Origin of the sequence: Sulfolobus sp. A20, assembly GCF_001719125.1 — an archaeon.
Lineage (GTDB): Archaea > Thermoproteota > Thermoprotei_A > Sulfolobales > Sulfolobaceae > Saccharolobus.
Genome location: NZ_CP017006.1, coordinates 229,925 through 287,362, shown reverse-complemented (window position 1 = coordinate 287,362; position 57,438 = coordinate 229,925). Strand labels below are relative to the sequence as shown.

Sequence of the window (57,438 nt, the reverse complement as noted above, 5' to 3'; positions counted from 1 at the left end):
TCAGCTCTTTGCAAGCAATTGAGTAATTTGCTCCAACTATTCTCTCCCAATGCTAAGCACTTTAACGTGTTTTTATATCTTCTACCTGCTATCTCCGACACCCTTCTCTTAGCTCCTATTAAGTTCTCTAACTCATTTAAGGCTACATTAATTGCAATATCTCTTACTTCTTCTATCTTTCTCCCCTCTAAAAATCTGTTAGCCCCAAAGGTAAGCCAACCCGGTATTCCGTCAAAGAATTCTACTAATTTCTCTATTATCTCATCATTAACTTTCATAGATATTTCGTCAAAACCTTTTCTTAAGAACTCGATTGCTTTCCCCCTCCTAAATCTGTCAAGATTTATTGAATAATAGTATCTTCCGTAAAGCGGAGATTCTCTATCTTCTATGCCTAGAAAATCGTAGAGTAAGCCAATTTCAGAGCCGGTCAAAATAAAGGTTAAGTTTCTGTCATAATCATATGCGTGAGCTATCGCTTCCCTTACCTCATTTGATAATGGTCCTCTTAACTTTTGTGACTCATCTATTGCTATAATTAGTTTTTTCTCGTTTAGATGATCAAACAAGTCAGCTAAGGAGACTGAATTTCTACCTTTCCATCTAAATTCTATTGAATTTCCTAATATGCTTACCCCTCTCACCCTTGAGAGTAAATCCTTTATCTTATCAATAATTGTAGAAAAACTACTTGAGAAGAGATTATACAAATCTTGTCTACCATAATTCTCCTTTAACTTTCTACAGTCTATTAATACGTAATCTCTTCCTAGCTCGTTTAATGCTACTAAAAGTGTAGACGTTTTACCTATTCTTCTGATTCCAGATATTACTAGGAGAGGTCTATTTATGCTACTCTTTATCTCCTCTATTTCTATATCCCTATCGAATAGCTCTTGTCTTCTCGTTTTAGGTCTTTCATCAAATAACAACTTCACCCCCAGAATACATATTCTCCCCCAGAAGTTATAAACTATTACACCTCGCTTATTCTTTACGTTTTTAGTCATTTAATAATTCAGACCTTCTCTCTGAGTGATTCATCGTGAGGATTTAAACTTAGGAAAATCATCAGCAATCTAGTTGTAAGTGATATTCTCTACACCAAATAAATAACAATTTTACTAAAAATGAGTCCTTATCTTACTAATTTATTCTCCTCTAATTCATAATGTTTTAATTTATATTAAAATAAATGAATTAATATCCTAATATCGTCATGAAGTCTTAATTATAAAGTTTATTACGTCAACTTGCGAGCAATATTTCCTACTACAATGTATGACATTACGAGCATTAAGCAAATTCATTCTAGTACCAGATTTTTTACTCCAACTATAAAAAACAGAGAATAAAGATAAAGTATTGCATCTTAGAAAGTTTTCAATATTTTTCCTTAATTTTTTTCTATATTAAAGTATAATGAGGGAAAATTTTAAAATTATTTAATTCTTAGTAGGGAGTCTAATAAAAAATTTTTAGACAAAGTAGTAGACCAAAGAAAAACAAATTACCTTAAATGATTAACCATCCTAAAACGCACGTATTAGTGATGGAATATATAGAAGTTAGATTTATATGGGATTTCATGACAATATGTATAATGCAGATGCCCCCGCGGGACAAACACTCCCGCCGGGGAAGATAACGCTTATCATGGAGGGGTAAGCCCCCTGAGCTCCTTAAGCTCAGGAAAGCTTACCTCTGACAAGGGAACCAAGGGTGTGGTTAGCCTCTAGCCCCCTAAATCCGGTTGATCCTGCCGGACCCGACCGCTATCGGGGTAGGGATAAGCCATGGGAGTCGTACGCTCCCGGGAAGGGGGCGTGGCGGACGGCTGAGTAACACGTGGCTAACCTACCCTGAGGAGGGGGATAACCCCGGGAAACTGGGGATAATCCCCCATAGGCGAGGAGGCCTGGAACGGTTCCTCGCTGAAAGGCTTATGGGCTGTCCCCGCTCATAAGCGCCTCAGGATGGGGCTGCGGCCCATCAGGTTGTTGGGGGGGTAAAGGCCCCCCAAGCCGATAACGGGTAGGGGCCGTGAGAGCGGGAGCCCCCAGTTGGGCACTGAGACAAGGGCCCAGGCCCTACGGGGTGCACCAGGCGCGAAACGTCCCCAATGCGCGAAAGCGTGAGGGCGCTACCCCGAGTGCCCCCGTAAGGGGGCTTTTCCCCGCTCTATAAAGGCGGGGGAATAAGCGGGGGGCAAGTCTGGTGTCAGCCGCCGCGGTAATACCAGCCCCGCGAGTGGTCGGGACTCTTACTGGGCCTAAAGCGCCCGTAGCCGGCCCGGCAAGTCACCCTTTAAAGACCCCGGCTCAACCGGGGAAATGGGGGTGATACTGCCGGGCTAGGGGGCGGGAGAGGCCAGCGGTACTCCCGGAGTAGGGGCGAAATCCTCAGATCCCGGGAGGACCACCAGTGGCGAAAGCGGCTGGCTAGAACGCGCCCGACGGTGAGGGGCGAAAGCCGGGGCAGCAAAAGGGATTAGATACCCCTGTAGTCCCGGCTGTAAACGATGCGGGCTAGGTGTCACATGGGCTTAGAGCCCATGTGGTGCCGCAGGGAAGCCGTTAAGCCCGCCGCCTGGGGAGTACGGTCGCAAGACTGAAACTTAAAGGAATAGGCGGGGGAGCACCACAAGGGGTGGAACCTGCGGCTCAATTGGAGTCAACGCCTGGAATCTCACCAGGGGAGACCGCAGGATGACGGCCAGGCTAACGACCTTGCCTGACTCGCGGAGAGGAGGTGCATGGCCGTCGCCAGCTCGTGTTGTGAAATGTCCTGTTAAGTCAGGCAACGAGCGAGACCCCCACCCCTAGTTGGTAATCCGGTCTCCGGACCGGATCCACACTAGGGGGACTGCCAGCGTAAGCTGGAGGAAGGAGGGGGCCACGGCAGGTCAGCATGCCCCGAAACCCCTGGGCCGCACGCGGGTTACAATGGCAGGGACAACGGGATCCCACCCCGAAAGGGGGAGGCAATCCCTTAAACCCTGCCGCAGTTGGGATCGAGGGCTGAAACTCGCCCTCGTGAACGAGGAATCCCTAGTAACCGCACGTCAACAACGTGCGGTGAATACGTCCCTGCTCCTTGCACTCACCGCCCGTCGCTCCACCCGAGTAGGAAAAGGGTGAGGCTCCTTGCCATCGGGTGGGGAGTCGAACCCTTTTCCTGCGAGGGGGGAGAAGTCGTAACAAGGTAGCCGTAGGGGAACCTGCGGCTGGATCACCTCACATCACTAAGCTCCCCTGCATCAATTAGGGGGCTAGAGGTCCATAAAACCCTTGGTTCCCTTTATTAATGCGGTTTCCCTCTTGGCCAAGAGGGAAACTAAGAGCAAAGGGCCTTAAGGTTAACCCTTAAGGCTCAATGAAGCTGGCTTAGGACCGAAAGGCTGTCTAGAATCGGCAGCATCAGGGGCACCAAGCCAGCCGGTGGATGGCTCGGCTCGGGCGCCGACGAAGGGCGCGGCAAGCGGCGAAATGCCCGGGGTAGGCGCATGCAGCCGTTGATCCCGGGATCCCCTAATGGGACCTCCTGCCCCTTTTGGGGCGTACCCGACTCGTTAAGAGTTCGGGTACGGGAACCCCCCGAACGGAAACATCTTAGTAGGGGGAGGAGGAGAAATCAACCGAGATCCCCTGAGTAGGGGCGACCGAAAGGGGGAGAGCCCAAACCAAACCTGCTGGCGATAAGCCAGTGGGGATGTGGTGTTGTGGCTCCTAGCTTGGTTTAAAGCCAGCCCACCGGTCCTACCTAGCCGAACTCCCCTGGAATGGGGGGCCATAGAGGGTGAAAGCCCCGTAGGCAAAAGGTAGGTGGTGGGTGGCTAGGAGCAGAGTACCATCCCCTAGTTTGGGGGTGGGAAGCTAGGGGACACGTGCCTCTAAGGCTAAATACGTCCCGAGACCGATAGCGAACTAAGTACCGTGAGGGAAAGCTGAAAAGCACCCCGGAAGGGGGGTGAAAAGAGCCTGAAACCGGCTGGTCATAGTAGGGTAGGGCTCAAAAGGGATGAGTCTTCCCGAAGGAAAGGGACGCGAGTCCCCAGTACGAGGGAAGAGGACCAGGGTCCTACCTTTCGTCTTGAAACACGGGCCGGGGAGCTCACATCAGTGGCGAGCCTAAGGGGATTAAACCCTGAAGGCGTAGGGAAACCGAACGTCCGCAACCCGGGAAACCGGGTGAGGGACGGGATCTGTCAGGGTCTGGAGTCACTGGTGTGAGGCTAGAAACCGGGCGATCTAGGCCGGGGCAGGCCGAAGGCGGGGGAAACCCCGCTGGAGGGCCGAATAGGGGTTCTGACGTGCAATTCGTTCCCCTGACCCCGGTCTAGGGGCGAAAGACCAATCTAGCTCGGTGATAGCTAGTTCCCCCCGAAATGCGTCCTAGCGCAGCCTCCCTGGAGGCAATCCGTGGGGTAGAGTTACAGCTCGGGGGTTCCAGGCGAAAGCCTGGGGCTTCCGGTCTAACTCCGAACCTGCGGATGCCGAAGAAGGGGGGAGTGGGCCACTCGGCGTAAGGTTGGGTGGCGAAAGGGAAACAGCCCAGACTTGGGTTAAGGCCCCTAAATGCCGGCTAAGTGCCAGCAGGAAGGGCGTCTCCAGCCTTAGACAGCGGGAAGGTGGGCCCAGCAGCAGCCATCCTCTAAGGAGTGCGTAACAGCTCACCCGCCGAGGCTGGAGGCCCCGAAGATTGGTCGGGGCTTAAGCCGGCTGCCGAGACCCAAGCGGTGAGCCTCATTGAGGCTCATCGGGTAGGGGGGCGCTGTGGTAGGGTAGAAGGTGGGCCGTGAGGTCCACTGGACCTACCACAGGTGCAGATCCCGGCGGCAGTAACAGCGAAAGGGGGTGAGAATCCCCCTCGCCGGAAGGGCCAGGGTTTCCCGGCAATGGTCGTCAGCCGGGAGTGAGCCGGTCCTAAGGCAGGGCCTAATAGGTACCTGCCGAAAGGGAAACGGGTTAATATTCCCGTGCCCTAGGGGTAGGTGCGGTAACGCAAGCCAGACTCCCAACGGATCTGGGTAGGGAGAGTGGGGCCACCGCCCCATCCAAGCACTGAAGTCCCCGGAGTGCCGTAATGGTGAGAAGGGGACGAAGGTGTGATGGGCTCCCCTTTGGGGAGTTCTCTTGATCCCAGGTCCCCTTGAAAAGGGAGTCTGGAACGATCCCCTAGGACCGTACCGAGAACCGACACTGGTGCCCCTGGGTGAGAAGCCCAAGGCGTCTGGGGGGTAACCCGGGCTAGGGAACTCGGCAAATTAGCCCTGTACCTTCGGAAGAAGGGGTGCCTACTGAGGTCGTAAACCGGCCTCAGTAGGTCGCAGTGACTAGGGGGACCTGACTGTTTAATAAAAACATAGGTCCCCGCTAGCCCGAAAGGGTGTGAACGGGGGCTAAATCCTGGCCACTGGTGGTTGGTGAAACCCCGGTACAACGGGGCGAAGCCCCACTGAAGGCCGGGGGTAACTCTGACCCTCTTAAGGTAGCCAAATGCCTTGCCGGGTAAGTTCCGGCGCGCATGAATGGATCAACGTGGTCCCCACTGTCCCAGCCTGGGGCCCCGTGAACGCCCAGAGTGGGTTCACAGTCCCGCAACTCCCCACACCGAGAGAAGACCCCGTGGAGCTTCACCGCAGCCTGGCGTTGTCCTGCGGGCGCTTATGCGTAGAGTAGGTGGGAGGGGTCGAGCCCATCCTTTCGGGGATGGGGGACCCGGAAGTGAAACACCACCCATAAGCGCTCGCGGGACTAACCTACCCGAAAGGGTGGGAACAGCGTCAGGTGGGCGGTTCGGCTGGGGCGGCACTCCCGCGAAAAAGTAACACGGGAGCCCAAAGGTCAGCTCAGGCGGTACAGAACGCCGCCGTAGAGTGCAAGGGCAAAAGCTGGCCTGACGAGACCCTTCAAAGTACGGGGTCTCGACGCGAAAGCGCGGCCTAGCGAACGCTCGTGCCCCCACACGTGGGGGCCGGGCATGACAGAAAAGTTACCCCGGGGATAACAGGGTCGTCGCGGGCGAGAGCTCCCATCGACCCCGCGGTTTGCTACATCGATGTCGGCTCTTCCCACCCTGGGGGTGCAGCTGCCCCCAAGGGTAGGGCTGCCCGCCCGTTAAAGGGGAACGTGAGCTGGGTTTAGACCGTCGCGAGACAGGTCGGACTCTAAGGGTGGGGAGTGCTGGCCGTCTGAGGGGAAGGTACCCCTAGTACGAGAGGAACAGGGTACCGGGGCCTCTAGTTTACCGGTTGTCCGGTAGGGCAGTGCCGGGCAGCCACGCCCTAAGGGGTAATCGCTGAAAGCATCTAAGCGAGAACCCCTCCCCGAAAAGAGACGGCCATGCGGGGCTAACCCGCGAGAGCCCTCCCCTAGAAGAGGGGGTTGATGGGGGCGGGGTGTAAGTCCCGAGGGCGAAAGTCCGAGGGATTTAGCCCGCGCCTCCCAATCGGGCAAGCCCTTATGCTGCCGATTCTAGACAGCCCGGTAAATCCTAGGCCAGCTGAGGGCCTTATTGTGATCTCCTTTCTATAGTTTATTTATTCTCTAACGTTATAATTAGTTTATTTATTCTCTAACGTTATAATTGTCTTACGCTACCTATAATAGCCAGTTATAACAGATTTTATGTGTGTAGTGGTTAGTATGTTTGAGGATTCATAAGTGTGCTCATGCACTTTTCCATACGGCTGAAGTTAAAGAGAATGTATAATACAAAACCACATCAAGCAGTAGTAAGTATATTTCTACATTAACATACTTGTGCATACTCTCCTTGTCCTCATTATAGGCAAATATCTTACCAGGGTGGGCAAAATCCTTATAAAAACCGTTAAACTATTTTCCCTGTATAAGGCTTTGCAAACCCATGATTTAGAAGGAAAAAGCCATATACTACGAGTTAGCAATAGTAAAAGCATATTCGGGGCTGGCAGACTATTAAAGGGATGGAAGAGGTTAAAGAGATCGCGATAAACTTGGCATTAAACGAATTAGAGAACCTAATAGAGGCTCAGTTTACAAGGCATTCTCTTGGTTAAAACATGGTGTTGAAACTTTTGACAAGAGAAGCTTAGTAAGAAGCCTAAAACTAGCAAGCATAGACTTCAGATAGAACTTAACAAGAAACACAATAATGACTAAAAATATTCTTCAATACAATTTACTCGAAATCTATTGGCATAAGGTGGAATATGGGGTTGGATGAAATTGTTATCCACACACGCTTGGTTGTTATTATGTATGTAAAATACTGCAGGAGTGGACGTTGGCTCTAGGACTAGTGTATTGCATCCGTTTTCAGATGAGCGAGTGAGGATTGTTAATGAAGAGCCGTAAAAGGCTACAGGAAGAGTTGTGTTGTAAAAGAGAATTGACGTCTTATCGATTGTAATGTTGTAAGTCTCACCTGGAGTCAAATATATTGTAGTGAAGTGGAAGGAATGGGATATAGAAGAGGCTGTAAGATAACTACTTATAAAAAATATTACAATTGCAAGCACTATTAGTACAACTCCAATTATCAATAAAGTCTTGTTCATGTGTTTTAATCTGATTTTAATCTGATGTAAATGCATAAAAAGTTTGTCAAAATAATTTAATTCAGACTTGATAGAAAATTACTTTTACAAAGTGAGGAAAGCTTGTGTATGGATAACAATTTGGTTGATATGAATTGAATTTTCTTTACTGTGGAAAAGTATTTTTAGAGTGAGGGCGAGAATAGGTTTGATTTCCCAAATTGTCCTTTTAAGCCTAGGTTTCACTCCTTGTATTAGCCTTTTACTTGCTGGGCTAAAGGACTTTACTACCTCACTTGCTTTTCACAAGTTACCTAGCGTTAATTATGAGCTTAAGCTTGATATTAAGGATAGGGATTATTTGCTCGTTGATGAGGGATAATGATGAGATGGGTTGTTAGGTATTACGAGTCTGGTTGTATTCTTGATGCCTTAGGAGTGGTTTCCACGTCTACGTGATGTTAAATTAAGCTGGAAAATTGGAGGGATAAAGTTACACGATAAGGCATAAAGGCAGAGGTAGTTAGGTATAAGAACGCTTTAAAGTGTATAGCCCAAGGTGAGAACAGCTGGAGCAAACTACTTGAATGCCTTCAAGAAGAGTAGTATGATAAAAGGCTACGAGTTCCCAGACATATAAGGAGGCTAACCTAATTTACTTGTCACACACCCCTTCGTAGCATCATACCAATATTCTAATGGCTCATTGCTAATAATAGTCTCAGCTAAGCATTCATCAACATAACTTAACAACCTATACTCCCTAATCTTATTCAAGAAATCCCTGACCTCGTTTACAACATTCCTAGCTTCTTCAGCATAAGGCTTAGCCTCCTCAAACACCCTCTGCCAGTCCTCATACCATGTCACTAAAACATTTATTATAGCACTAGCAACAGTAGCTGAAAGACCAAAAACTGAAATGAGCTCCGCCTCAGCCCTACTAGCACCACCCACTAGCGATTTACTAATCTGAAGAGCATTAGAAACACCCAATTCTTGAGCATAAGCTTGAATACCGGCATCGGTGTAATCTGTAGGAGGCTTCACATAGGCTAAACCTAAAAAGTCACCCACCATTTGGCCTTTATACACTAGGCCTGCTAAACCTAACCTCTTACAGCCACTAGGGCATATAATTGAGGAAAATATTGGAGCCCCAATTATTGACTCATTATATGTAGTATCACTGACTAAATAATTACAGTATTCTTGAGGTTTACCAACTAAAAAGAACTCACAGAAGTCCTTCATAACACTAGCAGGGAACAGAACAAATCCAAACGAGTATGGAATCTGTAAAGGTATACCTAAAGAGCTCTCCAGCTGAGAGACTATCTTCGTTAGTATCATAAAATATGGGAAAGGCGGCTTCGTTGAAAAAGACCTAAGAATCGCTTGTAACGGGTCAGTAGTGTAATGTCCACCAGACTCGTAGACCAGATTTCCAGGAACTTCGATAAAGTCCTTCCGTAAATCAGTAAACTGTGCTACATAGTTCATTATTACTCCAGCACCTACGCCACTAGTAGATTGTATCCATTCCATTATCCAACCTAATACTGGGGTTTGACATCCTTCTAACTGGCTAGGTTGATACCACGTACCCGATATCCTTATCCCCCTCACTTGTAACACTACAATATTAGATGGTGAGTCCCTTATCTCCTTGAAGAGCCTACTACCCGATTCAGAGCTTAAGACGAACTCAGTACCCCCTTGATAAGCATGTAACGCCCTATCCTGTATCCAATAGTTAGACTTCCCTCCTATATAATAGTAATTCCCCTCAGCCGTCCTTATTATTATCCCATGCCTTAATATCTGAAAAATGTTTGTAGTACTAGTGGACACTCTACCAGAGACTGTTAAAGCCGGGTATACCTCATATTTAGCCTCACTTTCTAATACTTTCTTTAATCCTCTCCCAGTACAAACACCTTGATCTCTTATTGTGGTATAGTCTAGGGTAAATTGTATCATTGCACCTAGGGCTGATACATCACTCGCAGATATAGGTAATGGGGGATTCGAGGTGCTTTCCAAACCCCTTCTCCCTCCCATACTATTTTTCCTTCTAAATTAAAAGTTTTATGTAATAATAACAACTCACCACTCACAATTTCATCAACCTCAAAATAGCGTCTTGGACAACCTTGTATCTGTTCACCACATTAACCCATAACGTCCTAGCTAGACATCTATCCTCCCATAATATAAGGTCAGTCTCCTCTACATTATATAGAGAGTCAAGAAAAGTGCATAAGAATGCAACTAATAAACTATAACGTAAACTGGCGTATAATATGTTATCCAAAAGAGCAAGAAAAGTTACTAAAAACATAAGTATAAAGACGAAAACTGAGGCAAAAGGCACCAACTGAAAAAAGTGAGTTTAAGGATTCTTCTAAATTTGAACCAGCTTTTAGGAAGAGACATTGCTTAACCTTAAAGCGTGAATGTTTGAAGTGACGGGAGTGGAAATCGCTCTATTGTTGACTCCTTAAATTTATAACTTAAAGTACTTTACAATGAGCCAGCACGGTATTCCATTCGACTTCTCTATATCGTCTTCTACTGATTTCTCTTTAAACCACCTTCTCTATTGCCTTCTCCAAGGTGTAGTAGTATCTTCCATAAAGTGGTAAGATGACTCTACAATTTTTGGCTAAGGCAAGTAAGCCTAGAAATAAACAAAGATAGGACTATAGCTAAGCATATGTTAAGCAAAGTATTTGCTTATAAAACCATAAGTCAAACTCTGAAATAGGTTACTTAATTTTAGGAAATAAGGATCAAGTTTAAGCTTAGAAGGAACATATATTTCCCTCTTTCCAGTCTTTATAGCCTTTAAAACTGCCCTAGCAACATGCTCCGGCTCTACTGCGTATTTAGCAAAAGGATCGCTTCCTGCCTTCTTAAAGGACGGATGGGAAGAGAAATTAGTCTTCACTGGACCAGGGTAGATCCCACTAACCTTAACGTTATACTTTCTCATCTCAGCCCATAAACCATTTGTTATACTACTTAACGCTGATTTAGTAGCTGAGTAAACTAAAAGCTTAGGAGTACTTACGTAAGCGGCCTCAGAAATAATATTAACTATACTGCCACTTCTTCTCGATACCATGTGAGGAAGAACAGCCTTCATGAAGTATATCGGACCTAACAAATTCGTCTTAATCATATACTCTTCTTCACTTAAATCTGTTTCTAAAAAAGAACCATAGATTCCGAATCCTGCATTATTTACCAGTACGTCTATCTTCCCAAATTTAGATAATACATTCTTCACGACTGAAAACACATTCTCCTTATCACTAACATCAACAGTATATGTTACATCACCAATATCAGGCTTAGTCCTCGAGATTGATATAACAGTATATCCATTATTCTTTAACAATTCAGCGGTAGCCCTTCCAATCCCTTTAGATGCACCAGTAATTATGGCTATCATAACATTTAGTAAAAAATGGAGGAGTATATTATTTTTCCCAGATTTTTAAAGTGACCACGATTTTGCTTAGTATATTAAGTTTTTAATTAGAAAGAAGTTATCTGATAAATCGTATACGCATTATGAAAAATAATATGTTTTTATCTAAGTATACTTAAGTTCAGTTTTAATATGCATAAAAATATCTCGTACGTATACGTAAGAAATAAAATAACCATTAAGCGGGTTCATATTATATGGTGCAGAAGTGCATTCCTGATACAATAGTTTTGCCCAAATTCAACCCTTCATAACAACACCATAAGGAGTTCACAAAAGATTTACCAACCGATATTATAACAAAATGTTTTTAAAATAAAAAGGTGATCAAATTGATAAACCCTCGTTTTCCATACCCCTAGCAATTTACAAAAAGGCAATAATACTATTTACACTAGATTATAAAACAATAAGAGATAATTATCTCTCATGAAAAAAATAACAGCACAATGAGTATTTTTAACTCCAATACTTCATAGAATTCTTAGTTATTTCTAAATCTTTTTATTAGTAAACACACTCGCGAAGAATTATTGCTAAAAAAACAGGATTAAGTTTAAATATTACTAATAGTTCATATTTTTACATGGCAAGTTACGGAGCGTATACCCTAAAACCTGGAATGACGCCTTGGGAAGTAGTTGTAGCCTACTTTGTTATAGCTAGTATCATAGCCGTAATAATCATTAAGAAGAGTAGTGAGAGAATGACAACCATCGACTTCGTTTATGCTGCTATCGGTGGCGCAGTAGTAGCTGTAGCTGATCATGTAATTGGCGATATAATCTACTTGCCATCTCCAATTTACCCCATAGTTAACCCACCAGTTTGGTTAAGGATAGTAGCCTTCTTCGTGACTGTAGGATTAATTAGAAAAATAGGCTCTGGAATGTTCGCTATGGGAATATATGACATAACTAGTGACCTCCTTCACTTCGGATTTGGAGGCGAACCATTATGGCTAATAGAAGATATACTAACCTACGGTCTAATGGCTGATATAACAATATTCTTAACGAACAGAAAGATCTTTGGCATAGGTGCAGGTAAACTATCTGCCTTACTTGCAATAGTAGAGGGGGCTATATTAGGATTCTTCTTCTCCTTTGTTCATCCCTTCTTCACTTATGGTTTCTTCGCCCCCTTAATTTTCGGCTTCGCTCCGAATGCTCAAAGAATATTGTTCCTATTCATCACTTACGTGCCGGGAGATATAATAATTGGGGTTATTTCAGCGCTTTTCGCAAACAGGGTAGCTAGAGTAGTTCAATATTAAGTTATATGCTTATCTTTGGTCTATTCAGAGCAATTAAGGGTCTATAACATTCTCCAAACTACTAAAGCACTGGTGAAGGATGGAAATAAGGCAGAAGTATTTTCAGCCCTTATCCTCTATGGTTAGTGTTTATAATAACTTGATGCTGACAAAACGGGAGACAAGCCTCGCGTTTTAAGCGGAATAAAAGTTTTTTCAATATAACGATTGTTGTTGAAGTGGAGGGAAGCCCCAAAAGGGGTTAAATATGTGTATGTGTCCCTCTTCAATAATACTTATTCTTGAGTCCTAAGGAGGGTGGAGTGAGGGAAAAGGGATAGGGGTAATTTGGCTGAAGATCCAGTCATTGGTCTACTGCTGGATGAACGGAGGGGCTCTAAAGCCCACTAGTTATGAAGGCGGTAAACTTGTGAACCGCCCTAAGGGAACCTTTAGGCGGGCAGGAGGTCAGCATATCCTATGTAGTGTCTTCAGTCCTTTAATAGAGGAGATGCTGGTTGGCATTTATATAGGAATACGCTCGGCTTAGGAATTGAGCGGATAATGGAATAATATGCATCTAGGCAGTCATCTGAGAAGGATTGAAGCGTGAGTACCATGGTTAAGGAGGTGTTCTTACGTGATTGTTCGTTGCGTATCAAGTTCAATTTAAATTAATAACCATAATGATTGGGCGTACATTAAAGAAGGGAAAGAAAAATTTAAATAAAAAGTTTAGCAATATTGTATTAATGGCTCAGAGTCTAATAACTCTGAAAAAGGGGGCAAAATACTATATAGGATTACCAATTTCGCTAATTTTAATTTACCTTATTCCCAGCTATGGCGAGATAAGTGGAACCACTGTTGAAGGCATAGTAGTCTTAGGTGTGGCTTTAGGGTTATTTGCTGTTTTCATCTTCTTATCAGTACCCAGGTTTGTGAGGTCGTTCAAGCAGTTGGGGAAGGGTTTTACTATTGGAATTTTTGGTGGATACATGATTATAGCTAGTTTTGTATTGTTAGTTCTAAGGATGTTGCCGATTTCGGAGAGTGTAACAATGTTGGGTTTTTTATATCTAGCGGTAATTTTGCTTATGGTTATAGGCATAGCTTTTATTGGCTCTGGATTAGCGAAAGTAGGTACTCTGTACAATAATACGCTTATGGCTTTAGGAGCTGTTTTGTCAATATTCACGGTTATTCCCTACTACGGAATTATATTAGGTTTAATAGGGACTATACTAGTTAACATGGGCTTAAATCAGCTGTTGGGCAAATTTAGTAGTGCGTAGTGAAAAACTTTTTTCGGAGAGAAGTTGTTATATAAAATGATATAATCTTTTCCAAATATGATTAAAGAGATTAAATAACTCACTTGAAGGTTTATGACTTCTGGGGGAGAATATATATTCTGGGGGAGAAGTTGTTACTAGATGAAAGTCCAAAAACGAACAGACATGGTCTATTTGACAGGGAAAAAAGGATATAAAATGTAAACAGACCCCTCCTAACACTATTAGGCATAAGAAGAATAGGCAAAACATCAACACTCTACCGCACTAAAAGAGTTAAGGGAAGTCTTAATAGACTGTAGAAAGTTAAAACGGCAGAAAGGACTTATACAGCCTATTCTCAAACAGCTTCTTATCAGTCCTAGACAAGATAAAAGGCGTGATATCAATAGTAAGGGGAGTTAGAATACTAGGAAACTCAATAGAGTTTAAATGGAAAGGAAGGGACTCGCTATCGTTAGCAGATTTGTTTGACCACTTAAACGAGAAAAGACTAATTATTGTAATCGATGAAGCACAGAGACTACGTGGGCTTTTATCAACTGAAAAATGCAATAGCTCATGCTTATGACTACAAAAAACTTTCATATTATCTGAGATAGGACTACTTTACGACTTCCTAGGAGTAGGAGACAAAAACTTAGTTTTGCGTCTCATCTTTAACCTCGAGAATATGTAAAATATATGATGGGATGAATTTTACGAGCTATTTAGAGTTATTTTTGATAGCTGATTTCAATATTCTTTCAATTAATTCTATATCGTTTTCATTTACTATCTCAACTTTTGGGGGGATGGTAGGAATTTCTGTTGATTTATTTACTTTATACGTTAAATAAATGATAAACACGTTAAAAGCTTCCTTAGCTAAATTAATTGCTTCTTCTCTCTTTCCTTCCTTTAGCAATGCCTTTGATCGCTCAATTAGTTCTAACGCATTTTTTCTTAAATCTTCCATAAAATGACCTAAGTTATTTAATTGAAAATGCTTTTTTGAAGTTTTCCTCAACTATTTTCATTACTTGGTTTTCGTCTAGGTTAAGGGTTTTTCCTATGAAAGATATTGCATTTGGTATATCGGTTGGTTCAAGTAACTTACCCCTATACTCATATCCTCCATCGCTTTCAGTCAATAGGATTTTTGGGTCCGCTTTCTCTAAAATAATTCGATGTTTTTTCTGAAATGTAACTGATGGATTTATCGTAATGAAGTATCCCATTCCCTCTATATCCTTTAACAAGTCTACTGGTCCAGTATACCAATGAATTATTGCCTTTTTAATATCGTGTCTAATCAAGATTTCAAGAACATCTTTCCAAGCGTCTAATGCGTGTACGTTTATTAGTTTTTCCTTTCCTCTTTCTATTTGTTCTATGAAGTATTTTATTTGAACTTCTTTAGGAGCCTTAGCGAAGCGATAGTCTAATCCTACCTCGCCTACGAAGTCCGCCTTATCTATTAAAGGGATTATTTTTTCAAGTTTTTCCTCATGAACCTTCCATGGATGGATTCCTACTCCCGTTAAGATGTTTATTCTCTTTAGGGATAACGTGTCAATTGCAGATTCGTAATCCATTGATACTGCAGATATAAAGTACTCTTCATAATTTTTCTTCAAATAAGAGTAGTGACAATGAGCGTCAAAATATTTGATCATAAAAAAGGGTTTTGATTTAAGAAATAAAAACGCTTATTCGACTTGTATCGAAACGTTAGCGTTTACTTCTCCTTCCCCTAGAAATTTGAATTCTACTGTACCGTTTAATAGGAAGCTCTTTTGGAACTCTGAAGGATGGATAATAGTTGTAGATACTACGTTAGAGTTGTCTAAAACTGTCAGGTTTATCGGTTTTGTCGTAATAATGTTTATTGTTACGTTATGTGTACCATTTAGTTTAAGAGGAAATATATATGCTAAAGTGGAATTGGTTGAGATGGAGAACTGATACATTGTGATAGACCTAAGGATTGAGGTTCTGGTAATTTCTTCAGCTTTAGTTGATGTTATCTGGGGATGATAAAATAAGTTTAGGTGTGTTATTAGGAACGCTCCTATTAGGATTATTATGAGGACTACGATGATTTTTCCTAGCATCTCATATATTTTTTCTGAGAGGTTAGGTTTTTAAGAGGGCTAATACAGTAATATTCTATTGCTTTTTTGAATCTACCTTCTGATCACGTCACAGACGGTAGACTCAAAATCGTGAGAAAAATTAGTAAAATTATTAATGTAGAGAGAAATTACTTTATTTTTTATATATCTACTGAGAAAATGAGCATTTCCCTTAGAGTGCCGTTATATGGGTATAAAAAATAAATCTTAATTAGCCTATTCATGTTAATTAGATTCTGCTAAGTTTAAATCCTCATGACCACACTCTATCAACACATTTTATAGTTTATTTTATACCTTAAGAACGGCATTATAATTTCCTTCATTAAAAAACAGGTTAATAAATTAATTTGATTATTAAACCTTAAAGGAAATAAGGGAGTGGATAAAAAACTCCTCACTATAAGACGACTCGATTGAGAACAATGCACGACTAACAGTAAAAGGTTAGGCTTTATCCTCTCTTTGTTATTCGAGCTTTAATTGATAAATCATGTGTCATAGAGGGTTCAGCAGATATACAAATTAGGACGTTTTAGTATTACTCATGATTAACGCTGATTTTTATTATTTTTCTTTTAATACCTAGCATTTTAAAAACCTAATTGCACATAAAAATAAAAATAATTATGTCCTTTCTAATATGTTCTATCGGAAAAATTTTTTAAGGGAAATATTACTATAAGTAAATATGTCGAGTAAGAATAAGGCAATCACCAGACTTCAAGGTATAATAATAGCTGTAATTGTTATAATAGCTGTAATTGCTGTTGCCGTGTACTTTATAACGATTAGACCTTCTCACGTGGTTACCATAACCACAACTACCTCAACTACAACTGTACCTAGTACAACTACCACTACACCGGTTACGGGTTCCGTAACTGTTTATGTAGCTGGAGCTTATGTTGCGATATTGAATTATTTGGCTAAGCAATTTGAGAATGCTACTGGTATTCAAGTTCACGTGGTTCCAGGCGGTTCATTCGCTTTAGCAAGTCAAATAGCATCACAGACGCCTGTCCCAGCTAATGTGTTTATTCCAGTAGCTTATATTCAAGCTGTAGAGCTTGAGGGAAGCAGGAATCCTGGTTGGGCTATAGCTTTCTTATCAGATCAAATGTCCATTGTGTATTCTAACTACACTACTAATGCACCATATTGGAACGAATTATATTCTAATTACACTATGGCAATGCAAACCAATGAGAGTAAATATTGGTATAATTTCTTCTATTTGTTATCGACTAAGTTCAGTTTAGGTATAGCTAATCCAAGTTCTGACCCAGAGGGATTATATGCGTATCTAATACTGGAAATGGCGGGATATTTATATGCTAATCATAATATTAGTTACTTTGTGGATTTAGTTAAGGAAAATCCTAACGTGAAAGTTGCCCCTACAACAGCTGATTATGTTGCTCCATTGAAGGCTGGAGAGTTAGATTTCACCTTCTCTTACGTATCATATGCCGTTTCACAAGATTTAGAGTATATTCAATTACCGCCATGGTTAAGTTTTGGTTACTATCCAAATGAGACTAGCTGGTATAGTCAGTTTGCTTTTAATATAACTGTATCTGGGAAGACGCTTACTATTCATGGAAACTCAGTATATCTATATATTACAGTACCATTAAACGCGTCGAATACTCAAGCTGCTTATGAGTTCATAAAGTTCATTTTATCTCATGAAAGCGAGTTAACGATGTTCCACGTAACACCAGTTAGCCCAGCTTTACTATTCTATGAGAGTCCTTCTGATGTTCCACAACCAATAATGAGTTTGTTAAATAGTGGTGTTTTGAAGTATGCGGGGAACTTCTCTGCGGTTTGACATATTAAAGGTAGTATCGATTTTTTTATCCCTTCTTTTAGTTATCCCAATATTCTATTTGTTGTTTTATGGTTTTGGTCCGTTTTTCATTAAGTCTGTTGCATTTAGTAGATCACTTTTATCATCTATAGCTTTGACCTTCTTCTCCTCTGCAGTAGCTGTAACTATCATAGTAATTGTTTTCACACCTTTAGCTTATTATTTGGCTAGGCATAAAAACCCAGTTATAGAGACTATAGTTGACGTTCCTGCATCCATACCTCATCCGCTAGTAGGTATTGCACTTGTTTTCATCGATAGTCCTGTAAATCCTTTGGGAAAGTTTCTATATTCTCATGGCATAATTTTTTATTATTCTTACCTAGGTTTGATACTAGCATTGATTATAGTGTCTTCCCCCATTTACATTAGATCTGTTCAAAATTTCTTTGAGTCTTTGCCAACTTCATATGAGATATATGCGATGGGTTTAGGTGCGTCAGAGTTTAGGGTTTTCGTATCTGTAGTTTTCCCGTTGTCCATAAAGGGTGTAATTTCAGCCGGCTTAACTTCTGTAGCTAGGGCTATAAGTGAATTTGGTTCTGTCGTAATAATAGCGCCATACGTCTCCGGTTGGTTGTTTAATGGAGACTACGTTGCTTCAGTATACATTTATAATCAATATCTAACTTACTTTAATGCATCAATTACTGCCTCAGCTTCCTTGCTGCTTTTTTCAATAATTCTTATTGTAGTAATTAGAATTATAAATCATTATTTGAGGTAAATAGTTTTTCTTGTAATCAAGATTTACCTTGAAAGGATAGTAAATGTTTTTAAATTTTTTTATCTTAAGTAAAGGTAATATGAAGAAGCGGAGTTTGTTATTGGTGTTACTGATTTTATCTCTATTGCCTATTATATCTGTTCATGCTACATCAACAAATTTTAAGGTATCATCTAATTATGTCTCTTCGTTACCTTATCAAGATTCTAACTCAGCCTTAGTTTATTATGATGGCAAATTATATGTTATAGGTGGAGATAATACACCAAGGCAAGTTTGGATTTATTCTAATGGAACATGGTACCAAGGACCTAGCTTACCATTTAATATAATAGGAGGTACAGCTGTAGTCTTTAATAATACGATCTATTTGTTAGGGGGGTATAATAGTTCTGGTACTATTCCTTATGTACTTATGCTTAATGGAGGTAAATGGGTTGTAGTAAGTAATAATATGCCAGATCCAGCTTATGATGTAATGGCTTTCGTTTATGATAATAAAATCTTCGTGGTAGGTGGAGAGAATACTACTGGTTTAATCGGTATTTATTTTCCCCCTGCTAATGAGGTGAGGGTGTTTTATCCAAATAATGATAGTTGGTCTATTATTGGCTATATGCCAGTTCCTACTGCTCATGGGGCTTATGTATTTAATGGTTCTGATCTGATTATAGCGGGAGGATATATCGGTTACGGGGCTTATACTAATGATATTTTAATTTATAATCCCCAGAGTAATCATTGGACAGTATTGAATGGTGTTTTACCCTTCTGGATAAAGGGTGGGGCTTTAGCTTATTATAGGGGTGTAATTTTCATTGTAGGAGGTTACACGTTCACCGCAAGTTCTGGAGGGGTAAATAATGCGATATATGCCTACTATAATAATAATCTCCGACGGGTTGGTTATTTGGTTAATCCTGCTTTTGATTTTGGTTATACTCAAGTTGGTAATGTTTTATATCTAGCTGGCGGGGAGAGTAATAGTTTTACTGATGTATCTACATTTCAGGATGTTATATTTATGTTTCCCCCGTTACCGCCTAAAATAACTTCCTATGCCTCAGGAAACGAGAGTGTTAGTTTATCGTGGACACCTGTCAGTTTAGCTAGCGGTTATGAGATAATGTACTGGTCTAATGATGGCTTTAATACTTCAGTTAACGTTGGGAATTCGACTAGTTATACGATAAATGGTCTTCAAGATGGTGTTCCTTATTTCTTTGAGGTTTTGGCTTACAACTCCATCGGTTATTCTTCACCATCTAATCTAGTTGAGCTTATTCCTGCTTCAGTTCCCAATTCACCTAATATAAATTCTATAAAATACGGTAATGGCAACGTCACGTTATCATGGTCTCCTCCCTCATTTTCTGGAGGTTATCCGATTTTGGGCTATTACTTAGTAGTTAAGAATGGTAGTAATGTAGTTTCATCTTACTACACTAATTCTACTAGTTTAACTATAACCAATTTAGTGCCTAATGTGACTTACGATGTGTATGTTTACGCATATAATAAGTTAGGGAATAGTAGTCCTTATATTATAGCTGTAACGCCTATAACTAAAGCTAAGATAACAGCTGTCTTAAGTAAATTACAAAGTGGTATATTAGTTAATTACTCAGTTGACTTTCCAGCAAATGTTACTCTACAACTGTTTTACCCGAACGGAACTTTACTATCTAGTGTTATGAATCCTTTGGATAACTCCTATTTATTTAAAGTACCTGAAGAGGGAAATTATACTCTAGTTATAGTTGCATCTAATCCAGCTGGCACTTCTAGATTTATTGAGAAAATAATCTATTATTTACCTCCTTCAGCTCCTCAAATTTCTTTAGTAGGTTTGGGTAATGATCTCTACATCGAATGGAATAGTGTTAATGGTGCATTGAGTTATCTAGTTTACGTTAATGGCAGTTTAGTGTATGAAGGACCAGGTACATCTGTTGTAACTAATATATCTAATGGAACTTTTCTGGTTAAGGTATTTGCTGTAAATCCAGCTGGGAGATCGCCAGCTGGTATTGCAATTATTCATTATTCTGGGGATTATGTTACTATAGTTCACATGAAAGTGATTAACATATCTGTTGTAAAGATCGTTTCTGGTTCTGCTACGGATGGAAGTGGTATTAGTCTAGAGCAAAGTATTGTTATAATACTTTTAACGATAATGATCTTGCTTAGTATCGCTATTATAACTAGGGGAAGAGGTAGTAGTTATGATTGGTAAATGGGGCCGCCGGGATTTGAACCCGGGACCACCAGCGTTCTGGTGGTGGGGAATAGATCCCCAGGCTGGCATCCTAGTCCAAGCTAGACTACGGCCCCTTAATAGTGAATATGTAAAAGGGTATATAAATTAACCGATAGGTAATACACACGTGATTTTTTTACTTTCGGTCAACTCTCTCCCCCTATTTATGCGTAAAGTATGATGCGTATAACCGCAATTTGAGATTTATTTATATTTTTCATACTTCTTAATAGGTGGTCATCAATTCCAGTAAAATATGTTTGCAGAAATTGTGGAAATACATTATATAGATTTGAAAAAGTTGGACAAGACTTTTACGGGGTTAGAACTCCTTCAGAAATAAAGTCCATATTTGGAGGAAAGTGCCCAAAGTGTGGGCATGAGTTAAATGTTCCTAAATTGGAGGACATTAAAATAATATTGAAGAAGAAGATTGCGAAACCGGTGATTCTAGAGTATTAGTTTAATTATTTCTTCTAATGTCAATTCATGTTTTATATATTTTATGGCTAAGTCATTTTTCTTTAAATATGCTGATAGTATTTTAGAAACGTTTCTAGGCTTCTCTTTAATAGAAGCAGAATCATAGTCAATTATATATGTTCTCTCGTTACTAATAAGGACGTTCTTCCAAGGTCTTGATAATTCCTCGTGTTCTATTTTTTTATCTTCTAACAATTTTGCCCTCATTAGTAGGTCAAATATTATTTCCTTTCTCTCATTTTTACTTAATTCTCTTCCCTTTATATATTCCATTAAAATGTAATTCTTACCGTAATCATATACCTTAGGAGCTATCTCTTCTCCAGCTCTCATTTGCATCTTAGCTTCCATTTCTAAACTTTCTTTCGGGGAATCAGTCCGTCTTATCTTTAATACCTTATTTGGCTCAACAAGTGCAATAATCCCGGTTTTTCCTTTACCTATAACCCTTAGCCTTCCTATAATGGTCTTTCCATATGAGTAAGCGTACGTAAACCCAGCTTGAACTAGTTCTCTTTCTATCTCTGCTGAGTAATAGGGATAAATGAAATGCCTTATTTCAACCAAGGTGGGGTCTTTCTCAAGAATCTCATCAAGTTTTCGTCCATATTCTCTCCTTGACTCAGCCAATGTGTTTCAATAGAGAATTTTGGCTTTAAAATTATATTATTTTTTACGATTTCCTCCACGTTATACAATTTTCTTTCCTTTATAGAATATAGTCTGCCATCATCCCCTATCCAAATGTTTTCATTTTTTTCTATAAAGTCTATTGCCGATTCAGAATAGTACGGTGGTCCCGCGTTTAAGTAATATTTGCCAATCTCCTTGCTTTCTAGCTGTATTGCAATTGTTATCTTTTCAGAATTATTCCAAGCTTGAATATCGATAACTTTAAATCCATTTATCTCTAATACAGTTCTAATTTTATTCATACTTCTCTTTATTTGCCCCCAAACTATATCCTCCGTTATTTTTTCGTGGATTAATAAGTTTATGATTAATACATCTCCTTTAATTCTGGAGTAATTTATTTTGCTAGGGAAGAAAAACTCTATCGACGGGTTTTTAAGATATTGCCTAGAAGCCAACGAGAATGTTGCAAGGTTCTTAAGCGATACTGCAGCTGTAACGTTCCTCTTAGGGTCTACTGGATCTGGTAATATTAATGGTTCATTAAAGATTTTGGCTGGTTTTACGATTTCTATTAAGGTTTTGGGTCTCCATTTAGAGGCATTCTCTAGTACTTTTCTAAAGGATTTGAAATAAATTACTAGAAGTTCTGCTGAATATCCGGAAAACCCTTGTACTTTTATTTCCGCCCCATACACTCCTATTCCTTTCATAAATCTCTTGAGTAGTCTCACTTCATCTTTACCATTATTGTCTAGGTGTGATATAACGTATTGTGTATGAAATGGTGTTCTATCCACTGCAGTAATAGCTTGATCTCCTCTCTCCACTCTTAATGCTGGGACTATATCTACTTCTATTCCATTTACATTAACTATTACATAAGGATGTTCAGCGTATGCCAATACGTAGTTTAAATCTTTTATTCTATTTATTATATCTTTTAATGCTTGATTCTCTAAGTAATGTTTTCCTAACTCTTTAGGGTAAAATACGAATAAATCTATGTCTGTATCTTGTTTTAGCCAAGTTCCTTTTCTAAATGACCCTTCTATCTCGAAATCTAACCCTTTTAATCTTTCTTCTATTATTCTCAAGCTTTCTTTGATCTTTTCCTCATCTTCTTTAGATGGTTTGATTTGTGTTAATACTTCCTCCTCTATCAATTGATTTCACTTCAAATAGTTTATCATAAATAGGCCCTTTTGGAGTTAACGTACTTTTGAATAATATAACACTATTCACTTCAAACTTTCCAACTTCTGTAGTAGCATTGTCTTTGATAAGATCTATCAAATTTGTTATTGATCTGAAATCTTTAATTCTACCTAACGTTAAGTGAGGTACGAAATCTTTTTCGTCTTCTGGTCTTATTTTTCTCTTCAGCAACTCGTTGTATATTGTTTCTCTTATTTGTCTTAATTGTTCTTTACCTTCTGTTATACCTAACCAGACTACTCTTGGTTTGGTTATGCTAGGGAAGGCTCCTAGTCCCTTTAACGTTACATTAAATTTACCGAACTTTAATCCTTTCATTGAATCCTTCACGTCTTCTAGTCTATTATTGTCAACTTCTCCGAGGAATAGTAATGTTATATGAATATTATAAGGCTCTACCAATTTGATACTGGCTCCAGTATTTTTTAGCAATTCTAAAAATTCAACTATTTTAGGCATGTCTGGTATTTCAATACCTATGAAGAGCCTCATAATTTTTAAACCTCTACTTTAAGTTATCTGGTGGTCAAAAATTAAAGTCATTTTAGTAACTGGTATGCCTGGTTCTGGGAAAAGTGAATTCTCGAAGATCTTAAGGGAGAGAGGGGCTAAAGTCATAATCATGAGTGATGTGGTGAAGAAGAGATATGAAAAAGAGGCTAAGATAGGAGAAAGTTTAATGGATTTTGCTAAGAGATTAAGGCAAATTTATGGAGAGGGTGTGGTAGCAAGGCTTAGCGTTGAGGAACTCGATAGTAGCAAGTATGAGTTGGTAGGCTTTGATGGTGTCAGAAGTCTTGATGAAGTTGAGGAGTTTAAGAGGCTCTTAGGCAGTAAGACATATATTGTAGCTATTCATTCACCACCTAATATTAGATATAAGAGGATGATGGATAGGTCAAGAATGGACGATTCAAGAAATCTTTCAGATCTTTTAAGAAGGGATAGAGAAGAGCTAGGCTTAGGCATAGGCAGTGTTATAGCAATGGCAGATTATATGATAATTAATGACTCATCTTATGACGAGTTTAAAAGAAGGGCTAATGAAGTAATAGATAAAGTGTTAAAGAATGACTAGAGTTGTTGTAGAATGTGAAGTTAGACCATCAGAAGATTTAAGTAAGGTCTTAAGTGCAATTATTAATTTCTTCAATTACGATAAGATGAACGTAAGAGAAGAGGGAATAAGAAAGATTCTAGTCTTAGAGTCTAATACACTAAAGAGCTTAACGAAGTTTCACAGAGCGTTAAGAAATGAGAGAATCTTAGACTCAGCTAGAAGATATTTAATGAAGGGAATTATGGGTAATTCAATAAGTTTTATGATTCATAAGCAGGCTGCATCAGTTGGAGTTTTAAGCTTTGTCGATAGTGATAATGAATCTCCCTTAGGAGCCATAAAATTTTACATAGAACACTCTGACCCAAAAGCAGTGATCGACTGGCTGGCTCCTAAAACTGCACATGGAGTTCCATTATGGGATAATCCTATTCCTCCAGACTAACATTTATTTTATAGAAATGTATGATAGATCATCAGGTAAAATTGTATTATTGAATATTCTCTTAGTTTCTTTTAGGAACATTGTAGTATCTTCATATCTGGCACTAATATGAGTCAATGCTAATAGTTTTACGTTAGCTTCTAATGCTACTTTAGCTGCATCGATTGCGTTTGAATGACCATACGTATAAGCTGACGGTTCGTAAAGAAAGGTCGAGTCATGTATTAATAAATCAACACCTTTTACGGAATCAATTACTGATTGGCAAGGTGTTGTATCTCCCGTATATGCTACTTTTATACCCCTCTTTATGGTTAAGTAATCATCTGGTTTCAATATCTTACCGTTGTAATTTACTATATTACCTTCCTTTAATTGTCTAATTACTCTCCAGTCTTTTATCCCTTCTTTAACTAATTTTTCATTATCTATCTTTACCCTATCTTTCTCGCTTATAAAGAATCCCTGGGACTTAATCGTGTGGCAGGTCTTGAATGTTGATATTTTTATATCTGAGTCTTCATAACTATCTATAAATTCTAATTTGAAAGGTGGATAAAATTTTGAGTATTCAAAGGAATTATATAAGAACTCCTTGAGTTCTTTAGGTCCTATAAGGTATAATGGATCTCTTCTATCTAATAATCCCATAGTCGCTATTAATCCCAATAATCCGAATACGTGGTCTCCATGCATATGTGATATTCCAACTATTTTTATTGAATTTATTCCAAGTTTGTATTGCATTAAGGTATATTGAGTACCCTCTCCACAATCCAGTAGTATAGTATTTCTCTCTCTCTTGACTAAAAAAGCGGGTAGTCTTCTTCTTTTAGATGGAGATCCTCCACTAGTGCCTAAAAAATATACTTGGATCACCTTTTCTGCACCACATAAATTGCTCTAGTTAGACTCTTATGAGAATATAAGAAATGTATCTCCTTAAGCATAAAACTGTTTTCCTTTAACTTATCGGTGAAGTCAAACTTAGAGTCAGTTGCGAATACTAGAAAACTTCCCTTTTTTAATACTTCTGAGGCTGAGATAAAGAAATTCTCATATAATTTAAATAACTCTTCACCTTTTTCTTTCGTTGATCTCCCGTATGGTGGGTCTGTAGCTATAGAATCGACAGAGATAATTGGTAATTTGGTAGCTGATGCTAATATTAAATCGCAATCATAACCAAAAAATTTCAAATTTACTTTGGCTTTTTCTAGTATTTTCCCATCTAAATCGACACCTATACAATTATAGTTTAGCCACTTGGCCTCAATGAGAATCGAGCCCGTACCCGTAAATGGATCTAAAACAGTGTTTTTTGGTCTAGATAAGTTTACCAGTAATCTGGAAGTTTCCGCGTTCATTGTACCAGACTGAGAATAAGGTTTCTTCTTAGAGTGGATTATCATACTCTTAGAGTCTATTTCGTCTCTTATCTTGCCTAGTAGTATTATTCCATCTGTAAATATTAGGTCTATTTTATCACACCTTTTTGAAACCTTTACGCCCTTTAAAATTTCAGTCATGATTGAATTAAACTCGTTTCTTTGGGATCCCAATATTATGTCTTCCTTCACAGAATAACAACCGTCTTTTATCATTTCATTAATTTCCTCCGGACTATCGCTGATTAATAATAGATCTCCGTTTCTCTTTATTCTAGCTGACCTGCTTGAAATCTTCTCTTGATCACTTTCAAAAATGGCAACACCAGTAAGATATTCAATATTATTGGTTCCAATTAATGCCTGTAACTCAGCTAAGGATAGAAAATAATTATTACCCTTTAGTACCGCATAACTTTTTGTCATAGAACTGATGCTATGGAGTATGATATATCTACAACTATAATATCTTTATCTTCTGTTTTCACAGTATTAGTTCCTATAATATTTTTTACACCTGCTTGGACTAACCTTTCCTTAGCGTTATTACTTAACAATAGGTGTACTGCTGCAGCTATGACACTCTTAGCTCCTAAGGAATAAGCTAATTTAGAAGCTTGAGCTACGGTCCCACCAGTACTTATTATGTCATCGACTATCACAACGTCTTTATCCTTCAAGGTCATATTTGGAATATCCTTGATTCTAACTTCTCCAGTATTTCTATCTCTTTCTTTTTCTATATAAGAGTAACTAGCTCCTAAATCCTCAGCTATTTGTCTAGCTCTTTCAAGGGCTCCCCTATCTGGAGCTAAGATAAAAGGATTAGTAGTTAGTTCTCTTATCTTTCTTGATAGTTGTATATAAGGATGAACAATTTTTATTTCTCCTCTAAAGTGTGAAATTTCCTCAGGCTTATGAGGCTCAACTACAACTAGAGAGTCGATTCCTACTTCACTTAACAAATGTAAAATTGTTTTAACGCTAACTGCTTCACCGTCTTTAAATCTTCTGTCTTGTCTTGAGTAAGCCAAATATGGTACTATTACAGTTAGCTTTTTTGCTCCTAAATCCTTTATTGTTTCTGACATTAAGAAAAGCTCAATTAGATGTTTGTCTTGAGGGTAATCTGTGGTCTGGACAAGAACTACTTCCTCATTTTTGACAGAAATTGGAATCCTAATATAAGATTCTCCGTCTGGAAATATTTTATTTTCCACTTTTACTGATGGTACAGATAATATTTTTGATAAACTATCATCTATCCCGTTTGTTGCTGTCCCACCTATTAATATCATTATTATTTATGTTGAGGGAGAAGTTTTTAAGATTAAAACTGGAGTGTAAAAGGATGTATTTCATATTTATACTTGGAACAGCAGGATCTGGAAAGACTATCTTAACTAAAACTCTTCAAGAGTATTTGCTTGATAATGAAATGGATACAGCAGTTATAAATTTAGACCCCGCTGTGGAATCCTTGCCTTATAGACCAGACTTCGATGTGAGAGATTACGTTGACGCGTTTGAGGTCATGGAGAGATATAATTTAGGACCTAATTCAGCCTTAATAGCATCAGTCGATTTAATATTGACTAGGGCATCTGAAATAAAATCTGAAATAGACCAAATTGAGGCAAATTACGTTATTGTTGATACACCTGGTCAAATTGAATTGTTCGCTTATAGGGATACCGGGAGAATAGTTTCGCAACTTATAACGGGAAACAATAAGTCTCTAGGTCTATTTTTATTCGACTCTTATCTTGCTAAAGAGGCTAGAAGCTTTATATCCTTATTACTTCTATCCAGTTCTATAAAATTTAGGCTTAATATACCAATAATAAACGTGTTAAGTAAAGCGGATCTATTAAAGGATGATGAGTTGAATAAAATCTTGAGCTGGAGTGAGAATGCAGAAAATTTAATAGACGAGTTAGGAAAAATTGATGAATACTCAATAGAGTTGGTAAACTTACTTTTAGAGAACTTATCATCGCCTATTATACCAGTTTCTTCAGAAGAAGGTAAAGGATATGATGAATTATATGCCAGTATTCAGAGAGTAGTTGCTGGAGGAGAAGATTACTTGACAGAAGAACCAAATCCTAGATTATAGCTTTATTAGTTGTTTTTCGTTTTTAATATTGTTATGTATGCTAAAGTAATTGATGCATCAGCCTTTTCCTACATAATCAGAACAGTAGGGGATTTCCTAGACGAAGCTAATTTTATAGTAAATAAGGAGGGTATGAGAGTAAGCGGAATAGACCCGTCGAGGGTTGTCTTTTTAGACATCTTTTTGCCGTCGAGCTACTTTGAAGATTTTAAGTTAGATAATGAAAGTGAAACTTTGGGATTTAAGTTAGACGACTTAAATGACATTTTGAGGAGAGTTCAGAAGGATGAGTCATTAATTGTTTCATCAACTGAGTCAAAGTTACTGTTATCTCTAGAAGGAGATTTTAAAAGGGTTTTCGAATTGCCTCTAATAAAAGTTGAGACATCTCAACCTCCATCAGTTAACTTGGAGTTTCCCTTTAAGGCAAAGTTACTCACTATAACCTTTGCTGATATTATTGAGGAGCTCAGTGACTTAGGAGAAACAATTACGATTAGTTCTAAAGATAATAAATTATATTTTGAAGTCACTGGAGATATAGCAACATCTAAAGTTGAGTTATCAACAGAAGGTGGCACACTACTAGAAGCTTCTGGAGCTGATTCCTCTAGTGTATATGGAATGGAATATGTGAGCAATACCACTAAGATGAGAAGAGCATCAGATACCATGGAATTGGCCTTTGGTTCACAAATACCATTGAAGTTACACTTTGAATTACCTCAAGGCGGTCATGGGGATTTCTATATTGCACCAAGGGCAGAGTAATTTAGTCAAGTCACTTTTTAGGCAATACTATTTAAACGCTAAGCTTGAATTGCCTAATGATATAGAATTGAGGGAATTCGCTTTACAGCCCTTCGGAATTGACACTTATATTAGGCATTTATCTTTTAACAACGTTGAAGAATTAAGGGAATATATTACAAACGTTAATGTTCCTCTTCACTTATTTTATTCCTCAGCTAGATATCAATTGCCCAGTGCGAAAAACATGGATGAAAAAGGTTGGATGGGATCAGATTTGCTATTCGATATAGATGCAGATCATCTATGTAATTTAAGAAGAGTTAAGTTCTGTCCAGTTTGTGGTAACCTTGTTGAAGGAGATAGGTGCGAGAGGGATAACGTTGAGGCTTTAGAGTATGTTGAAATGACTAATGAATGTATTAGCAGGGGTCTGGAGGAAGCTAGAAGGTTAGTCAATGTTCTAGAGAACGATTTCAGCTTTAAACCTAAAGTTTATTTTTCTGGTAATAGGGGTTTTCACGTTCATGTTGAATGTTATGATGATTGTGCTTTACTAGACTCTGAAGATAGAAGACAAATAGCTGAATACGTGATGGGAGTAGATTTGCCTGAATATGATGAGGGTCCGGGATGGGCTGGCAGGGAAAAGAAGGTAATCTCAATAGATGAGCAAGTGACGATAGATACTAAGAGGTTAGTAAGAATTCCAAATTCCATTCATGGTAAATCTGGACTTATTGTGAAAGAGTTGAAATCGCTGGATAGATTCAGTTTAGATGAAAGCTTATCTCCTTTCAGCGGGTTTGTTGTTTTTTTGCCTTATATTAATATTGAGACAGAAGCATTGGGTAGGGTTATTAAGTTACAAAGAGGTATTCCTATAAAGCTCGAGGCAGGTGTAGGAGTTTATTTACATTTGAAAAGTTTAGGTGAGGTGAAGGGATATGTTAGATGAAATCTTGAGAAGAGAATTATCTCAAGAGGACATTACAGAAATTAGCGAAGAAGAGTTCAAAAAATATATTCTACTAATAAAGAAATCTAGTATATTAGTTGACAGAGATATAAGAGAAGAGGAATTAAAATTATTGTCAGAATTAGCAGAGTCGTTGTTTGAAGTTAGATTATCTAAGGTCCTTGAAGGTAAGGTAGCTAAGGGCTTTGATGCAGATATAATTAGTGTAGTTAATTTAATTAAACAATTCTACATTTTTTTATTTACGGGTCAGTATATAGTTTATAATGATAAAATATATTGTAAGGTTGTAAAGAACGTTATGATAGATGATTATAAGCTAGAAGAGGGTGATATAGTTTTCTTAAGCATAAAGGAAGCCTTACCATTGATTATAGCAAGTTATTTAACTCCATTTAAAATAGATAATGGTGGGTAATAATGAAAGTCCCTAAGGTCATCAACACGTATTGCCCCAAATGTAAGACTCAGACTCAGCATTCAGTATCTCTTTATAAGAGCGGTAAGAGAAGAAGTTTAGCTGAGGGGCAGAGGAGATATGAGAGGAAAAATGTAGGTTATGGAAGTAAGAGGAAGCCAGAGCAAAAGAGGTTCGCTAAGACTACTAAAAAGCAAACGTTATTGTTGAAGTGTAGTAAATGTGGTTACACGATTGTAAAAGAGGGAATAAGAGTTAAGAAGCTTGAATTAGTAGAGGTGGCTAAGTGATGAAAAAATTTAAGATTCTAATTCCAGAACCTAAGAGTAAGTTCGTAAGAGTGAAATGTCCAAATTGTGAAAATGAGCAAACTATATTTTCTAATGCCACTTTTCCCGTTAGATGTTTGAGTTGTGGAACTCAACTAGTTTATCCACAAGGTGGTAAAGCAAAAATAGCCGGAGAAGTAGTTAGAATAATGGGTTAAAGGAAATGATTTATAACAGGAATAAACTCCCATCGGAAGGAGAAATTGTAATAGGTACAGTTAAGCAGGTTTTTGATTACGGTAGTTATTTGTCTTTGGACGAATATGGAAATATGCAAGCCTATTTGCCTTGGAGTGAAGTTAGTAGTAAGTGGGTAAAGAACATAAATGATGTACTCAAGGAGAATATGAAAGTAGTAGTAAAGGTAATAAGAGTTGATAGAAGGAAAAACACTGTAGACGTGTCATTGAAAAAAGTTAATGATGACGAAAGAAAGAAGAAAATGATACAGTGGAAAAGAATTCAGAGGCTAGATAAAATATTAGAAATAGTATCACAAAAACTAAAAGTTAATGAAAAGGAGGCATGGGAACAAGTTGCTTGGAAGTTAGCTTCCAAATACGGAGATCCCATGTTAGCTATAGATAAGGCTGTAAAAGAGGGAGAAAAAGTTCTCATTGAAGCTGGAGTTCAAGAGATGTGGATTAAGCCATTATTAGAAGAGGCGTCAAAGCATGTTGAAGAAAAGAGAGTAAAAGTTTCCGAAGTTATAACGGTTAGAACACTTGATTCGTTAGGAGTTAACAGAATTAAAGAGGTGATAACAAAAGCTCTAGAAACAATTAAGGGGGATAGTAATTATAATAATATATTAAGTATAAAAATCTATACTATAGGAGCTCCTAGGTATAGAGTGGATGTGATAGGTACTGATCCTAAAGAGTCAAGTCAAGCTCTAAATGAGCTTATATCTAACTTGATTAAAATAGGCAAAGAGGAAAAAGTTGAGATAAGCGTGATTAAGAAATGAAGTGGAAAATGAGAAAATGTGAGAAAGATAACATATATACTTTAAAAGAGAATTGCCCGATTTGTGGTTCTAAAACAATTTTTCCTCACCCTCCAAGATTTTCTCCCCAAGATAAATATGTAAAATATAGGATAGAACTAAAAAAAGGAATTAAACTTAACTGTTAATAACTACTGTAGGCTTTAATATTACTCCAGGTTGTACGAATTGATATACTACTACCATTATGTAAACTGTGTAAAATACACTTCCTGAACCACCATTAGTCACCGGGAATAATGCAATATAAGCAGGTTGGAAATAAAGTAATTGTACATGAGGTAATGGTTCCCCAGTTATAGCATAGCCGCTGCTTGAAGTCGGAACTATTTGGGTTGTAAATGGTGCTATGGGTATTCCATAGCCAGTTTGATATAACGCTTCAGTGAACATTTGTACTATTAATGAGTTATAAGCCTTAGGTGTCCAAGCAAATGGTTCAGCTTGAGATATTTGATTTGCTAACTCTTGAGCAAATGTTGGATCTGTTGAGGCATATGTGTTTATTATTTGGGTTATACTGTCATTTATTTCGGTTAGGTTCACGTATTCATTTAGCGGGTAACCAGCTATAGTGGTCATAGCTCCCATAGCCTTACCTATATCTCCGAGACTAGTCGTATATCCTAAGAATGGTCCTGGAAGATCTGGTGGATAGCCTATATACCACTGTAATTGACCTCCCGATATTACAGATGTTACTGCGTCGTAAGCTACTATATAAGTTGGGATTGTATAATTTGGACTGCCATATGGGTAGATGTGAAAGTCCTTTTCTAAAACAGTCGCTGCAAACGTTTCGTTGTTTAAGAACATCTCAGCCATTAACCTGATTTGAGTGCCATTTAGCGTATTATTTTCATCTATTACACTCTTATTAGTTAGTACTTCTAGCCAATAACCGTAATCCCACCAGCTTAAAATATAAGCGTTTTGTGGAGAATGTGTTCTTATCCAATTTACCGCGCTAACCCAAGAGTAGTTGGTCGTCAAAAAGCTTGTGGCTGCGTTTGTAATTGCAGGGGGCTCATTACTAGCTAGGGTTGCAAATCCTGCATCAGCAACTAATGAGATACCTACTATTGCTAAAATAGTTATTGCTAATATTTTTCCACCATTTCCGTTTTTGATCCCCTTTAGCAAGCCATCAACTACATAATATATTCCTAGTCCACCTAATGCAGCTACTACATATGCAGTATAGTTAAATAAGTATGGCTGTTCAGAAGTTCCAAATATACTTGCGACACCTAAAATTAGTAGCCATAGTCCCATTAAGTTACTTTTTCTAATCAAATAATACATTCCTATAATTGACATAAATAGAGCTATGCCAAAATCTTCTATCATAGCCGTTATTGGTTGTGGTATATATTCTGCTACCGTTTTATCTATAGGCACAGTGACTTGGTAAAATGGATTTATAATAGCGTAATATCTAGGCGGTATCGGCAGAGCTGAAGGTCTGACTAATACTAAGCCGGCTATTCCTAATACAAAGATTAAGGCTAAAACGGCTATTACGATTATGTTTCTTGACTCCACTATATCTTTTGGCAATACCTTACTTAGATAGAGGTCTAAGTAAAGCATTACTGATATTAAGAGCATTGATAAACCATGAGCTAACCCTGACATGAACCCTATATTGTTGGGGGCTAATGATGTTAAAAACGCTGTAACCGCTACTGTTACTGTATATAGGTTTGCGGTAATATCGTCATTTCTATTTAACAAAATTAAGAGAAATGCGGCTACCAATAAACTAAGGTCAATATAAGTATATCCTCCCCAAGATATCTCGGCCAAGAATAGTAATACACCTGCTGGAATTCCGTACCAAATATTCTTCTTCTTTAGACCCTGGTTAAACAGAAATATTGTAAATAGTATAAATACAGCTCCCCACGATGTCTTTGGTAGACCCCCTAACAAATTCTTATAGGTTAATGCAGGAGACACTGCTATTATAGCCCCTGCCATATATCCCGCTAATCTGCTATTAGTAAGGGATTCTACGGCCAAGAAAGACGCTACAACTCCCAATCCAGCTAACAAAACATCAGAAAATATTGCAACAGTATAGACGGCATTAACACCATAAGCTGGATAAAATGGTAAGGAAGCTAAGGCTACAAGGAAAGGTAACCCAATAGTATTCCCTAATTCAATAAAATATCCCCAAGGCCACCATCCTAACACGTCTGGAGGTACTGCATACCAGTTGCCATGTGCTTGTGCTATTAGTAAAGCATTATAAAATAGATACCATGGGTCAAATTCATTAACCGCTAATGGCCAGTTAGCACTTAGTACTCTAATTAAGATTGATATTAATGATAGTCCTAGAATTAGAGGTAAATCGATAATCGTAGTTTTAGGTAGGTATCTTCTCACTTGTTTAGCTGATTGCATAACTGAGAAGAGTAATACACTTATAATATTATTAAGCTTATTCCAAATCACTATCATGTTAATAGCAAAGATTATTAGTTAAAGCATTCATAAAATAAAGTATTTGGATATATCTACATTGTTTTTATTAAACCTTTAGTTTTTAAATTCTACCTAAATTGCCTTTTTCAGACTATCTATGTGTTGCAAAGTGATGATAGCCTCGCCATTTATGGCGAGAGGAAGTCAGAAAGTGAAGTATAGTTTTATATCGACGTTTTTTATGTATAAAGCTTAGAGTCTGTTACTGATACCTAATTTCTCAACGTCCTAGACAAGCATGACTTAATTTATGCCTTATGTGATTATAAATACTTTTGTTGAAGAGAGAACTATTTTTAATGATAGTTATAAGTTGGGGACGATGATCAGAAACGGCGTTCTATTCGGCATTACAATAATTCTTATTGACATTCTCATGATATATTTCCTTATTTATTCACCTTTTACTGACTTTCCTCTTCCAGTTTATATTTCTCTCTCGTCAGGTCCTATTTACAAATTTGATCCTTTAGTTTATGCTAAAGATTTTCCAGTTTCGATTAATGAAAGTTCCTTAACATCTAGTAACCCTTATTACATCTTTATTTATAACTCTTCAGGTAAGCCTATTGAGGATGAGATCTTACACTTACTTTCCTTGAATGCCAGTTTAATATCGCCGTCTGCTTACTGGACTATAGCAAATCTTGCCGGCTTCTTTTCTAATTATACTATTGGAAAGAATTTTTCAGTGTATTATCTTACACCGTATTATTATGATAACTACAGTGGACAGCCTAACGTTAGTGAGATATACTTGAACATATCTGATGTTTATGCAAGTCCGTTTATAGTTACCTACCCTCCTAATGATCAATTAAACTATTCGTTTGAGTATAACGTTTCTAACCTAACCTATGTTCAGAGCTTCGCCATAGCTTGGCTTTCATCTGTTGAGTGGTTCTTTACTCAACCACCAAGAGCTATAGAATGGTGTTATTCTGCAATATTTAATGTATTAGCTTTCGTTGAAGTTAATGGACAATTCTATTATCAAGGATATACAGCTTATATCATTTGTGTGACAGTGAATGGTGTATCACCTAGTAGTATAACAGTCAACATTAAATATCCATTTCATGGAAGGGTATTGTATCTCCCCATAATAATTAATTTGAGTGCTGGTGAAAATATAGCACATCGTGGAAATACTACTATCTTTTCCCCTACCTTTCCACCAAATGTGCAGATTACATATTATAAATATACTTTTTACGACTATGATATTTCCCTCCCTATCAATATTTCTGTATTCAATGGCACTTCGCCTACAACCTTTATCATTTCGAATAATTCAATAATTTACTCTACGAATGCCAGAAATTTTTCAAGGGATGTACAGTTCTCCATGTGGAGTTATTCTCCTTACGATATAAACGTCAGTGTTGCTACTAAGGATATTATAAATATTGGAGAAAATAAATTGGTTAGGCAGTGGGATCCAGGTTATATAATGATAGTTCCATCGTCTTATTATATTATGAGAACCGAGGGCAATGTAATAGATATAGAGTGTTTACTAAATTTCACGATACAAGATCACATTTTAAAATCTCCACCTAATTGGGTTTTTAATCATGTACCATCTAATTATATTTATAAAAATAATTATGCTAACAAATATTTACAGTGTATAGGATATTATTATGGATTAAATAGGTTATTGAACTCAATAATTTATAACTTTACAACGAATATCACAGATGAAAGGTACTCAAATTGGGAATTATTACTATTATCGTCCGAAATATCTATGCAAATGGTTAGTAATAGTACAGCCTTAAACTATACCACTGCCTTAATTTCTAAGGAGGGTAGTGAATACCAAGCTTTTATGCAACTGGTGTTTATAGTGTCATGGAATATCTGGTATAGTATTTATAATGGGTCATATTATCTGGTTAATAAATGGTATTCTTGGGAATACGGATTATTTACTGGATTTAACATTCCTCCATATTATCTTGGAAATAAAACTATTTTACCTTACTTCGTTTTAAACTACACTAATACCTCATATTTACTTTATAACATCGGATCATTAGAGATTACAAGTTGGTTCTATAACAACATTTCATCAAATGACTATAATTTATTAAAAATCAATAACTTTCCTGCTTTTATCCCTGTTCCTACCTTGAGAGAGGATATTGTATTTCACAAATACTATGAATTTGACGGAATACCAATTTTTATCCGTATTATTAATCAAAATTTTACTATAACTTACCTTAATAAATAAGTTAAAAGGTTTGCTCAGCATAACTTCGAGAAAACTACTTTATATGTTGTTTTCACGTTAAAGAGGAGTTTATACGACCATTAAATATCTTTAACTTAAATAAGGTTTTAGATAAAAGTGGTCAACATGGGCCCGGCGGGATTTGAACCCGCGACCTCCCGGTTTCTGAGCACCCTTATCAGCCGGGCGCTCTACCTAGCTAAGCTACGGGCCCTCCTTTGATTATTCTTTTCTCATAATTTAAAGCTTACTTTACATGGCTAGTGAGCCTTATTTGATATTCAATTATTCTCTTCGGCTAAGTATAAGAAATGTTAAAGATAATTTGAGTTTACTGTTTTTTAATTTTATGCTAAATTTATCTGAGAAAAATCTTCTTAGTCAAGATTCTAAATACCTACAGAGTTTCACATAAATTTATCAGAGATTAGAGAAGATATGGCTTGTTTAATTAATATAGTTATTAAAGATATAGTGAATAAATTAATATAGATATTTACTGAAGTAGAAATTTTTAAGTAAGATTAACATTTCTAAGGAAGTAAAATGAAAAGATTTTAAAAACAAGAACTACATTTCAGGAAATGTCAATAAAAATATTTTAAAAACAGATCTATATAGATGGCTACTTTTAATGCATATTATGAGAAATATTTAAAACGATTTCCTACCTCATTATCTCCGAGAAGAATGGTAGATAAAAGAGTAAAATATTTCGTAATAATACCTTTAATCAGTATTTTAGTTTTTACATTAATAAGTCATTCCTCCACTTCTACAAATACTACTACAGAGATACAACAATTAAATCAGACAGTTCAGTCTATACTAAATAGAACTGCAGATTACCCCCCTGCATCTGTTCCATCTTGGCTCGATACTGGAAGTAATGCGTGGATGCTTACTGCTGCTACATTTGTAGGATTACAAAGTGTTCCCGGTGTTGCACTATACTACGCTGGTTTATCTAAAAAGAAATATGCGGTAAATTCTGCCCTAATGGTGTTTTATGCTTTTGCAATAGTATTAGTAGTTTGGATTATAGCGGGATACAACTTTGGTTTTGGTCATCCAGCTCTATTAAGTATAAATGGCTACGGTATTTTTGGTTATCCATTACCAGCTTGGAAAGGATTATATGAAGCCTCCCAAACTATTTACGGTCCAAGTGGTACACCACTGGACATACCTACTTCTACATACATATTCTTCCAGTTCGTATTTGCGGCCATAACACCGGTATTGTTAGCAGGTGGAGTATTGGAGAGGATGAACTTTAAAGCCTGGATGGTTTTCGTTCCTTTCTGGTCCTTATTAGTTTATAGTCCAGTAGCGTATTGGTTATTTGCGGGTGGTTGGTTAAACCAATTAGGGGCTGTAGATTTCTCTGGAGGTTACGTGATACACGTAGATGCGGGTGTGGGTGCATTAGCAGCAGCATTAGCCATAGGTCCTAGACTAGCTTCAGAAAGAAAATTAGAAGCACATAGTCTTCCATTAATATTAGCAGGTGCGGGGCTTATATGGTTAGGTTGGGACGGATTTAATGGAGGCGATCCAGGTGGTGCGACCATTGATGCTGCCATTGCTGTGCTTAATACCAATATTGCTACTGCAGTAAGTGCAGTAGTTTGGATGCTAATGGATATGAAGTTTTTCGGAAAGCCTACTCTTGTAGGTGCCACAAGTGGTGCTATAACTGGTCTAGTAGCAATTACACCAGCTGCTGGTTACGTTAATGGTTGGGAGGCAATGTTAATCGGTATAGCTTCTGGTAGTATACCATGGATGGCCTTATATTGGTTAGAGCCAAAATTAAAGGTGGACGATACCTTAGGTGTCTTTTCTACTCATGGAATAGCTGGAATTGTAGGTGGTTTGCTAACCGGAGTTTTTGCAAATCCTGCTGTAACTCAGTTTATTGCCCCTGGATTAAGAGGAGCATTATACGGTAATTGGTATCAATTAGGTATTCAAGCTTTAGCTGCGGTCATAGTATTTGTATATGATTTTGCAATAACTTTTGGCTTGCTAAAATTAATTGGACTATTTATTCCTTTGCAATCTCCACCTCAAGTATTGGCAATTGGTGATTATGCAGTACATGGAGAAGTTGCGTATTCTGAGTTATTAGCAGCAATCCCTGAAAGCGTTAAGCCTAAAGAGGCTGTTGAAGAAGCTAAGGCTATGGATGAAGAAACAAAGGAAAAAGGAAAAGATTAATAATAAAAATTTTTAATTCTTGTTACCCAATTAATTTAGTAAGTATTTTCTCTAAGTTATCTAGCTCATTATTATCCAATTTTTTCATAAATCTTTCTATAACTTCACCAAAGATTTTTCTGCTTTGTGCTAATTTCTCTCGTCCCTTATCAGTAAGCTCCACATATATAACTCTTCGGTCTTCCTCACTTCTTATCCTAGTTACGTAATTCTTCTCCTCAAGTCTATCTATAATACTAGTAAGTCCTGCTTTAGTTAGCATGTATTTCTCAGCGACTCTACTCATAGGAACCTTACCTTCTTCCTCTAGTGCGCACATAACCTTGTATTCAAAATAAGATAAACCTAGCTCTTCTAGAGCTTTATCTGCCTCTTTATTGACCTTTCTAGTTAATCCTACTATTAGATCCCAAATCTCTGAATACTTGTTAGTTAGCATCATAATTAAATATCTAACATTCAAAACAAAAAACTTAACTAATATTCTATCAGTGCTACAATGGCTCATCATAATTCTTGCCGCCCATCGATCATCATCTTAAACCATATTTTTTATCAAGTGTTAAAAACTTATCTAAGGAATTTTATGCATGGTAACCAATAACTATTTCACTCATATTTACATTGACAGTAATCCCATACTTTTAGAATAAGCTCTTTATAGCCTTAAATAATAAAACCATTATAATGCTGAGTAAGAGAGGGGGAATCATAAAGCTTACAATAGTCTTGATTTCGTTCCTATAGTTCGTTTCAACTCTCCTACTCACAAAATAGAAGGGATAAAAAGGAGTTTAAATTTTTATTATTATTACCATAAAAAATACATATTTCTTAATCTTGAAAAATTATAGAATTCCATTTTTGTATACTGAATTTTTCGAAAATTTTTAGTAGGGTGAATAGAATTACTTAAATAGTAGAGAGAAATTTCTCATTAACTTAATTAGTGAAATCTCAAATCTTTAATTGTAATAAAAAATTGAATTGCTAAGATTATGTATAACTTTGTGGCTAATGTACGTTCTATAGATATGGATGTATAATATAGAAGGTATAATATATCTCATACTCCCAGATTTCATATAAAAGTTTTGAGATAGATTTTTAATATTTTAAACAAGATTAAATATGTATGAAAGAAGTTGATTTAACATTAGAGAAGAGCGTTGATGTTAAGAAATTTCTAGTCATGCAATATATCCAAAGTAATGAAGATGAAATTATATTTAAGGTAGATAACGAGGGTAAGCAGATAGTTAACGATGTTTGTAGAGAATTAGAGTATGATTGTGAAACTTCAGAAAAAGATAATACATACTTGATTAAAATAAGGAAGGCAGTGGAACTTAGAGGGTCTGTCAGTGATGAGGCTAATATTCTTATTCCTTTGCCTCCAAAAAGAGTTTATGAGAAGATTTTGAATCCTGCTATATTAACTATCTTCATCCCTCAAATTAAAGGTGTTTCAATTTTGAAGGAGGGAGTATACAAGCTTAGAATTAGATGGGTCATTAGTTGGGACACACCATTAACTGTTTATAGTCTTAAACTAGATGAAGATAGATATATTATAAGATATCTCGCTTCTCAGAAAGTTTCTGTATTTACTATATTGTTTGGTTTCGATTTTTATTTAGCAACTGAGGGTAGTGGTAGTAGGATGAAGATGAAAGAATGGTATAAGGGACCTTTTAAGTCCTTGGCTAAAAGCGAAATAGAAAAACATTTAAGAAAGGCTAAGGATTCTTTACCAGATTTGCTAATCAAAGTTTAGCCTTCAATTCATTGATTTCTTCCGATAGTTTAATTATATCTGAAAGATCATTACTAATTTTATTGTTTTGCTTCATCAAATTTATTATATTAACTAGATCATCCCAATATCCGCTTGTAATATAGACTTCTGGGTTATATTTGTGCATTGTAATTATCTCCATATCTATTAATAATTTATTTAATATGCCCATGTTTTTTAATTCGTCTTTATATTTGGTAATTAAATCATTTAATGAGTCGAGAATAAGTTGAACATATCCAGCTATTTCTCTCATCTCTCTTTCCCCAGCCTTAAGAATTCCTTCCTCAGCCATTTTGGTCACCATTTAATACTTTTAAAGGAAAATTTATAAAATCAACTTTTTATTCTCCATTTTATATTCACTTTGACACTTCTCGTTAATGTGTCACGCATTGGACATCTTTTCTCAGCTTCTTTAATTAACTCGTTTATTCTCGTATCACTACTAGTTATAGATATCTCATAATTAACTTCTAGTAAGCCAGGAGGAACATTATTATCTCCTTGGAATCCCCTTGGATCAAGTTTTCCTTCAATGAAACCATCAATAGACTCTATCTCAATTCCTCTTTCTCTACCTATATAATAAATTGTTAGAATTAGGCAAGATAAGGCGGAGGCGAGGCAAAATTCTTCTGGGGTTGGATAATCAGAGCCAATTAAGCCTATAGTGTAATCATTATTTCCTAAAGTAATAGTTACTTTATCTCCATCTAATTTTCCCTCAGCAACGAAAGTTATAATTTTCAATTTATTGCACCTATATCCCTTAGAATTGATGCCTCTATTCCAAACCTTATATATAGCTTAGTCTTCTCTTCCTCATTAAATGTCTTTCCTATTTTTTCCTCTAATTTTTCTATTTGCCTAGTTATCACTGTGCTAATGTTTGTCTCTATACTTGGTTTATTGACCTTGAAAGTTTGATATAGGTCAAATAAAAATTCGTACATTTCTTCATCCATATTAAGTAAAATATTTCCTAAAGCTGGTATCTGTTGATTATTTATTTCAATGAACTTAACTTTGATATAAGGTCTCCACGTTAGCATGTGATTTCTGACGAATTCCCATGAGGGTGGAAAGCCTCTATACTCATCAGCTGATGGTACGTTTACCACTTTATACTCTTGACCATCTAACTCTAAAATAGCCTCAACTTCTAGCTCTAAATTCCCTATCTTTTCCTTCATAATCTAATACATTTGAATTTATAGAGAAAAATTTTTCTTTGCCTTATTAAGATTATTTTATGGTGATATAGATGGAGACTAAAGCAAAAATAGAGGATGATTGTGTAAGGGAATGTTACTCCCCTTCATCACAGTGGAAATTTATCGATATATCAGAATGCCTAGCTAAGTGCAAAAACGTGAGTGTAGCTAAACCCTAAAATTATTTTGAAGTAAATCCAGGTTTTGTCAGTTTCTTTAGGTCAAGTATCTTATCGATATCTTCGTCTTTATAACCTAACTCTCTAAGAGCTTCGCGTATTGAAAGACCTTTATTAAGCTTTTTACCAATTTCTGAAGCCTTATCGTAACCTATGATTGGTGAAATTGCTGTAATAAGTGCAGGAGAAGACTCAGCATATCTTTTCATTTTCTCGGTATTGGCTACCATTCCATCAATTACCAAAGTAGAGAATTTGCTTAGAGCTTCGGATAATAAGCTTATTTGCGTTACAATGTTATAACCAATTAAAGGAATTCCCATGGATAATTCAAATTCACCTAACATTGATACAAACTGATTTGCATGATCTAATCCCACGACTTGAGCTGAAACTAGTAAAGAAGCTTCAACAGTGACCGGATTAGTCTTACCAGGCATTATTGAACTCCCTGCTATTTCTTCTTGTGTTGGTAGATCAATTTCGTTTAAACCTGCAAATGGACCAGAAAACATTAACCTTATATCCTGCCCTAATCTGTAGAGATCCACTGCAATATTTCTCAAGGATCCGCTGAGTAGCAATAAATCTGTAAGTAATCTCATAGCCCTAAATTTGTTAGCTGGTTTGAAACCTAAACTTGTTATCTTATTTATCTCATTTATCACCCTCTCTTGGAACTCTGGATGCGTATTTGCTCCAGTTCCAGTGGCTGTTCCTCCAATTGGCAACTCCTTTACATATTCTAGTATATTGACTAACTGTTCGTATTCGTGTTGGAAAGCATCGGCATAAGCTGAAAGTTCTTGCCCTAACGTAACTGGTAGGGCATCTCTCAAGTGTGTTCTTCCTGCTTTGACAACATCCTTATATTCTTCACTCTTTTTATTTAAAGACGAAATTATTTTTTGCAAAGATGGGATTAATTTTTCCTTAACCTCAGCTACAGCTGCCACTCTCATAGTTGTTGGCATTGTGTCATTAGAGGACTGTCCAAAATTTACATGATCATTAGGATGAACTTTAACTTTAGCGTAAGTTGAAGCTAATTCAGCAATCACTTCATTAACGTTCATATTTAATCCAGTTCCAGATCCAGTCTGGAACACGTCTAAGACAATCTTATCATCTAATTTTCCCTCCATTAACTCTTCTGAAGCCTTAATAATTGCATTAGCAATATCTTTATCCAATAGTCCTAGATCTGAATTAACTTTTGCACAAGCTTTTTTTACTACTCCAACAGCCCATACAATTCTTCTTGGAAACCTAGTTCCAGTATTCATAAAAAGTTTAGGTGCTGTTTCAGTGTATTTCATAATCTTCTTCATTCAGCTTACCTTTTTAAATTTATATAGCAACGAATTTGGAAAACACGTATAAACTTTCATGTAATACAAAAACATATGATAAAGTTAGAGAACGTCACTAAAATTTACATGGGTAATGTTAAAACAGTTGCATTGAGAGATATTAATTTAACTATAAGTGAGGGCGAATTTTTAGCTATATTAGGACCTTCTGGTAGCGGAAAATCAACGTTACTGTCAATAATAGGTACGTTGGATAGACCTACTACTGGTAAGGTGTATATTTATGACAAAGACATAACTACACTGGATGATAATGAGGTATCAAAAATTAGGAATGAATATATAGGATTTGTTTTCCAGAACTTTAATCTCATCTCAAGATTAACCATACTTGAGAACGTTGAGTTGCCATTAATTGCAAGAGGGGTTAGTAAGAGTAAAAGGGAAGAGATAGCAATGGAAGCGTTAAAACTTGTTGGCCTAGATGGTTATTATAAGAAAAGGCCTAATGAGCTATCAGGTGGTCAGCAACAAAGAGTCGCGATAGCTAGAGCTTTGGCTCAAAATCCTAAGGTATTGTTAGCTGATGAACCAACTGGAAATTTAGATAGTGTTAATGCTAAGAATATCATGGAGATCTTCAAAAAGGTAAATGACGAGTTTAACACAACTGTTATTGTGGTAACTCATGATAGAGAAGTAGCTAGTTATACAGAGAGAAAAATTTACATTAGAGATGGTAGAATTATTGGTGAAGAAAATTGAGAAAAATTATGACAGTATTTCTGATCTCTTTCTTGCTAACATCACTTATCATAACTAGTAATATAGTTTATGGTCAGACTCCAGTCGTTTCTTCATGGGGTTGGGGGACTCCTCAAAATCCTATAAAAGCTTACCCAGGCTACAATGATACACCATTTTATGTTCTCATCTCGTTACCCTTAGGCTATCAAGTAGTTTACGCTTATCTCAGTTTATATGGTACTCCAATAACGTCAGAAAGTGGGTCATCGTTAGCCTATGGTTCAGTAACCTCATCTTCCTTATCTACTACCACTCAAATAACATTTTTCTTAAACATTAATCAGAATGCTAAACCTGGTACCTATAATGTTCCGTTAACTGTGGTATATCAAAATGCAATTACTGGAGCTGAGAGCCAAGTTACACAGACTATAACTATTCCTATATACAATGTTACTTTTCCAATACTTCAGCAAGTTTTTTGGGGAACTACTCAGCAAGTAACATTTGCTCAAGTAGGTGAGGGATTGATACCATTGACCTTCGTAGTTTTTAATCCAACTGCAGATCCTATGATTAATGTTACCCTTAACGTTTTCTTACCGAATGGTATTTATTCTCAAACGAATAATCAGCATTTAAGTGTAAAAATTTCAGCTTTGCCACCCGGTCAGCCAGAATTAACTACTGTAATCGTTAATGTCAGTTCTCAAATTAAACCTGGAGTATATAATTTGACTTATGAGATATGTTTCACTGATTTTCTAGGTTATTGGCATAAAGACTATGCAAATCAAACTACTTCCATAGTAGTTTATCCTTTAGCTAAGCTGTCAGTATATTCTAATCCCATTTATGCTATTCCAGGCAACACTGTAACCCTTTTGGTAAAAATTTCGTCTAATGTAACAAGTTTTGTATACTCTGTTAAACCAATTCCTCCTAGTGAAGTCTTACTTCCTATTAGTTCAAATTTTACTCCATCAGTAATACAGCCTGCGAAAAATGTAGTATTTTACTTCAATTTTTACGTGATACAAGACGTATTACCCTCAATTTACCCGATTCCCATAGAACTAAATTATTCTGCATTAGGTAGCTCCTTTAGTTACGTCTACTTGTCTTACATTAAAGTTTATTATAACGAGTCTCCGCAAATAGCCGAGACAGCGTGGAATACTACTGTCACGCCTTTTCCCGGCATTGGGGTTATGCCCTTAACTTTATACGTGTATAATCCCTTACCTTATCCTATAACTGGTGTTAACATAACCTATAACTTCCCTAGTGGAATAATTCCTCTACAGCCCTATGTTTTTTTGCCGGGGATTCCACAATTTCAGATGATACCAATAACCATACCAGTTGAGATAACTCCTAACGCCTCCATAGGTGTGCTAAATTACACTTATAGGATAAGTTATAATGGCGATCAAGTAGTAGATGGATTAAATAATATTTACGTTTTACCACCTTCTCCAGTAATTGTTGAATTAAATAAGACCATAGTAAGCCAAGGTGGTTATGATGTTTTACCATTAAAGGTAATTAATTTAGGAGCTGAATATGTTTACAACTTGAACGTTGTTTTGTTAACTCAAGGTCTGGAGATGATAGCATCTTTTAATAACACTATCCCATTTCTTAAACCAAATTCTTCTATCACTCTGTATTACACAATTTATGCTCCACAAGATCTACCTCCTGCAGTATATCCACTATTAATAAAACTGTATTATGTTTATTTCACATCTAGTATTGTTAGAACTTTTACTATACCCATTTCAGTAGTGTCTTCTCAAAACATTTTGTTGGTTAATTTATTGAAGACTAGTGTATATTATGACACTAATAATACTGATGTGATACAAGTAGTTAATCTTGCAAACTATAGCTTATATAATGTTCAGATTAGCTTGAATTATGCTTCCCAAGAGATTTACTTATCAACTAGTAAAATTTACATTCCTTTCTTACCCCCTCACTATATTTACACTCTTCCCGTATACATTATACCACAAATTCCTGAAACTACTTCAATACCTATTAATATATTAATGAGCTATATTGTAAATAGCACTACTCAAACATATCAAGATGTAATAAACTTGCTAAGCACGGGTTTTGTTAAAATGGAGATAACGCAAGTTTCAGCTCAAGTCGTCAATAATAGTGTAGTTATAAGTGGCGTTCTAATAAATACTGGCTCTCAGAGTGCTCAATTTGTGACAGTTTACTTGAACAATTATACTTCATTGTACATTGGTAGTGTGCCCCCCAATAGTCCTACACCTTTCTCCTTCACCTTATCATTACCTCCGGGGAGGTATACCTTTAATGTATCCGTGACCTATGAAAATCAATTATATCAACCTAATTTAACTTACTACGCCTTTTCCTATATAGCATCGTATCCAATTACTTCCAGTAATAAAAGTTCCTTTAACGTCACAATTAGCGTAGTTTTAGCGGCGGTAATTATGATCCTTATTTCCGTAATAATATACTTAAGCCTTAGGAAGAGGGGAATTTAAATGAAGATTGTAGATTACATTTTTTATGCCCTTAGCTCCTTAAGGGAGAGAAGACTAAGGGCTATTCTAACTATTCTGGGCATAATTGTAGGACCGGCTACAATCATATCCATAAATTCTATGGTTTTAGGTTATTCACATTCTATAATCGGTGAAATATCAAATTTTCTTTCCCCATATGATATTATCGTAACATCTACCGGTAGAGGAATTTCATTATCCGATTACGTTGTTTTACAGTTACAAAATATAATAGGCGTTAAGATGGTTATACCTTTCTATTCTTTTCCTGCACTTATACGAACTTCTACTGGTTTTGAAGGTGCTACAATTTTCTCAGTAAATATTAACCAGTTAAAAATGGCAGCTCCTGCAATTAGTTTAGATACTGGATACCTCCCTACCGTTAACGTTCCTTATGAGGCTGTTATAGGATATCAATTAGGCAGCAATCAAGGTGGTTATACTCCAATAAAACCTAATCAAGTGGTTCAGGTTATAGTATTTAATGGTGGAGAGAATTTTACTAAAAACTTTATCATAACCGGAGTACTTAACGAATATGGTAGTTTTCTAGGGGTAGATATAGATAAGTCTATAGTTGTCCCTCTTTCCTTTGGTAGGACTCTATCTAGCACATATACTGGCGTTATTATTATAGTTAATTCGTTAAGCGAGATTAATTATGTAGTTAATCAGATAAAACAGAAATTTGGAGACGCGTTGGATGTAGTAGTTGCTGAAGAGTTCATACAATTAATTCAAAATACTTTGCAATCCTTGAATAGTCTATTAATATCAGCTGGAGCAACTTCGTTCATAGTCTCTTTCATGGGAGTAAGTACTACTATGTTTACTACAGTGGTTGAGAGGACTAAAGAGATTGGAATATTAAGGGCTTTAGGATTTACTAGGAATGATGTTTTATTTATCTTTTTATGTGAAGCTGGAGTTATGGGATTTATAGGTAGTGTGCTGGGATTAGGTTTAGGCTCTTTAGTGTCTTTTGTTTTAACCGTTGAGCATTTTGGTTTAGGATTTAGCTTTTTAAAGGGTCTTTCAGTAACTCCAGTTTATTCGCTTTCATTCATGTTAGAAGCATTAATTTTCTCTACTTTCTTAAGTATCCTAGCAGCTTTAACTCCAGCATATAGGGCCTCGAGACTAGATCCTAATAAGGCAATAAGATACGAATAGTATAATTTTTTCAGAGTTACATGCTAAAAATTTATATAATCTCTTGGATCTCCGGTTTACTGAAAATTTCCTTTATAGCATTTACTAAATCTTCCTCTGTGAATCCAAAAATCGTAGGTTTCTCTTTTCCAAAGATTTCATGAATTATGCTCTTAACTCTATCTACATTAGCTTCCATTCCCTTTAGACTATCTTCTAAAGTTTCTATGAAGTTCTTAGGATTCATTACGAAGAAGTCGCCAGAAATGGATATCTCATCTATTCTTTTATTTACAATTTTTAACGTTATTCTTAATAATTTTCTAGCTTTGTAATCAATGTGACACAAAGCGACTGCAGAAGAGATCTTCACACATCTCTCAGTATGTAATTCAGGATGTCTATTATCTTTATAATAAATCCATTCTTCATTAGCTTTTTCTTTAGCTAACTTCTCCCAAAGCTCTATCTCTTCAATACTTAAGGTAGTCTCTTCAAACTTTATCCCTAACCTCTTTTCAAATGCCTCTTTTAGCTTTCGATTAATTTCATCTCTAGTAGGAATATACCCTAATTCTTTTTCCATAGATGTTAACCAATCACTCATATCCTTAGCCATTTTGTCCCTAAACTTCTCTGATGGGACTCTAATGCACTTACTAATTAGATCTACATCAAGTTTTAATAATATATTTCCAGTTATTACTACGGCTTTACCGTATGTCATCGCCCCATTTCCGCTTATTTTCTTTCCGTTCACAACAATATCTTGCTCTCTTAAGTTAGCATTAAGCCCATATGACCTCAATACATCAACTACCGGAGTTAAGAATTTCTCATATAGTTGCATTGGGTTTTTAGGAGCATCCTCTTCTCTTATAACAATGAAGTAATCGTGCTCCCCTGGAGTAATTACAACTGTACCTCCACCTAGATCGCGTCGCACAACGGGTATTTTCATCTTTCTGGTGAAATCTAAATCTACTTCCAGCCAGACTTCTTGATGTAATCCTACGTTAACGAAAGGCTCTTTAGCGTAAAAAAGTAAAAGTGTATTTTTGCTAACACCCTTAGATACGTAATCAGCTACTGCGACAAACGAAGTAATCATATGATAGCCGTCTTGAGGAGGTAAAGTAATATACCTCCATTGCATCTTATAGCCTCTTACAAGTTAATTTCTCAGAAGCAATCAAATCTTTTAATTTTTGTATTGCTTGAGGTCCAGTTTGTAATTGTTTGATTTCTTCTGGATTACTCATCTTCATTTTTACTAGCCAACCTTTATTATATGGATCTTGATTTATAACTATTGGGTTCTTTTCAGCCTCGGCGTTAACATCTATTACTTCTCCAGTAACTGGAGCTGGCACTGGTCCAGCCCACTTACCACTCTCCATAGTAGCTACTGGTCTACCTCTTTCTACCTTAGTTCCTTTTTTCTTTATTCTTACCTTTACAATCTTTCCTGCCATAGTTTGTGCTAAGTCAGTTATTCCTACTACAACTACATCTGAACCTTCTAATCTTGCCCACACAGTATTTTTACCTTCTATGTAATAATATAGATTTTCTGGTATTTCACAATTCGACTCTACTACCATGTTGATCTTATTTATATTACTCTAGTTGACTAAAAAAGTTTGCTTTCTAAAGCACATATGATAAAAATGAATTATAAGTTCTTAATTGTCTTTACTGATTTTCTCGATATAAAGAACAAAGTTTTATAGGTTTTATTTTTCTTCCAAAAACTCGATGAGTAATAATGAGAGGAAACTTATATCGAGTTGGCTTATTTGGAGTTGCTCATATTACCTTTACTATCCATTTCTTTCAATATACTTCTCTCAGTTCGTCAGTGAATCAAAGATAAGTTTACTATATTTAAGTTTTCAAGCAATTTCTTTGCCTTATCCAATTATAGGAGCATGGCTCTATAAGTATAATAGAAAATTACCAGTCATTATAGGTATGATTATAGGAGGATTAGGACTAATTCTTTTACCTTTTTCAAAAAATTTGTATGAAATGGTAATATTTATGGCATTAAATTATCTCTTCTACTTGTCGCTACCATCATTTTATTCATTTATGTCAGAGGAGGGACAAGGTGTAATAACCAAAATATGGTCAATCTCTATAATTCCCTCTTTAATAATGCCTTCAATAGCTGGTCTTATAGCTCAGTATCTAGGTCTTAGATTACTCTTTATAATTTCTGGAATAATTTTTTCCTTAGCGTCAATACCTGTTTTAAAAATAGGCTCTAATAAGGTGTTAATAGGCGAATCATCGATAAAAATGAGTATATCTCTATTATTTATATTATTATTAATACTGCCAATTGCGATATCCACTCCTTACATTTACCTAGCTGTTTACCTTAGATTTAACTTGTCCAAAATTGAGTTAGGTGTGATTGTGACTATTGCAGAGATCCTAGGTATGATATTTAGCTATATTTCATCAAGATATATAAAGGATGGTAAATATCTTCTTTCTTCGTCCCTCATCCTCTTTTCATTAATATCTCTCTATGACTTCTCTCCATTTTTTGCAATATTTTTTGGTATGTGGGAGGTTATAGTTCCGTTGAGCTTAGAACTTTATACTCCTAGAAGAAATGTAGTTAGTGATTATGCAATAACAATAATTATTCAAAGTATTGGATGGCTTATGGGATATGCTATAGATTATCTGTTCGGCAATGTGAGGATTTTATTAGTAACAAGTAGTATCGTAGCTTTTTTATCGGCGTTCATAGTTTTAATTAGTTTAAGGAAGTGAATGAGAAGATGAATATAAAAGAATTAGCAATATTGACAGTCCTCTCAGAAGGAGAATTAAGCGTGAAGGAAATAGAGGATTATGTTAATATACCAAGAAGGGATCTAGTAAAAAGTATAAGAAGATTGGAGAAAAGAGGATATATACAAACTAAAGCATATATTGGAGACGACGTAATAGTTGAGATAACAGAGTATGGCATGGAGGTTCTTTATAAAAATTTTGTTTATCTAAAAAATTTGGTGATTGAAATGGAGAATGTTTTGTGTACTAAATTTGATTGTTAGTTAAATATATTATAGAAGTCAAATATCCTCTTAAATTTATAATATAAAGGATGAGGCTGATTTTTTGGGTAGTATTTATACTCCTTTAACAACGATTCATCAGTAACATAAACTTTAATCAAATTAACACCATATATTCCATAGAGATAATAAGGTGAAACATTATTGATTATTGAAATTATGTCATTAACGAAATCACTTATTTCTACTACGTAACTATTCTTATCTGACTCCTCAGATATAATTGGAATTCCCTCGTCTTTGATGTATCCTCTCAAATCGTGTTCAGCTATGTAAGAAGAGTGAAGCCTAAACACTTTCTCACTACCGTCATACTCAACAAGTAGCGCCAAAGGCTTTAGTGATATTAACTTTTTGATTCTCTCTTTAAATTCTTCCTTATCCTTAATCTCTTTCTCGTATAAGAATACTTTTTCTGGCTTTTTATATAGTTTCATTTCAGCTCTAGTAATTACCCCAAGAATCCCTTGAGAGCCTATCACTAACCTCCACCTAATTTTTCCCAAAGGCGTTATGAAGTCCACTGACTCAGAGAAATCCCACGGGGTACCGTAGGCAGTGGAGAGTGTCGAAAATTCATTCAAAGCCAATAAACCTCCGATTGTTCCATCGTAAATTGTCGGTAAAATTAGATCCTTACTTAACGCCTCTTCCCTTATCTTTTCTACGCTCGCTCCAGCCTCAGCCAAAAGTTTATTTCCTTTTATCTCAAAATTATTTAAATTTAAGGTGCTAATTACTAAATCACAATTTAATTCTCTCCTTAAGTGTCTTCCTAGACCTCTTATTCCTACTTTTTTGTTCTCCATCTTTGCTTGAATTAGTGCCTTGTAAATTTCCTCTTCACTATATGGCCTTAACTCTAACATATCTATTATCTTAATCAGAAAATTATTTAACCCTAATACCCAATTCTCCTTATGCCTAAAGTAGCCGTAATTATGGGTAGCAAAAATGATTGGGAGTATATGAGGGATGCGATAGATGTGTTAAAACAATTTAACGTGGATTATGAAGTGAGAGTTGTGTCAGCCCATAGAACACCAGAATTTATGATGGATTACGCTAAGCAGGCTTCAAGTAGGGGAATAGAGGTAATAATTGCAGGAGCTGGAGGTGCTGCACATTTACCCGGAATGGTCGCGTCTTTAACTCAGTTACCGGTGATCGGAGTTCCTATTCCGTCCAGAAATCTGAATGGCTTAGACTCCCTTCTATCCATAGTTCAAATGCCTTATGGTACTCCAGTAGCTACTGTAGCTATAGGTTCCTCAAAGAACGCTGCTCTTTTAGCTATAAGAATTTTATCAATAAAATATAAGGAATTGGAAGAAAAGATGAAAAGGTTTATGGAGGAGATGAAAAATGATGTCCTCAATACTAGATTGGAAGCCTAAAATTGGCATATTAGGAGGTGGACAATTAGGCTGGATGATGATATTAGAGGGAAGAAAATTTCCGTTTACATTTTACGTCTTAGACGATGATAAAAGTGCACCAGCATGTAAGATTGCTGATAAGTGTTTCACCTCAAATGAATACAAGGAATTTGTAGAGAATTCTGACATTGTAACTTTTGAATTTGAGCACGTGAATGAAAAGGCTTTAGAGTATGCAGAAGAAAAAGGTAAATTATTTCCCGCTATAAGGAGCGTAGAACTAAAGAGAGAAAGATATAAAGAGAAATTATTTTATAGGGATCACGGATTACCAACTCCTAAGTTCTTCGTAGCGGAGGATGGACAAGAGGCGTTGAAAATACTGAGAGAGAATTTTAATAATATTGGTGTGATAAAGGAGTCCCAAGGAGGATATGATGGTAAAGGTCAATATTTTATTAAAGGAGATGTCGAAAAATATGAGTTTCTTAAACAGAAGAAAGTGAAGATGGTAGTTGAGGAATACGTTAATTTTGACTTTGAGGCTTCTGTAATTATTACGAGGGATAGAAAGGGTAGAGTAGCATATTATCCACCAACTTATAATTATAATGAAAAGGGGATTTTAGTATATAATTATGGGCCATATAACAATAAGGAGATAATAGATTTGGCTATACGTTTAGTTAATGAGCTGGATTACGTTGGGACATTAGGGCTGGAGGTATTTGTGGCTAATGGGAAGGTACTAATTAATGAATTTGCCCCTAGGGTTCACAATACTGGACATTACACCCTTGATGGTGCTCTCATTTCTCAGTTTGAACAACATTTAAGAGCTATTTTAGGTATGAGTTTAGGTCCTACCGATGTTTTGTGCCCTAGCGGTATGATAAATATCTTGGGAACTGATAAGATACCTCCTGAAGTTTTAAATTATGGTAAAGTCTACTGGTATTCTAAGTCAGAGGTTAGAAAGAGGAGAAAGGTAGGTCATATAAATATTGTTGGGAATAACCTTGAAGAAGTGAAGCAAAAAATTGATAAAATTATGCAACTAATTTATCCTAATGGGTTAGATTTATGAGATTCAGATTTAAAATTTGGATAGAGACTGAAGAGGGCAAACCACTAATTGGAAAAGGAGGAGTTAAACTATTAAGAGCAGTCGAGAGTACTGGCTCTCTCTCTAACGCATCTAAAAGTGTTGGTGTATCGTATAAATTTGCTTGGGAATATGTGAAGAGGATAAACGAAATTATGAATAACTCAATAGAGATGAGAAAAGGCGGAAAAAATGCCGGAGGATCTAAAGTTAGTGATAAACTAGATAAAATACTAAATCTTTATGAAGAAGCTGAAAAAGAAATTTCAGAGACTTTAGAAAAATATAACAAAAAAATTAATGAAATTCTACAGCAGGATTAAGAATCTATTTCAAACTTTTTAACGCCTTAATTAACGTTGACGTGAAATAAGGTAAATCGCTTGGGTTTCTTGATGAGATTAAATTATCGTCTACGACTACTTTATCATCTATATAAATTCCTCCAGCAGCTATTACATCGTCCTTTATTGATACAACAGACGTTAATTTTCTTCCCTTTACTAAGTTAGCTGATATTAATATTTGAGGACCATGACAAATAGCCGCTACTGGCTTCTTCAGCTCGAAGAAGGCTCTGGTTATATTTTTAACTTCTTCTATTGTTCTTATCCTCTCAGGTCCTCTTCCACCTGGCAGAACTAACGCCACATAATCTTCTGGTCTGACTTCCTTGAACGAGATATCTGATACTAAAGTGTATCCGTGCTTTCCAGTAACTTTTGCATTAGTTTCCTTCCACGCTATAACTGGTTGAAAACCTTCCTCAATTACTCTATAAAACGGATACAATACCTCTATATCTTCAAACTCTTCTCCAACTAAAAATAATACCTTTTTCTGATTTGACATAATAGAAAAGAGAAGATAAAAAAGATAAACTTTTCTCTTTTAGGGGCTCTCCGTTTGTTCTTTTATTATACTTTCTATCTCGTCTGTTCTGAAACCACTGTAGACCGCGAAGAAATAAAATGCTAACCCCACTATTGCCATTACTATAGTGTCGTATGGGAATGGTATTGGAGCAGACGTACCTAACGGACCGAATCCTCCAAAGAAACTTAGAATGTAAGTTGCTAGTATCAAGAAAATTACCCAGAATCCGCTCTTTATATACTGTCTTCCTTTATTATTGACCGTGGTATAACCTACAATTGTCGGAATTACTAGCATTCCTAAGAAACCTAAGAAATATAATAGGAAGCTTCTGATTAAATCACCAGTTGTTGCAGAAGATGCAGTAATGATGTTGACGTATCCAAAATAAGCTAATCCAATATTTGCAAGTAACTGTGCTATGCCTAATCCAATACCTAAACTTCTATTCATACCTAACTCCCTAACTGCATAATACATCCAGAAAATGGGTACGCCTATGAATAATGCTGAGAACACATAGTAAAGTGTAGTAAAACCAGACCAGTATGGAATTAGTATAGCAGCTATTGTAGCTATTGGAGCTATTACGCTTGCTGCCGGTACTTTAATAGTTCTCTTCAGATCTGGGGCAGTTCTCCTTAAGGTCTGTAATCCAATACCACCCATAATGTATGTCAACACAGTAGCTGAAGAGATGAAGCCTACTAAAAGATACCAACTTGGGAATGGCAATAGGAAAATGAAACCTAAAATTAAAGATGCTATTAGTGACCATATGGGTATTCTATACTTATTTAATGTAATGAAGAATTTGGGAAAGTAACCATCCATTGATATTCCGTAAAACGTTCTAGTCGTAGTTCCTATGTAAATTAGACCAGTTCCGCTAGGAGAAATTACCGCGTCTATAAGTAATATGTAGCCCCAATAAATCAGAGCAGCTAGGCTTAGTGCCTTTCCAGCAGCCGTAATTTCGCTATAAAATGGTCCAGTTGACCAAGGACTTGAGAGTAAAGCTGTCCAATTCCCCGGAGTCGTAATACCAGCCGCTTTCCAATCTATAGCTCCTATAAATGATACTTGCAATAGTGTGTAAATTACGATAGCTATTAGTAATGCGAATATTACTGCTCTTCCAACATCTCTCTGTGGGTTTTTGGCTTCGCCTGCATATTCCACGGCCTGTCTGAATCCTAAGTAAGCGAACACTATACCTGTTGAAGGTATTGCGTAAAGCATCGCAGCCGGACCTACTATTCCAGAGCTGGCATATGCTACATTACTAGGAAATAACCCTCCATACGCGGTAAAGTTCTTTGCATTGAAGGCTGAGAATAATAGTAAGAAAGTTATCGTGGGTATTATCAGTTTCCAAGCTGTTATTCCAGAGTTAGTTTTTCCCAGCACTTTTATTCCAAAATAATTTATAAAAAATAATATTATTAGCAATAAAGTAGCTAATCCTACTCCTGGTAAAGTTAAAATAGTTATCGAAGCACCGTTGACAGTAGTAGTAGTCGTTAGTACGCTAGATAATGAGGGACTAATAGAAGTTATATATTCTATTGCAGCCTCAGCCTCAATAGCAGGCACTGTCATAGCTGAAAGTAAGTATAAGAAGCCTAGGATATAGCCAGTATAACTTCCGTGCGAGTAATGTGGATATCTTACTATTCCACCTGTTTTAGGGACTGCACTTCCTAGTTCAGCATAGGCTAATCCTACGAACATTACTAAAATTCCTCCAATTATCCATGCTAGTACTGCAGAGGGGCCTGCAACGGCAGCGGCATCGAGAGATGCAAACAACCATCCAGAACCTATTATGCCTCCTAATGATAAGAAAGTAAGATCTAGCAGATTTAGTTCTTTCCTTAATAACTTATCAGCTTCTGCTGAGACTTTACCCCCTTGAGCCATAATATTAAAGTTGTATAAATGTTTTTAAATTTTGCCGATTATATGTTTATCTTTTATATTCAATTAGTTCAAGATTTAATACAATTGTCATATACTAGCCACGTAGGTTTAAACGAATATTATAATACTTCTCATTATTTATTGTTATTAAAAATAAATTTCTACAAAAATATTTATTTAATTCAAAAATTAATGACATAATTTAAGGGGGAACTAAAGTTTTAATAGTCTATTAAACCATTCTGACAATAAGGTGGCATAAGATGGTTGTAAAAATAACGTTTTTCCATGATGTCTTATGTCCGTTTTGCTTCGTCACATCAAGAAGACTTAGGAATATCACGAAGGAATTTAAGAGCGATGTAATTGTAAAGCATAAAGCTTTCATGATCATATCCTCGTTAGAGGATCTTAAGGCAGCTGCTCCTACTGAAGAAGAAGCTAGGGAGATATTTAGACAAGAATTTTCGATAGTTAAAAGATATTATCCAGATTATGATCCAGATAAGGTGATAAATAAAGGTAAAATAACCTGGGTTTGGTCTCTTCCACCATTAGTAGCCTGCAAGGCTGCTGAGTATCAAAAGGGCGATTTAGGGTATTGGGACTACTTTGATAGAGCTCAAGAGAAGTTCTTTTTAGAGGGTGAAAACGTTAATGATGAGAGCGTATTAATCGAGATAGCAAAAGAGGTAGGTCTAGATATAGAGAAGTTTAAAGAAGATATTAACTCTAAAAGGGCTAAGATGTCGGTATATGAGGATGAGGCTGAAGCCCACGCTATGGGCATAAGAGGAGTACCAGCTTTACTAGTTAATGATTACTGGTTAATTAGAGGTGTGCAAGAAGAGGATTATATTCGAAATGTTATAGAAGATTTACTATTAAATGATGGACAGCCTAAAAAAGTCAAACTAAAAGCTTATTGGGAACAAAGTTAATATATACTATATGATGAAGAGAACGGTAAAGGAGTTTATGTCTACTCCCGTTTTTCAAGTAGAAGAGAACACTTCGCTTCAAGAAGTGTGTAAATTAATGCTGGAAAGAGGAGTGGGGTCGGTAATAGTATCTAAAGATGGAGTTCCTAAGGGAATATTTACAGACAGGGATGCAGTGAAGGCAATATCCATGGGTTTAAGTTCTTCTGATCCAGTAATTTTAGCATCCACTACCAATATAATCACAATTGATGAGGAAACTGATGTTTATGATGCCCTTAAAATTATGGCTAATAATAAGATTAGACACTTACCAGTTAAGAATAAGGAGGGAAATATAATAGGTATGTTTGCAATAACGGATGTTCATAAGGCACTACTCTAAAATTCTAGCTAAAAATATTTATTAATATACATAAATATTAGTCTTGTGAAAGTTGGAATACTGATGGATGCTAAAGGGAATTTAACTAATCTAATTAATGCGGTAAAATTAGATATCTTTGACGGCTCAAAAGAAACTCTTTCTCTAGCTTATGGAAAACTGTCTGAAATGCCTAGATTAGATGTAATAGTCGGTAGCAATTTTTTACAAGGAGAAGTGTTAATATTAAAGAACTATGCTGATCTCGTGATAGATAATAATAAGGTTACTGAGGTAAAGCCTATCCTATTGCCTTTCCGTAAGGAGAAGGCTATTTACGTAGGATATTATGGAGACTCATCTTCAATATCCTATAAAAACGTGATTTTCACTGTACCTTTTCCGTTTAGGGATTCCTCTATTGATTCTGCGGTAATCTTTG

58 protein-coding genes, 2 tRNA genes and 2 rRNA genes (2 of these 62 only partly in view) are annotated in these 57,438 nt (G+C 36.8%); 35 read left to right on the top strand and 27 right to left on the bottom strand.

The window, feature by feature from the left end; all coding sequences use genetic code 11:
* On the bottom strand, nt 1–1,010 hold the 5' portion of the coding sequence (locus BFU36_RS01405) for an ATP-binding protein (RefSeq protein WP_231961210.1). 124 nt of this gene lie to the left of the window's left edge; 1,010 of the gene's 1,134 nt are visible here — the first part of the coding sequence; it begins with the start codon at nt 1,008–1,010; its stop codon lies beyond the left edge, outside the window.
* Nucleotides 1,011–1,746: 736 nt separating this feature from the next.
* Here BFU36_RS01405 and BFU36_RS01400 point away from each other — a divergent pair.
* Nucleotides 1,747–3,240, top strand: a 16S ribosomal RNA gene (locus tag BFU36_RS01400).
* 176 nt (nt 3,241–3,416) lie between these two features.
* Nucleotides 3,417–6,468: ribosomal RNA gene (locus BFU36_RS01395) — 23S ribosomal RNA — on the top strand.
* The 16S and 23S rRNA genes sit together here, the layout of an rRNA operon.
* A gap of 673 nt (nt 6,469–7,141) precedes the next feature.
* Here BFU36_RS01395 and BFU36_RS13765 read toward each other — a convergent pair.
* A complete protein-coding gene (locus BFU36_RS13765) occupies nt 7,142–7,543 on the bottom strand; it encodes a hypothetical protein (RefSeq protein WP_156770050.1) in 402 nt (133 codons plus the stop codon).
* Between the two features lie 169 nt (nt 7,544–7,712).
* Between BFU36_RS13765 and BFU36_RS01390 the strand changes: the two genes are divergently transcribed.
* Nucleotides 7,713–7,904, top strand: a complete 192-nt coding sequence (locus BFU36_RS01390) for a hypothetical protein (protein WP_069281634.1) — start codon at nt 7,713–7,715, stop codon at nt 7,902–7,904.
* Between the two features lie 263 nt (nt 7,905–8,167).
* On the opposite strand, the gene BFU36_RS01385 is transcribed toward BFU36_RS01390, so the two are convergent.
* The 3 genes from BFU36_RS01385 to BFU36_RS01375 all read right to left on the bottom strand — a co-directional run bounded on the left by BFU36_RS01385 (nt 8,168) and on the right by BFU36_RS01375 (nt 10,982).
* Nucleotides 8,168–9,586, bottom strand: a complete 1,419-nt coding sequence (locus BFU36_RS01385) for a hypothetical protein (RefSeq protein WP_069281632.1) — start codon at nt 9,584–9,586, stop codon at nt 8,168–8,170.
* A gap of 52 nt (nt 9,587–9,638) precedes the next feature.
* Nucleotides 9,639–9,839 (bottom strand): hypothetical protein, encoded by a 201-nt coding sequence (locus BFU36_RS01380; protein WP_143577106.1) that lies wholly within the window; start codon nt 9,837–9,839, stop codon nt 9,639–9,641.
* 405 nt (nt 9,840–10,244) lie between these two features.
* Entirely contained in the window at nt 10,245–10,982 is a 738-nt protein-coding gene (locus BFU36_RS01375; RefSeq protein ID WP_069281630.1) for an SDR family oxidoreductase, read from the bottom strand.
* A 625-nt stretch (nt 10,983–11,607) separates the two neighbouring features.
* On the opposite strand from BFU36_RS01375, the gene BFU36_RS01370 reads away from it, so the two are divergent.
* From BFU36_RS01370 to BFU36_RS14160, 3 genes are all read left to right on the top strand, one after another.
* Nucleotides 11,608–12,297, top strand: a complete 690-nt coding sequence (locus BFU36_RS01370; protein ID WP_069281629.1) for a hypothetical protein — start codon at nt 11,608–11,610, stop codon at nt 12,295–12,297.
* Nucleotides 12,298–13,028: 731 nt separating this feature from the next.
* Nucleotides 13,029–13,571: a DUF973 family protein gene (locus BFU36_RS01365; RefSeq protein WP_156770049.1), complete on the top strand. Its 543-nt coding sequence runs from the start codon at nt 13,029–13,031 to the stop codon at nt 13,569–13,571.
* A gap of 379 nt (nt 13,572–13,950) precedes the next feature.
* Nucleotides 13,951–14,142: a hypothetical protein gene (locus tag BFU36_RS14160; RefSeq protein ID WP_069281626.1), complete on the top strand. Its 192-nt coding sequence runs from the start codon at nt 13,951–13,953 to the stop codon at nt 14,140–14,142.
* 135 nt (nt 14,143–14,277) lie between these two features.
* On the opposite strand, the gene BFU36_RS01355 is transcribed toward BFU36_RS14160, so the two are convergent.
* From BFU36_RS01355 to BFU36_RS13760, 3 genes are read right to left on the bottom strand one after another with little or no spacing between them, the layout of a single operon-like run.
* Nucleotides 14,278–14,529, bottom strand: a complete 252-nt coding sequence (locus tag BFU36_RS01355; RefSeq protein WP_069281624.1) for a hypothetical protein — start codon at nt 14,527–14,529, stop codon at nt 14,278–14,280.
* A gap of 13 nt (nt 14,530–14,542) precedes the next feature.
* On the bottom strand, nt 14,543–15,229 hold the full coding sequence (locus tag BFU36_RS01350) for a TatD family hydrolase (RefSeq protein WP_069281622.1): 687 nt from the start codon (nt 15,227–15,229) through the stop codon (nt 14,543–14,545).
* A 33-nt stretch (nt 15,230–15,262) separates the two neighbouring features.
* Complete coding sequence (locus BFU36_RS13760; protein ID WP_156770048.1) at nt 15,263–15,667, bottom strand: hypothetical protein; 405 nt, start codon at nt 15,665–15,667, stop codon at nt 15,263–15,265.
* A 712-nt stretch (nt 15,668–16,379) separates the two neighbouring features.
* On the opposite strand from BFU36_RS13760, the gene BFU36_RS01340 reads away from it, so the two are divergent.
* The 3 genes from BFU36_RS01340 to BFU36_RS01330 all read left to right on the top strand — a co-directional run bounded on the left by BFU36_RS01340 (nt 16,380) and on the right by BFU36_RS01330 (nt 20,530).
* Entirely contained in the window at nt 16,380–17,525 is a 1,146-nt protein-coding gene (locus BFU36_RS01340; RefSeq protein ID WP_069281617.1) for an extracellular solute-binding protein, read from the top strand.
* Entirely contained in the window at nt 17,500–18,291 is a 792-nt protein-coding gene (locus BFU36_RS01335) for an ABC transporter permease (RefSeq protein WP_069281615.1), read from the top strand. The genes BFU36_RS01340 and BFU36_RS01335 overlap by 26 nt, the downstream gene beginning before the upstream one ends.
* Before the next feature lie 79 nt (nt 18,292–18,370).
* The gene (locus BFU36_RS01330; protein ID WP_231961209.1) at nt 18,371–20,530 is read left to right on the top strand and encodes a fibronectin type III domain-containing protein; all 2,160 of its coding nucleotides are present in this window, start codon (nt 18,371–18,373) and stop codon (nt 20,528–20,530) included.
* A gap of 1 nt (nt 20,531) precedes the next feature.
* On the opposite strand, the gene BFU36_RS01325 is transcribed toward BFU36_RS01330, so the two are convergent.
* Nucleotides 20,532–20,628: transfer RNA gene (locus BFU36_RS01325), tRNA-Pro, on the bottom strand.
* A gap of 169 nt (nt 20,629–20,797) precedes the next feature.
* Here BFU36_RS01325 and BFU36_RS14470 point away from each other — a divergent pair.
* Nucleotides 20,798–21,016, top strand: coding sequence for a hypothetical protein (locus BFU36_RS14470; RefSeq protein ID WP_083216429.1), 219 nt, complete (start codon nt 20,798–20,800; stop codon nt 21,014–21,016).
* On the opposite strand, the gene BFU36_RS01320 is transcribed toward BFU36_RS14470, so the two are convergent.
* Genes BFU36_RS01320 through thpR form a run of 3 tightly spaced genes read right to left on the bottom strand, consistent with a single transcriptional unit; the run spans nt 21,005 to nt 23,380 of the window.
* Nucleotides 21,005–21,604, bottom strand: a complete 600-nt coding sequence (locus BFU36_RS01320) for an RIO1 family regulatory kinase/ATPase (RefSeq protein ID WP_069281612.1) — start codon at nt 21,602–21,604, stop codon at nt 21,005–21,007. The genes BFU36_RS14470 and BFU36_RS01320 overlap by 12 nt on opposite strands.
* Nucleotides 21,592–22,836 (bottom strand): CCA tRNA nucleotidyltransferase, encoded by a 1,245-nt coding sequence (cca, locus tag BFU36_RS01315; protein WP_069281610.1) that lies wholly within the window; start codon nt 22,834–22,836, stop codon nt 21,592–21,594. The genes BFU36_RS01320 and cca overlap by 13 nt, the downstream gene beginning before the upstream one ends.
* On the bottom strand, nt 22,796–23,380 hold the full coding sequence (thpR, locus tag BFU36_RS01310) for an RNA 2',3'-cyclic phosphodiesterase (RefSeq protein ID WP_069281608.1): 585 nt from the start codon (nt 23,378–23,380) through the stop codon (nt 22,796–22,798). The genes cca and thpR overlap by 41 nt, the downstream gene beginning before the upstream one ends.
* Nucleotides 23,381–23,444: 64 nt before the next feature.
* Between thpR and BFU36_RS01305 the strand changes: the two genes are divergently transcribed.
* Both BFU36_RS01305 and BFU36_RS01300 read left to right on the top strand, forming a co-directional pair.
* Entirely contained in the window at nt 23,445–23,966 is a 522-nt protein-coding gene (locus BFU36_RS01305; protein ID WP_069281606.1) for an AAA family ATPase, read from the top strand.
* A complete protein-coding gene (locus tag BFU36_RS01300; protein ID WP_069281602.1) occupies nt 23,959–24,393 on the top strand; it encodes an RNA-binding domain-containing protein in 435 nt (144 codons plus the stop codon). Before BFU36_RS01305 ends, BFU36_RS01300 begins: the two co-directional genes overlap by 8 nt.
* Nucleotides 24,394–24,396: 3 nt before the next feature.
* Here the strand turns inward: BFU36_RS01300 and rnz are convergent, their stop codons facing one another.
* The 3 genes from rnz to prs are packed head-to-tail and all read right to left on the bottom strand — an operon-like array spanning nt 24,397 to nt 27,079.
* Entirely contained in the window at nt 24,397–25,272 is an 876-nt protein-coding gene (gene rnz, locus BFU36_RS01295) for a ribonuclease Z (RefSeq protein ID WP_069281600.1), read from the bottom strand.
* Nucleotides 25,269–26,207, bottom strand: coding sequence for a TRM11 family methyltransferase (locus tag BFU36_RS01290; protein WP_069281599.1), 939 nt, complete (start codon nt 26,205–26,207; stop codon nt 25,269–25,271). Before BFU36_RS01290 ends, rnz begins: the two co-directional genes overlap by 4 nt.
* Nucleotides 26,204–27,079, bottom strand: coding sequence for a ribose-phosphate pyrophosphokinase (gene prs, locus BFU36_RS01285; protein ID WP_069281597.1), 876 nt, complete (start codon nt 27,077–27,079; stop codon nt 26,204–26,206). Before prs ends, BFU36_RS01290 begins: the two co-directional genes overlap by 4 nt.
* A gap of 53 nt (nt 27,080–27,132) precedes the next feature.
* On the opposite strand from prs, the gene BFU36_RS01280 reads away from it, so the two are divergent.
* From BFU36_RS01280 to BFU36_RS01245, 8 genes are read left to right on the top strand one after another with little or no spacing between them, the layout of a single operon-like run.
* Nucleotides 27,133–27,900 (top strand): ATP/GTP-binding protein, encoded by a 768-nt coding sequence (locus tag BFU36_RS01280; RefSeq protein WP_069284528.1) that lies wholly within the window; start codon nt 27,133–27,135, stop codon nt 27,898–27,900.
* Between the two features lie 33 nt (nt 27,901–27,933).
* Nucleotides 27,934–28,671, top strand: a complete 738-nt coding sequence (locus BFU36_RS01275) for a DNA polymerase sliding clamp (RefSeq protein WP_069281595.1) — start codon at nt 27,934–27,936, stop codon at nt 28,669–28,671.
* Complete coding sequence (gene priS / locus BFU36_RS01270; RefSeq protein WP_069281593.1) at nt 28,637–29,608, top strand: DNA primase small subunit PriS; 972 nt, start codon at nt 28,637–28,639, stop codon at nt 29,606–29,608. Before BFU36_RS01275 ends, priS begins: the two co-directional genes overlap by 35 nt.
* Nucleotides 29,598–30,047 (top strand): hypothetical protein, encoded by a 450-nt coding sequence (locus BFU36_RS01265; protein WP_069281592.1) that lies wholly within the window; start codon nt 29,598–29,600, stop codon nt 30,045–30,047. Before priS ends, BFU36_RS01265 begins: the two co-directional genes overlap by 11 nt.
* A gap of 2 nt (nt 30,048–30,049) precedes the next feature.
* Entirely contained in the window at nt 30,050–30,337 is a 288-nt protein-coding gene (locus BFU36_RS01260; RefSeq protein WP_069281590.1) for a 50S ribosomal protein L44e, read from the top strand.
* Nucleotides 30,334–30,534 (top strand): 30S ribosomal protein S27e, encoded by a 201-nt coding sequence (locus BFU36_RS01255; RefSeq protein WP_185957872.1) that lies wholly within the window; start codon nt 30,334–30,336, stop codon nt 30,532–30,534. Before BFU36_RS01260 ends, BFU36_RS01255 begins: the two co-directional genes overlap by 4 nt.
* A 5-nt stretch (nt 30,535–30,539) precedes the next feature.
* Nucleotides 30,540–31,346, top strand: coding sequence for a translation initiation factor IF-2 subunit alpha (locus BFU36_RS01250; RefSeq protein ID WP_069281587.1), 807 nt, complete (start codon nt 30,540–30,542; stop codon nt 31,344–31,346).
* The gene (locus BFU36_RS01245) at nt 31,343–31,513 is read left to right on the top strand and encodes an RNA-protein complex protein Nop10 (protein WP_069281585.1); all 171 of its coding nucleotides are present in this window, start codon (nt 31,343–31,345) and stop codon (nt 31,511–31,513) included. Before BFU36_RS01250 ends, BFU36_RS01245 begins: the two co-directional genes overlap by 4 nt.
* Here the strand turns inward: BFU36_RS01245 and BFU36_RS01240 are convergent.
* The gene (locus BFU36_RS01240; RefSeq protein ID WP_069284527.1) at nt 31,503–33,800 is read right to left on the bottom strand and encodes an STT3 domain-containing protein; all 2,298 of its coding nucleotides are present in this window, start codon (nt 33,798–33,800) and stop codon (nt 31,503–31,505) included. The two genes, BFU36_RS01245 and BFU36_RS01240, sit on opposite strands and share 11 nt — an antisense overlap.
* A 403-nt stretch (nt 33,801–34,203) precedes the next feature.
* On the opposite strand from BFU36_RS01240, the gene BFU36_RS01235 reads away from it, so the two are divergent.
* The gene (locus BFU36_RS01235) at nt 34,204–36,123 is read left to right on the top strand and encodes a hypothetical protein (protein ID WP_069284526.1); all 1,920 of its coding nucleotides are present in this window, start codon (nt 34,204–34,206) and stop codon (nt 36,121–36,123) included.
* Nucleotides 36,124–36,250: 127 nt separating this feature from the next.
* On the opposite strand, the gene BFU36_RS01230 is transcribed toward BFU36_RS01235, so the two are convergent.
* Nucleotides 36,251–36,337 (bottom strand) — tRNA-Ile (locus BFU36_RS01230).
* A gap of 476 nt (nt 36,338–36,813) precedes the next feature.
* Between BFU36_RS01230 and BFU36_RS01225 the strand changes: the two genes are divergently transcribed.
* A complete protein-coding gene (locus tag BFU36_RS01225; RefSeq protein WP_069284525.1) occupies nt 36,814–38,346 on the top strand; it encodes an ammonium transporter in 1,533 nt (510 codons plus the stop codon).
* Between the two features lie 22 nt (nt 38,347–38,368).
* On the opposite strand, the gene BFU36_RS01220 is transcribed toward BFU36_RS01225, so the two are convergent.
* Nucleotides 38,369–38,830 (bottom strand): MarR family winged helix-turn-helix transcriptional regulator, encoded by a 462-nt coding sequence (locus BFU36_RS01220; protein WP_409349234.1) that lies wholly within the window; start codon nt 38,828–38,830, stop codon nt 38,369–38,371.
* A gap of 651 nt (nt 38,831–39,481) precedes the next feature.
* Here BFU36_RS01220 and BFU36_RS01215 point away from each other — a divergent pair.
* Complete coding sequence (locus BFU36_RS01215) at nt 39,482–40,123, top strand: SRPBCC family protein (RefSeq protein WP_069281581.1); 642 nt, start codon at nt 39,482–39,484, stop codon at nt 40,121–40,123.
* Here the strand turns inward: BFU36_RS01215 and BFU36_RS01210 are convergent.
* Genes BFU36_RS01210 through BFU36_RS01200 form a run of 3 tightly spaced genes read right to left on the bottom strand, consistent with a single transcriptional unit; the run spans nt 40,113 to nt 41,340 of the window.
* Entirely contained in the window at nt 40,113–40,439 is a 327-nt protein-coding gene (locus BFU36_RS01210; RefSeq protein WP_069281580.1) for a hypothetical protein, read from the bottom strand. The genes BFU36_RS01215 and BFU36_RS01210 overlap by 11 nt on opposite strands.
* Before the next feature lie 41 nt (nt 40,440–40,480).
* Nucleotides 40,481–40,897 carry an OsmC family protein gene (locus tag BFU36_RS01205; RefSeq protein ID WP_069281579.1) on the bottom strand — a complete coding sequence of 139 codons (417 nt, stop codon included), beginning with the start codon at nt 40,895–40,897 and terminating at the stop codon, nt 40,481–40,483.
* Nucleotides 40,894–41,340, bottom strand: a complete 447-nt coding sequence (locus tag BFU36_RS01200) for a hypothetical protein (protein ID WP_069281578.1) — start codon at nt 41,338–41,340, stop codon at nt 40,894–40,896. Before BFU36_RS01200 ends, BFU36_RS01205 begins: the two co-directional genes overlap by 4 nt.
* A gap of 71 nt (nt 41,341–41,411) precedes the next feature.
* Here BFU36_RS01200 and BFU36_RS14385 point away from each other — a divergent pair, with 71 nt between their 5' ends.
* Nucleotides 41,412–41,540, top strand: a complete 129-nt coding sequence (locus tag BFU36_RS14385; protein WP_255446798.1) for a hypothetical protein — start codon at nt 41,412–41,414, stop codon at nt 41,538–41,540.
* Between the two features lie 2 nt (nt 41,541–41,542).
* Here BFU36_RS14385 and BFU36_RS01195 read toward each other — a convergent pair whose 3' ends face one another.
* Nucleotides 41,543–42,859: a class II fumarate hydratase gene (locus tag BFU36_RS01195; protein WP_069284523.1), complete on the bottom strand. Its 1,317-nt coding sequence runs from the start codon at nt 42,857–42,859 to the stop codon at nt 41,543–41,545.
* A gap of 87 nt (nt 42,860–42,946) precedes the next feature.
* Between BFU36_RS01195 and BFU36_RS01190 the strand changes: the two genes are divergently transcribed.
* Genes BFU36_RS01190 through BFU36_RS01180 form a run of 3 tightly spaced genes read left to right on the top strand, consistent with a single transcriptional unit; the run spans nt 42,947 to nt 47,331 of the window.
* Nucleotides 42,947–43,618 (top strand): ABC transporter ATP-binding protein, encoded by a 672-nt coding sequence (locus tag BFU36_RS01190; protein WP_069281577.1) that lies wholly within the window; start codon nt 42,947–42,949, stop codon nt 43,616–43,618.
* Nucleotides 43,615–46,134, top strand: a complete 2,520-nt coding sequence (locus BFU36_RS01185) for a hypothetical protein (RefSeq protein ID WP_231961207.1) — start codon at nt 43,615–43,617, stop codon at nt 46,132–46,134. Before BFU36_RS01190 ends, BFU36_RS01185 begins: the two co-directional genes overlap by 4 nt.
* Nucleotides 46,135–47,331 carry an FtsX-like permease family protein gene (locus BFU36_RS01180; RefSeq protein WP_069281575.1) on the top strand — a complete coding sequence of 399 codons (1,197 nt, stop codon included), beginning with the start codon at nt 46,135–46,137 and terminating at the stop codon, nt 47,329–47,331.
* A 31-nt stretch (nt 47,332–47,362) separates the two neighbouring features.
* On the opposite strand, the gene BFU36_RS01175 is transcribed toward BFU36_RS01180, so the two are convergent.
* Nucleotides 47,363–48,466: a lipoyl protein ligase domain-containing protein gene (locus tag BFU36_RS01175; protein WP_069281573.1), complete on the bottom strand. Its 1,104-nt coding sequence runs from the start codon at nt 48,464–48,466 to the stop codon at nt 47,363–47,365.
* Nucleotide 48,467: 1 nt separating this feature from the next.
* On the bottom strand, nt 48,468–48,914 hold the full coding sequence (locus tag BFU36_RS01170) for a glycine cleavage system protein H (RefSeq protein ID WP_069281571.1): 447 nt from the start codon (nt 48,912–48,914) through the stop codon (nt 48,468–48,470).
* A 154-nt stretch (nt 48,915–49,068) separates the two neighbouring features.
* Here BFU36_RS01170 and BFU36_RS01165 point away from each other — a divergent pair, with 154 nt between their 5' ends.
* Both BFU36_RS01165 and BFU36_RS01160 read left to right on the top strand, forming a co-directional pair.
* Nucleotides 49,069–50,100: an MFS transporter gene (locus BFU36_RS01165; protein WP_069281569.1), complete on the top strand. Its 1,032-nt coding sequence runs from the start codon at nt 49,069–49,071 to the stop codon at nt 50,098–50,100.
* Nucleotides 50,101–50,108: 8 nt separating this feature from the next.
* Nucleotides 50,109–50,387 carry a helix-turn-helix domain-containing protein gene (locus BFU36_RS01160; RefSeq protein ID WP_069284521.1) on the top strand — a complete coding sequence of 93 codons (279 nt, stop codon included), beginning with the start codon at nt 50,109–50,111 and terminating at the stop codon, nt 50,385–50,387.
* Here BFU36_RS01160 and BFU36_RS01155 read toward each other — a convergent pair.
* Entirely contained in the window at nt 50,384–51,277 is an 894-nt protein-coding gene (locus tag BFU36_RS01155) for an FAD-binding oxidoreductase (RefSeq protein ID WP_231961206.1), read from the bottom strand. The genes BFU36_RS01160 and BFU36_RS01155 overlap by 4 nt on opposite strands.
* A 51-nt stretch (nt 51,278–51,328) precedes the next feature.
* Between BFU36_RS01155 and purE the strand changes: the two genes are divergently transcribed.
* From purE to BFU36_RS01140, 3 genes are read left to right on the top strand one after another with little or no spacing between them, the layout of a single operon-like run.
* A complete protein-coding gene (gene purE / locus BFU36_RS01150; RefSeq protein ID WP_069281565.1) occupies nt 51,329–51,805 on the top strand; it encodes a 5-(carboxyamino)imidazole ribonucleotide mutase in 477 nt (158 codons plus the stop codon).
* Nucleotides 51,777–52,874, top strand: a complete 1,098-nt coding sequence (locus BFU36_RS01145; RefSeq protein WP_069281563.1) for a 5-(carboxyamino)imidazole ribonucleotide synthase — start codon at nt 51,777–51,779, stop codon at nt 52,872–52,874. The genes purE and BFU36_RS01145 overlap by 29 nt, the downstream gene beginning before the upstream one ends.
* A complete protein-coding gene (locus BFU36_RS01140; protein ID WP_069281561.1) occupies nt 52,871–53,215 on the top strand; it encodes a winged helix-turn-helix domain-containing protein in 345 nt (114 codons plus the stop codon). Before BFU36_RS01145 ends, BFU36_RS01140 begins: the two co-directional genes overlap by 4 nt.
* Before the next feature lie 4 nt (nt 53,216–53,219).
* On the opposite strand, the gene BFU36_RS01135 is transcribed toward BFU36_RS01140, so the two are convergent.
* Together BFU36_RS01135 and BFU36_RS01130 are read right to left on the bottom strand one after the other, a co-directional pair.
* The gene (locus BFU36_RS01135; protein WP_069281559.1) at nt 53,220–53,744 is read right to left on the bottom strand and encodes a type 1 glutamine amidotransferase domain-containing protein; all 525 of its coding nucleotides are present in this window, start codon (nt 53,742–53,744) and stop codon (nt 53,220–53,222) included.
* A gap of 39 nt (nt 53,745–53,783) precedes the next feature.
* Nucleotides 53,784–55,691, bottom strand: coding sequence for an APC family permease (locus BFU36_RS01130; protein WP_069281557.1), 1,908 nt, complete (start codon nt 55,689–55,691; stop codon nt 53,784–53,786).
* A 263-nt stretch (nt 55,692–55,954) separates the two neighbouring features.
* Between BFU36_RS01130 and BFU36_RS01125 the strand changes: the two genes are divergently transcribed.
* The 3 genes in view from BFU36_RS01125 to BFU36_RS01115 are tightly spaced (at most 45 nt apart) and all read left to right on the top strand, a layout consistent with a single transcriptional unit that may run on beyond the window.
* On the top strand, nt 55,955–56,632 hold the full coding sequence (locus BFU36_RS01125) for a DsbA family protein (protein WP_069281555.1): 678 nt from the start codon (nt 55,955–55,957) through the stop codon (nt 56,630–56,632).
* A 13-nt stretch (nt 56,633–56,645) separates the two neighbouring features.
* Nucleotides 56,646–57,017: a CBS domain-containing protein gene (locus BFU36_RS01120; RefSeq protein WP_409349233.1), complete on the top strand. Its 372-nt coding sequence runs from the start codon at nt 56,646–56,648 to the stop codon at nt 57,015–57,017.
* A 45-nt stretch (nt 57,018–57,062) separates the two neighbouring features.
* Nucleotides 57,063–57,438, top strand: the 5' portion of a protein-coding gene (locus tag BFU36_RS01115) for a hypothetical protein (RefSeq protein ID WP_069281551.1). The gene runs 200 nt beyond the window's last position; the window shows 376 of its 576 coding nt (coding positions 1–376); its start codon is at nt 57,063–57,065; its stop codon lies off the right edge, out of view.

What these genes read in the sequence shown, in the direction of transcription:
- BFU36_RS13765 (WP_156770050.1), bottom strand. Translation starts at nt 7,543, where the DNA reads ATGAACAAGACTTTATTGATAATTGGAGTTGTACTAATAGTGCTTGCA.
- BFU36_RS01385 (WP_069281632.1), bottom strand. Translation starts at nt 9,586, where the DNA reads ATGGGAGGGAGAAGGGGTTTGGAAAGCACCTCGAATCCCCCATTACCT.
- BFU36_RS01375 (WP_069281630.1), bottom strand. Translation starts at nt 10,982, where the DNA reads ATGATAGCCATAATTACTGGTGCATCTAAAGGGATTGGAAGGGCTACC.
- BFU36_RS01370 (WP_069281629.1), top strand. Translation starts at nt 11,608, where the DNA reads ATGGCAAGTTACGGAGCGTATACCCTAAAACCTGGAATGACGCCTTGG.
- BFU36_RS01365 (WP_156770049.1), top strand. Translation starts at nt 13,029, where the DNA reads ATGGCTCAGAGTCTAATAACTCTGAAAAAGGGGGCAAAATACTATATA.
- BFU36_RS01355 (WP_069281624.1), bottom strand. Translation starts at nt 14,529, where the DNA reads ATGGAAGATTTAAGAAAAAATGCGTTAGAACTAATTGAGCGATCAAAG.
- BFU36_RS01350 (WP_069281622.1), bottom strand. Translation starts at nt 15,229, where the DNA reads ATGATCAAATATTTTGACGCTCATTGTCACTACTCTTATTTGAAGAAA.
- BFU36_RS13760 (WP_156770048.1), bottom strand. Translation starts at nt 15,667, where the DNA reads ATGCTAGGAAAAATCATCGTAGTCCTCATAATAATCCTAATAGGAGCG.
- BFU36_RS01340 (WP_069281617.1), top strand. Translation starts at nt 16,380, where the DNA reads ATGTCGAGTAAGAATAAGGCAATCACCAGACTTCAAGGTATAATAATA.
- BFU36_RS01335 (WP_069281615.1), top strand. Translation starts at nt 17,500, where the DNA reads ATGCGGGGAACTTCTCTGCGGTTTGACATATTAAAGGTAGTATCGATT.
- BFU36_RS01330 (WP_231961209.1), top strand. Translation starts at nt 18,371, where the DNA reads ATGAAGAAGCGGAGTTTGTTATTGGTGTTACTGATTTTATCTCTATTG.
- thpR (WP_069281608.1), bottom strand. Translation starts at nt 23,380, where the DNA reads ATGAGGCTCTTCATAGGTATTGAAATACCAGACATGCCTAAAATAGTT.
- BFU36_RS01305 (WP_069281606.1), top strand. Translation starts at nt 23,445, where the DNA reads ATGCCTGGTTCTGGGAAAAGTGAATTCTCGAAGATCTTAAGGGAGAGA.
- BFU36_RS01300 (WP_069281602.1), top strand. Translation starts at nt 23,959, where the DNA reads ATGACTAGAGTTGTTGTAGAATGTGAAGTTAGACCATCAGAAGATTTA.
- BFU36_RS01290 (WP_069281599.1), bottom strand. Translation starts at nt 26,207, where the DNA reads ATGACAAAAAGTTATGCGGTACTAAAGGGTAATAATTATTTTCTATCC.
- prs (WP_069281597.1), bottom strand. Translation starts at nt 27,079, where the DNA reads ATGATATTAATAGGTGGGACAGCAACAAACGGGATAGATGATAGTTTA.
- BFU36_RS01280 (WP_069284528.1), top strand. Translation starts at nt 27,133, where the DNA reads ATGTATTTCATATTTATACTTGGAACAGCAGGATCTGGAAAGACTATC.
- BFU36_RS01275 (WP_069281595.1), top strand. Translation starts at nt 27,934, where the DNA reads ATGTATGCTAAAGTAATTGATGCATCAGCCTTTTCCTACATAATCAGA.
- priS (WP_069281593.1), top strand. Translation starts at nt 28,637, where the DNA reads ATGGGGATTTCTATATTGCACCAAGGGCAGAGTAATTTAGTCAAGTCA.
- BFU36_RS01265 (WP_069281592.1), top strand. Translation starts at nt 29,598, where the DNA reads ATGTTAGATGAAATCTTGAGAAGAGAATTATCTCAAGAGGACATTACA.
- BFU36_RS01260 (WP_069281590.1), top strand. Translation starts at nt 30,050, where the DNA reads ATGAAAGTCCCTAAGGTCATCAACACGTATTGCCCCAAATGTAAGACT.
- BFU36_RS01250 (WP_069281587.1), top strand. Translation starts at nt 30,540, where the DNA reads ATGATTTATAACAGGAATAAACTCCCATCGGAAGGAGAAATTGTAATA.
- BFU36_RS01245 (WP_069281585.1), top strand. Translation starts at nt 31,343, where the DNA reads ATGAAGTGGAAAATGAGAAAATGTGAGAAAGATAACATATATACTTTA.
- BFU36_RS01240 (WP_069284527.1), bottom strand. Translation starts at nt 33,800, where the DNA reads ATGCAATCAGCTAAACAAGTGAGAAGATACCTACCTAAAACTACGATT.
- BFU36_RS01235 (WP_069284526.1), top strand. Translation starts at nt 34,204, where the DNA reads ATGATCAGAAACGGCGTTCTATTCGGCATTACAATAATTCTTATTGAC.
- BFU36_RS01225 (WP_069284525.1), top strand. Translation starts at nt 36,814, where the DNA reads ATGGTAGATAAAAGAGTAAAATATTTCGTAATAATACCTTTAATCAGT.
- BFU36_RS01215 (WP_069281581.1), top strand. Translation starts at nt 39,482, where the DNA reads ATGAAAGAAGTTGATTTAACATTAGAGAAGAGCGTTGATGTTAAGAAA.
- BFU36_RS01210 (WP_069281580.1), bottom strand. Translation starts at nt 40,439, where the DNA reads ATGGCTGAGGAAGGAATTCTTAAGGCTGGGGAAAGAGAGATGAGAGAA.
- BFU36_RS01200 (WP_069281578.1), bottom strand. Translation starts at nt 41,340, where the DNA reads ATGAAGGAAAAGATAGGGAATTTAGAGCTAGAAGTTGAGGCTATTTTA.
- BFU36_RS14385 (WP_255446798.1), top strand. Translation starts at nt 41,412, where the DNA reads ATGGAGACTAAAGCAAAAATAGAGGATGATTGTGTAAGGGAATGTTAC.
- BFU36_RS01195 (WP_069284523.1), bottom strand. Translation starts at nt 42,859, where the DNA reads ATGAAATACACTGAAACAGCACCTAAACTTTTTATGAATACTGGAACT.
- BFU36_RS01190 (WP_069281577.1), top strand. Translation starts at nt 42,947, where the DNA reads ATGATAAAGTTAGAGAACGTCACTAAAATTTACATGGGTAATGTTAAA.
- BFU36_RS01180 (WP_069281575.1), top strand. Translation starts at nt 46,135, where the DNA reads ATGAAGATTGTAGATTACATTTTTTATGCCCTTAGCTCCTTAAGGGAG.
- BFU36_RS01175 (WP_069281573.1), bottom strand. Translation starts at nt 48,466, where the DNA reads ATGCAATGGAGGTATATTACTTTACCTCCTCAAGACGGCTATCATATG.
- BFU36_RS01170 (WP_069281571.1), bottom strand. Translation starts at nt 48,914, where the DNA reads ATGGTAGTAGAGTCGAATTGTGAAATACCAGAAAATCTATATTATTAC.
- BFU36_RS01165 (WP_069281569.1), top strand. Translation starts at nt 49,069, where the DNA reads ATGAGTAATAATGAGAGGAAACTTATATCGAGTTGGCTTATTTGGAGT.
- BFU36_RS01160 (WP_069284521.1), top strand. Translation starts at nt 50,109, where the DNA reads ATGAATATAAAAGAATTAGCAATATTGACAGTCCTCTCAGAAGGAGAA.
- BFU36_RS01155 (WP_231961206.1), bottom strand. Translation starts at nt 51,277, where the DNA reads ATGTTAGAGTTAAGGCCATATAGTGAAGAGGAAATTTACAAGGCACTA.
- purE (WP_069281565.1), top strand. Translation starts at nt 51,329, where the DNA reads ATGCCTAAAGTAGCCGTAATTATGGGTAGCAAAAATGATTGGGAGTAT.
- BFU36_RS01145 (WP_069281563.1), top strand. Translation starts at nt 51,777, where the DNA reads ATGTCCTCAATACTAGATTGGAAGCCTAAAATTGGCATATTAGGAGGT.
- BFU36_RS01140 (WP_069281561.1), top strand. Translation starts at nt 52,871, where the DNA reads ATGAGATTCAGATTTAAAATTTGGATAGAGACTGAAGAGGGCAAACCA.
- BFU36_RS01135 (WP_069281559.1), bottom strand. Translation starts at nt 53,744, where the DNA reads ATGTCAAATCAGAAAAAGGTATTATTTTTAGTTGGAGAAGAGTTTGAA.
- BFU36_RS01130 (WP_069281557.1), bottom strand. Translation starts at nt 55,691, where the DNA reads ATGGCTCAAGGGGGTAAAGTCTCAGCAGAAGCTGATAAGTTATTAAGG.
- BFU36_RS01125 (WP_069281555.1), top strand. Translation starts at nt 55,955, where the DNA reads ATGGTTGTAAAAATAACGTTTTTCCATGATGTCTTATGTCCGTTTTGC.
- BFU36_RS01120 (WP_409349233.1), top strand. Translation starts at nt 56,646, where the DNA reads ATGAAGAGAACGGTAAAGGAGTTTATGTCTACTCCCGTTTTTCAAGTA.